Genomic DNA, 57,671 nt, shown 5'->3' on the forward strand with positions numbered 1-57,671 from the left:
ACGCCGCCAGCGTTCGTCCTGAGCCAGGATCAAACTCTCCAAATGGAAGTTTTCGCTTCGACGCGATGTCGAAGAGAAAAGCTTCATGTGTTTGAAATGCTCATTACTTTTTATCGCTTTTTCGCTAAATCCCGAAGGATTTGCGAGGCAGTTTCACTCGTTGTTCAGTTTTCAAAGAGCAATCTTTTCTTTCATGTCGGCCGTGTGTCTCGTTGGCGACCTAGATAATATATCACGTTCGCCTATATGAATGCAAGCATTTTTTTAAATAATAGTGCATCTTTTTTTCACCCCACTATTTACTCCATATTTCTTCTAAATAGTAGTGGAGCTTAAACAGATATACGAGCTAGATCAAGACATAAAAAAAAAACGAGCTCTGCGTCTTAGCGCAAGCTCGTTATTTAATCGGGTATTAGTATTGTTTGGCTGCTTTATATTGGGCTGCATCTTTAATTAGCTCAAATTTCTTATTTCCCTTATTCAATCCTGCATCGACGGTGGTATCGATTAATACCCATTTGCCATTTAAATAAACTTCATTCCAAGCGTGATATACATCTACATAAGTGGATTGTCCCATAACGAGCTTAGTTGGAATATCCAAGCTGCGAAGCATTCCGGCAAACAGAGATGCGTAACCGTAACAAATGTCTTTCTTCGATTTGAAAGTGCGATCGATATTAGGAAGGTAGTCGACCGATAAATTAGCCGCTAATTGATTATCGTAATTGATGTTAGTAATGATGTAATCATAGACCGCTTTTACTTTCTCAGCATCTGTCTTTTTGTTTTTAGTCAATTCCTTGGCTTTGACAACCGCACTGCTCGAGCTTGTCCATTCAATATTTTGAATCGAATTCAAGTAGACATCATTGCTTTCCTTCAAGCTAAGCGTTACTGATTCTTTACTTATCAGCTTATACTTATTGCCCGTCGTGTTCTCAAGCAACGAAATCGTATATGCACCATTGCCAAGCTGCAAGGGGAAGATCTCTGCTGTTTTTTCGCTATCGAGATTGTATGTATAGTTTGTTTCGCCTTTGGCAATCATCAGCTTCGTTTTCACTTTAGCATTCACGGCATATTGGATGGAGACAACACCGTTATCCAGATTGCTCGTATTCAGCCAAGCAGATGCATTCGCTTCGCTTGCTTGTGCCACAGTGACATTAATGGATGCAAAAAGTACAAAAGCTGCGATTGCTAAGAATATTTTACGCATGAACGTAACTCCCTTCGGTAGCTGGCTGCCATCTTTCGGAAGGCCCTTTAGCTTTGCGTCCCTACCTTTCGATAGGTTTGCCGTTATCGTGTGAAGCTGCATGCTGAGCGCATGTCCAATACAAACAAAAAAAGCCCATCCATTCGGAAGCTGGCTGCCATCTTCAGGAAGGCCCTTTAGCTTTGCGTCCCTACCTTTCGATAGGTTTGCCGTTTATCGTGTATCGCTTTATTAGATCCATCTTACCATATGATTCTAGCAAATCAATAGATTTCGCCATCTTATTAAGAAGAAATTGGTAGTTATTTCACGATTGCTGCCGCAAATGCTCGACTGTTGAAAATAAAAAGAACCGCGGCAGCCAGTGCCAAGCGGTTCTGCTATTTTAATCGTTACTCTGCCGAGCGTTGATCTCTCATATGAGGGAACAACAGTACGTCACGGATCGATGGCGCATCCGTTAGCAGCATGATCAACCGGTCGATACCGATTCCTAGTCCGCCGGTTGGCGGCATGCCGTATTCTAGAGCACGGATGAAATCCTCATCCATCTCATGCGCTTCATCGTTGCCATGCTCACGCTCTACAAGCTGCGATTCGAACCGCTCGCGCTGATCGATCGGATCGTTCAGCTCGGTAAAGGCATTGGCATGCTCGCGCGCTACGATAAAGAGCTCGAAGCGATCCGTGAAACGCGGGTCATCTTCGTTCTTCTTGGCTAGCGGAGAGATCGCAACAGGGTGTCCGGTTACGAACGTCGGCTGAATAAGCGTGTGCTCGCCGAACTGCTCGAAGAATGCGTTAAGGATATGACCGAATGTCATATGCGGATCAACAGCAACCTTATGCTCCTTCGCCAAACGATGTGCTTCTTCATCGCTCATCTCCACGCCAAAATCAACGCCCGTCAATTCTTTGACAAGCTCAACCATGGAAACCCGGCGCCACTGCGGTGTCAGATCAATCTCTTGACCTTGATAAGTAATTTTCGTAGTACCGAGAACCTCTTGGGCAATATGGGCGATTACATTTTCCGTCAAAGCCATAATATCTTTGTAATCGGCATAAGCCTCGTAAAGCTCAATCATTGTAAATTCCGGATTGTGGCGAGTCGAAATACCCTCATTGCGGTAAACGCGGCCAATCTCGTACACTTTCTCCAACCCGCCTACGATCAACCGCTTCAAATGAAGCTCGATCGCAATACGCATGTAGAGCTGCATGTCGAGCGCATTATGATGCGTTTCGAACGGACGCGCTGCCGCACCGCCTGCAATAGAATGCAAAGTTGGTGTTTCTACTTCTAAATAGCCGCGGGAATCCAAGTAGCGGCGCATCGATTGAATGATTTTGGAACGCGTAATAAAGGTTTGTTGTACGTCTGGATTCACGATAAGGTCAACATAGCGTTGACGGTAACGAAGCTCTACATCCTTCAAGCCATGATACTTATCGGGCAATGGCAGAAGCGATTTGGTCAATACTTCAACATCATGCGCTTTAACCGATACCTCGCCTGTATTCGTTTTGAATACTACGCCATGCACGCCGATGATATCACCGATATCAAGCAAGTCGAAAGCAGCGAATTTATGCTCTTCAACTGTATCCTTGCGAACATAAATTTGAACCTTGCCGCTCAAATCTTGAATCGTCGCGAAGCCCGCTTTGCCCATGCCTCGCTTTTGCATAATACGTCCAGCAATGCTAACCTTAACCGCTTGGCCTTCAAGCTCTTCTTTGGTCAGCGTTTCATATGCTTGTACAATTTCTTTGGCATTATGAGTGCGCTCGAATTTACGGCCGAATGGGTCTACTCCCAGCCCTCTCAGCTCATCCAACTTGTCTCTGCGAATTTGCAAGAGCTCGCTTAGCTCCTGCTCATTGTTTTCATGTTCCACTTCTTCATCTCCTTGATCGTTCGGCAGGCGTACGCGGTTGTCTCCAGAACCCTGCAGTAAAAGATAAGCATCCAATAAACTTAAATAATAGGTTCTTCTATTGTAAACGTTCAAAAAGCTTCCCACAAGGAAGCTTTTTGATCCGCACATGGCAAACCTTATTTTTTGATATCGAGAATTTTGTACTGGATAATGCCAACTGGTACGCTTACTTCAACGACTGTGCCTTTTTTCTTGCCCAAAATCGCTTTGCCAACCGGACTTTCATTCGAGATCTTGTTTTGCAAAGGATCAGCTTCCGCTGTACCTACAATGGAATAATCCATCGTGTCGCCATATTCCATATCTTCAACCGTTACGATCGAGCCGATGCTCACGGTATCAATATCAATGTCATCATTATTTATAATACGCGCGTTGCGCAGCATTTTCTCAAGGGTAAGAACACGGCCTTCGATGAATGCCTGCTCATTCTTAGCATCCTCGTACTCCGAGTTTTCGCTTATATCGCCATAGCCGATTGCCACTTTAATCCGTTCGGCAACTTCACGGCGTTTGACAGACTTTAGGTTCTCTAATTCATCTTCAAGCTTTCGCAGCCCTTCTTGAGTCAGAATGATTTGCTTATCGTTCATCTTTCCGATTCTCCTGTCATGTGACTAATTATTCATACCTTGTATGAATTCACTGATACCTAATATATTACGCTTCCTGAACCTCATACCTACTGATGTTTGAGGCACTCTTCATGTATTCGTTAGATTATATTGCACGATTATATTGCAAAATTACCCTCAATGTCAATCAAAGCCAGACGACCCATTGAAGCCGTTTCATTTCTGGCAGTTGAAGCAGAAGCCGCTAGATAGCGGCTTTTGTCGAATAGTGTCGGTTAAGTTGCCGAACAAGTAAAATGAATAATCGATCGATCGTTTTTTAGTATACAACTTCTTCGGCGGCTGCTGCGTCTCCGCTCACAGAAGCGCTTGTTGGCTGGAACTCAGCTTCCTCTTCAAGCGTCCGTACGTAGTTTTCCAAAATGGCTACCATCGGGTCGCGTCCTGTTTCTTCCATAATGACATCCTTCACGCGCGCACCGCCTGGAAGGCCCTTCAGATACCAAGCGAGGTGCTTGCGCATCTCGCGTACCGCGACCGCTTCGTTCTTTAGTGCTACCAGCCGGTCCAGATGCAAAATGGCCACTTTCATTTTCTCGCGTGGCGTAGGGTCGCTAAGCAGCTCGCCATTGGTCAAGTATTGAATCGTACGATAGAGCATCCAAGGGTTTCCGAGCGCTCCGCGCCCAATCATAACGCCGTCGCAGCCGGTATGATCAAGAAGCCGCTTAGCATCCTCTGGCGAGAAGACGTCGCCATTCCCAATTACGGGAATAGATACCGCTTCTTTGACATCCTTTATAATGTCCCAATTAGCCTTGCCTGTATACAACTGCTCGCGCGTACGTCCATGTACGCTAACGGCTTTGCCGCCAGCGCGCTCAACAGCTCGTGCATTCTCGACTGCGTAAATATGCTGATCATCCCAGCCGATGCGCATTTTCACCGTAACCGGCTTCTGTACCGCATCCACTACCGCCGAGACCATTTCATAGATCTTGTTCGGATCAAGCAGCCAGCGGGCACCTGCATCACACTTCGTTACCTTCGGCACCGGGCAGCCCATATTTATATCGATAATATCCGCATTCGTTTGCTTATCGACGACTTTTGCCGCTTCAACAAGCGACTCTCGGTCACCGCCAAAAATTTGAAGGCTTAACGGCTTCTCCCGCTCATCGACGAACAGCATCTCCAGCGTCCGTTTATTTCCGTGCAAAATCGCCTTGTCGCTTACCATCTCCGCGCATACAAGACCTGTTCCGAATTCCTTGGCAATTAATCGAAAAGCCGGGTTGCACACGCCTGCCATCGGCGCTAGCACCACTCTGTTCTTCATCTCGATGTCTCCGATTTTCAGCATGTCGCTCCTTGCTCCTCTTCTAATTATTTATTGTTCCAATCCCTTAATTGCATCATTACTGACGATCGTCAGACATAAGTTCCTCGTAGCTGATTCCTAACGTTTTTGCTATATGGCTGAGCAGCTTTGGATCTGTCTTTCTCGTCCCTCGCTCCAATGAGCCGAGAACCGCTACTGATACGCCAAGCACCTTGGCCAGCTCCTGCTGAGTATAGCCCTTCAGCTTTCGAAAGGCTCTGACGCGCTGCGCCAATTGATTGTTTTCCATAGCGTGATGCCTTCCTTTCCATCCAAAAGCGCCGCCTCAGAAGCTGCGCCTACTTCGGCCTGCAACGGATGCGATTGATCCATAGTATCGTTCAGCGGCACTAATACAAATGACCGCTCCATCATGCGCGGATGCGGCAATATCAGCTCTTCTTGATCCATTCTGACATTATCATATAGGAGAAGATCAAGGTCAATGGTTCTCGGTCCCCAACGTATTTGTCGAACTCTCCCTAATTGCTGCTCGAAAGCAAGCAGCTGTCTCAGCAGAATGATCGGGGAAAGCGTCGTTTGCACGGCTAACGTCATATTGAGAAAAGGCGGTTGTTCCGTATATCCTACAGGATCCGTCTCATACATGCCAGATACTTTATTTACCGCGATGTTCGGGTGTGCGTCAATGAGACAAATCGCAGAAAGCAGCAATTGCTCGCGATTGCCCATATTGGAGCCTAATGCGATATAAGCTTCCGCTGGTGCGCCTTCACGCGGGAATTGTTCGTCCATCAGCATCCCGCTTTCTGCGCAGCTCTACTGTTACTCCATCAAAGTGGATGTCGAACGGCGGATGCGGCTTCGTTACTCGAACCGTAACTTCATTTACCATAGTATAAGCTTCCAGTACTCGTGATGCAATGTGACCCGTTAAAGCTTCAATCAGCTTAAAAGGCGGGCCTTCCACGATCGTTTTGGCTAACGCATGAATTTCCGCATAATTAACCGTATGGCTCAAATCATCCGTCTTCGCAGCCTGCTCCAAGTCCATACGCAGCTCGATGTCGACGAAATATTGCTGGCCCAGCTTATTTTCTTCGGGAAATACGCCATGGTAGCCGTAGAACTTCATCCCTTTAACTATCATATTATCCATTATATGCTATTCTCCTGTCGATGCAGCTTAGCTGTCTTTTTAAAAAAGCCTTCCGCAGCAAGGTTAGCTGCGATACAGGATTGCATCCGTCATGAGCGCGGCGCGCTTGATTGCGCGCACATCATGGACGCGCATGATTTGACAGCCATGCGCGATGCCGAGGACGACGGTCGCAGCCGTCCCCTCAACGAGATCTTCCACAGGCAGATTCAGCGTCTGCTTGATGAATCGCTTGCGCGAGGTGCCGAGCAGCACCGGATAGCCGAGCGCATGCAGTTCTGATAGACGACCGAGCAGCTCGAGGTTGTCCTCATGGGTTTTGGCGAAGCCGATGCCGGGATCAAGCCATATTTGCTCATCGGCGATGCCGGCAGTATGAGCGATGCTGACGCTGCTTAGCAGGTCAGCGAGCACATCCGGGACGAGGTCGTTATAGTCCCGGGCGTGGCGATTATGGCTGATAATGACCGGACAGCCATACTCCGCCGCAACGGCGGCCATATTGGGGTCGCCTTTAAGGCCCCAAATGTCATTGATGATGTGAGCGCCAGCCTCCAGCGCCGCGCGAGCCGTCTCCGCTTTGTAGGTATCAATCGAGAGAGGAATATGCGGCAGCGCTTCGCGCACCGCACGAATGACGGGAACAATGCGCCGAATCTCCTCTTTCACATCCACTGGCTCAAAGCCAGGGCGGGTCGACTCACCGCCGATATCGAGAATGTCGGCGCCGTCCCGAGCCATCGCAATGGCATGGGCAACGGCGGCATCTATATTCGTATAACGCCCGCCATCGGAAAATGAATCAGGGGTAGCATTGAGAATGCCCATAATTAAGGTGCGGCTGCCTAATTCCAGATTGGCACTGCCGCCAAAACTATATGCTCTATTGTAGAATCGTGGTTGTTGATCCAATGTTCGTCCGCCACCCTTATTCGTATTCTTTAAGCTGCAGCTGTATATGACGGATAAGCAGATCACCTTAATCGGCTCGCGTTGATTGTCGGTATAGCGACAGCAATTCTCTAGTCACAGCTCCCGCTTCACCGTCGCCAATCACCGCACTCCACCCGTTTGCGTCCGATATTTTGGTTACAGGGACAAGCTCCTGAATCGAATTGGTTAACCAAATTTCGTCAGCCGACTGAAGCTGCTCCCAGCTGTAAAGCCCTTCTTCCGCCTTGTAGCCCGCACTCCGCGCCAGCTCAAGCACTCGCGCGCGCGTTATGCCTGGCAAAATGCCAACCGTAATGTCGGGCGTATATATGACTTTATCCTTAGCAAAAAACAAGTTGCTCACAATTCCCTCTGCCAGCCATCCCTCATGGCTGAGCATAAGTCCTTCGGCGCCTGGCGAGGCATCGCCAGCCAGCAGTTCCCGCTTTGCAATAATATTGTTCATATAATGGAGAGATTTGAAGCGAACATCGCCTTCAGGCGTATTCCGCCTAGTCTGCATAAGACGCAGCTCCCGTCCGCGCATATGAACCGCATCATTAACTGGCGGCAATGCTTTTACAAGCATGAACATATTAGGCTGCTCATAATCACCTGTCGGCAAGCCGAGCTCAGCTTCACCTGCACTGACCGTCATTCGAACGTAGCCATCCTGAAGCCCGTTCGCCTCCAGCAGCTCTCTCACCCAGTTGCTTACCTTCTCGGCATCAGCATGATACTGAATCCCCAGCTGCTTACAGCCCGACTGCAATCGATTCATATGCCTATCCAGTAAGTAAGGCTTCCCCTCATAGGTGCGAAAGGTCTCAAACAAGCCCATGCCGTACAAAAAACCGTGATCATATACTGAGATCACGGCTTCACTCGCTTCCATAACGGAGCCGTTCAGTCCGATTTTCATCGAACTGCGCTGCTCCGATTTTGCAAGAAATTACGAAGCATCGTCAAACCATGCTCCGTTATAATCGATTCCGGGTGGAATTGCACCCCTTCAATAGGATATTCCTTGTGGCGCAGCCCCATAATCTCGCCTTCATCCGTCTCTGCCGTAATTTCCAAGCAATCCGGCAGCGTTTCGCGGCGCACGATGAGAGAGTGGTAGCGCGTAGCAGTAAATGGCGATGGCATGCCTGCAAAAATCGACGTTCCATTATGATGAATAGCGGAGGTTTTGCCGTGCATCAGCTTCTCTGCGCGAACCACTTCGCCTCCGAAGGCTTGTCCGATCGATTGATGGCCTAGACAAACGCCGAAAATCGGGATTTTTCCTTTAAAATGGTCAATAAGCGACAGGCTGATGCCTGCTTCATTCGGCGAGCAAGGACCTGGCGATATCAAAATATGATCAGGAGCCAGCGCTTCAATTCCTGCCAAATCAATCTCGTCATTGCGTTTAACTACAATCTCTTCCCCAAGCTCACCCAAATATTGAACCAAATTGTACGTGAAAGAATCATAATTATCGATTACCAGTATCATGTTAACGCTCCTCCTCTTTCCGATTCCGCTGCTTGTTCATGCGCAGCAAACCGCTCGCTATACTGAATGGCCTTCCATAATGCCTTCGCCTTGTTCAACGATTCCTTATATTCTCTCTCTGGTCCAGAATCGATCACGATTCCCGCTCCCGTTTGAATATGGGCAATCCCCTCCTGCAGTGCAATTGTTCTAATAATTATATTAAATTCCATATCGCCATTATAGTCAATCCATCCAAGCGAACCCGTATAAGGGCCTCGGCGTGTCGGCTCAAGCTCTTCGATAATTTCCATGGTGCGAATTTTCGGAGCGCCGGTAATCGTTCCCCCTGGAAAAGTAGCCGAGATAACATCGTAAGCATCCTTGCCGCCTGCTAATTGTCCCTCTACTTGGGAGACAAGATGCATGACATGCGAATACTGTTCGATAACCATAAGCTCTTCCACTTTAACTGTGCCATAGGCTGAGATGCGTCCAAGATCATTCCGCTCCAGATCAACAAGCATAATATGCTCGGCCCGCTCCTTCTCATTCGATAGAAGCTCATCTGCGAGTCGAAGATCCTCCTCTTCTGTACGTCCCCGCCTCCGAGTTCCCGCAATGGGCCTTGTGGCAAGCTTGCTATCACGAAGCTCAACCAATAGCTCCGGCGATGCCGATACAAGCTGAAACTCGGGACAGCGCAGAAAACCCATGTATGGCGACGGATTAACGAGTCTCAGCCATTCATACAGCTCTTCGGCCGAAGTCGCAATCTCCTTGCTTTGCCGTACGGAAAGATTTACTTGAAAGACGTCGCCTTGCTCGATATAGGCTTGTATTTTTCGAACGGCCTCCATATAAGCTTCCTTCGAGAACGGAGAGGTAATGCCAGTGACAGACTCAATGTCTATTTCCAGCGAATCATCCTCGAGCAGTTGCTGCCGCTTCTCTCGCAGCAGCGCCGCCTTCGCCTTGGCGCGTTCTTCGTCGAACCAGGTCAGCCAATAATCGGTCATTCCTTCTGCTCTAGCAAGCGCTCGCTCGTAAACAGAGCCAAGCTCATCTTCATTCGCGTCCAAATCAACCTTCGTATGAACTACGCAATATACCTTCGATTGCACATGGTCGATGATCCACAGCTCATTCATTTGCATAAATAAATAATCTGGCATATTCCGATCATCCTGCGCAATAGCAGGCAATCGTTCAATGGAGCGTATAATATCATACCCCCAATAACCGACGCAGCCGCCGATCCACTTAGGAGCGCCTTCAAGCCTTGGGCCAAGCTGTCCGCTCATCCATTCCCTCACAACCTCCAGCGGCTTACCTTCCCACTGGCGCTCGCTATGCTCCTCAAGCGAATGGAACTCAACAGAATGAGCAGACAAGCCTTTTCCGCGTATCACGCCGTCAGGATGCAAGCCCAAATACGAATAGCGTCCGTCCTTGCCGCTCTCTAGTATAAAAGCATAAGGCGAGGCATCCTGCCAGACCTCTTCCCATGAAGAAACGCCAGCTCTATTCTCGAGCTCAAAGGGCAATTCCTTGAGCAGCGGCAGCGTCGTATATTTCCGTTCGGCGTGCCACCGATACCACTGCTCCATTGCGGTGACCATCACCTTCAACCCCCGATAACTTGACTTATTTTGCTCAGTATACAGAATAGCAAAGTAAAAAGAAAGCCTTCCATTCCAAGGAATGAAAGGCTGTCTTTGTATAGGCAATAAAAATTAGTTTTCGAAGTTGAATAGTGGAGTTGAGAGGTAACGTTCGCCATTGCTTGGAACAATAGCAACTACACGTTTGCCAGCGCCAAGCTCTTTCGCAACTTGCAGAGCAGCATAGATAGCTGCACCAGAAGAAATTCCGCAAAGGATGCCTTCTTCTTTCGCTGCGCGACGAGCGTATTCAAACGCATCTTCGTTCTCAATTGTAATAACAGCGTCATAGATTTCACGATTCAAAATATCAGGTACGAAGTTAGCGCCGATACCTTGGATTTTGTGAGCGCCTGGTTTGCCGCCAGAAAGAATCGGCGAAGCCGCAGGCTCAACTGCGTAAATTTTGATGCCATCAAAGTTTTTCTTAAGCACTTCACCCGTACCAGAAATGGTACCGCCAGTGCCGATACCTGCAACGAATGCATCCAATTTGCCGTCAAGGGAGTTGATCGCCTCAACGATTTCTGGACCAGTCGTTTCACGGTGGATCTTCACGTTGGCTTGGTTTTTGAATTGTTGCGGCAGGAAGTAGTTAGGGTTCTCGGCTGCAAGCTCTTCAGCTTTGCGAACCGCACCGTTCATACCTTCAGATCCTGGTGTCAATACAAGCTCAGCGCCGTAAGCGCGAAGCAGGTTGCGACGCTCAACGCTCATGGTTTCAGGCATTACAAGAATAGCTTTGTAGCCTTTGGCTGCTGCTACAAGTGCTAGTCCGATTCCTGTGTTGCCGCTTGTAGGCTCAATGATCGTGTCGCCTGGTTTAATAATTCCTTCTTGCTCCGCTACCTCAATCATGCTGATTGCGATACGGTCTTTTACGCTTGCACCTGGATTTTGGTATTCAAGCTTTACATAAATTTCTGCACTGCCTTCAGGTACGAGACGGTTCAAACGAACAAGCGGAGTATCACCGATAAGATCTAGAACGCTTTGCACAATTTTGGCCATGGAAATAACTGCCTCCTTATTCCGACTAATTCAGTTGGTTTTTTCACTAACTCCATATTAACAATGTCTTGCATCCGTTGTCAATAGTGACTTTCTCACTCCACTGAAAACGCTGTTCAGATCGATGCTATTCCGTTTTCACTGCATCATATTTATCGAGAAGCGCATCTTCAAGATCCGTCATCGAGTCGGCACGCTCAAGCGCCAGCTGTTTGCGAACCGTATCATGCAGCCTGCGCCCCGTCATTTTTGTCGTTGTCTGGCGTTCGATGAGCCGAATTATCGCATAGCCGGCGTCAACCTTAATGGGACCCGCCATTTCAGCCACCTGCAATCGGCTGGCTGTATCCAGCATTTCTCGATTGTAGAAAGGGTCATCTTCATCAATTAAGCCTAAATCTCCGCCTGAATCGGCCGTGAAGGAGTCAATCGAGTAGGTGCGGGCAAGCGTAGTGAAGTCTTCGCCATCCGTTAGAAGCCCCAATACAGAGTTCGCTTCCTTCGACGTTTCCGTCAAAATCCATTGCAAATGCAGCTGCATCCGCGCATCAAACTCCTCGGGATGATCGGCAATATAACGATCGACCTCTTCATCGGAGACATTTATGCTTCGAATGACGATTTTTTCCATCAGCAAACGGTAGCGGAGATCTTCAAGCACCTGCTCCTTCGTCATGCCGACCTGCTCCTGCATAACTTCATAGAAGCGAGCCTCGCTGTCGTAGCCTTCAACCATTTTCTCAAGCGCACGGCTTTGCTCTTCAGCCGATATAGACAGCTCGAAAGCCGCAGCTTCTAAATCAATCGCTTTGTGCACCATTAGTGTACGCAGTACAGCATCTCCATACTGCTTATGAAGCTCCTTCTCCAGATCGGCTAAAGTAATCTCTTCCGCACCGACCTTGGCGACCACTCGCTGCTTGTCCGTTTGTTGGGACGAATCAGCGCCCGGTGATTGACCAGATTTGACAGGATCATCCTTCTCTTCATCGCTGCCCACATTCGTCTGCGGACTACTATTCGGCATTCGGTCATTCCCTGGCCACACCTTCGCAATTACGACAACCGTTAACACCACCATACATACGGCTTGAAGGATGACAACGGCCCTCAGCACCTCGTATTTCTTCATTACCCCAATGCCTCCGATTATTGGATCGGCTTCGGCTTCGCTTGATCTAGCAACAGCTCTAGCTGCGCCCGTTCAAATGTATACGCTTCGTTGCAAAATTGGCAAACGACTTCCGCTTTTCCGTCTTCTTCAATAATTTGTTTCAGCTCATTTTCGCCCAAACTGAGAAGCGTTTGCTCTACGCGTTCCGCGGAACAGAAGCATTGGAATCTCAAGTCCATCGTATCGTGTATATGAAGATCTCCGTTATCGCCAACAATCCGGGCAAGCAGCTCCTCAGGCGTCTCGCCTTGATCCAGCAAAGCCGTTACAGGAGGCAGCGCGCCAACCGCTTGCTCCAGCCGCGTAATTTCCTCATCCGTAAGTCCTGGCATCAGCTGCACGATAAATCCGCCTGCATGCAGCACCGCGTTATCCGTATCCACTAATACACCAAGGCCAACCGCAGAAGGCGTCTGCTCCGAAACCGCGAAGTAGTACGTGAAATCCTCGCCAAGCTCGCCAGAGACAATCGGAATGCTTCCGCGATAAGGCTCTTTCATGCCTAAGTCCTTTGTAATATGAAGATGACCGCTGCGTCCAACCGCTCCGGCAACATCCAGCTTGCCATGCGCATTGCTCGGCAAATGAACTTGCGGATGGTCAACATACCCCCGCACCTCGCCGTCTGCATTAGCATCCACGACGATTTGACCGATTGGGCCATCGCCTTTCACTTGAATGGTCAGCTTCTCTTGCCCTTTCAGCATAGCGCCCATGATGGCTCCAGCTGTCAAGGTGCGACCCAATGCTGCCGTAGCAGTTGGAAAGGTGCCATGCCGTTGCCGAAGCTCCTCCACAAGCTGAGTCGTGCGAGCTGCGAACACTCGAATTTTGCCGCCCCATGCCGTACCTCGCACCAACACGTCCTTCAGCTGATTTTCCATCATAATCCCTCCTGATTGCGTTCATATATAATTCTTAAGCCTTCAAGTGTCAGAAGCGGATCGACCTCTTCTATCGTTTCCGATTCGGCAGCGATTAACTCCGCCAAGCCCCCTGTCGCGATAACGCGCGGATTGACGCCAAACTCTGTACGAATACGTTTTACGATACCGTCTACTTGTCCTGCATATCCGAAAATAATGCCAGCCTGCATCGACGTTACCGGATTGCGGCCAATGACGCTCTTCGGCCTCACTAGCTCAATGCGCGGAAGCTTCGCGGCACGCTGATACAGCGCCTCGGTAGAAATCCCGATTCCCGGAACAATCGCTCCGCCTAAGTAGTTGCCCCCTTCATCGATGTAATCGAATGTTGTCGCCGTTCCGAAATCAACCACAATGAGGGGTGATCCGTATTTGACGATGCCCGCTACGGAATTCACGATGCGATCCGCGCCAACCTCACGCGGATTTTCATAGCGGATATTTAATCCGGTTTTCACGCCAGGCCCTACGACAAGCGGGGTTTTGCGCAAATATTTTAAGCATAGCTGCTCTAATGTCCGCATGAGCGGCGGCACCACTGAAGAAATAATGACGCCGTCCATCTGCTCCAGCTTCACGCCAGCGTAATGAAATAGATTGTGAATCGTAATGCCGTATTCATCTACGGTCGCCGAACGATTCGTGCTAAGCCGCCAATGGTGCAGCAGTTCTTTTCCTTTGTATATGCCGAGCACGATATTCGTATTCCCGACATCAATGACGAGGATCAAAGCGTTTCCCCACCCTTCTTCTCATTCAAATCCAAGCTAATATCAAGCGCATGGAAGGAATAAGTCAGTCCGCCTACGGAAATAACGTCAACTCCGCATGCCGCAATACGATTTATTGTCTCTAATGAAACGCCGCCCGACGCTTCTATAATGACATGAGGCGATGTTCCTTTGATTCTTGCTACAGCTTCCTTCATCCGCTCAGGAGCCATATTGTCGAGCATAATGATGTCTGCACCGCATGCCAGCGCTTCATCGACCTGCTCAAGCGACTCCGTCTCCACTTCAATTTTCATCGTATGCGGAATTTTGCGGCGTGCTGCCTCGACTGCCGCGTGAATGCCGCCAGCGCCTTTGATGTGATTGTCCTTAATCATCACCGCATCGTACAGTCCAAACCGATGATTGGCACCGCCGCCCACCCTTACTGCGTACTTCTCCAGCATCCGGTGGCCTGGCGTCGTTTTGCGGGTATCCACAAGACGAACCGGAAGCCCTTCAAGCGCATCAACGAAAGCGCGTGTCTTGGTAGCTATGCCCGAGAGCCGTTGCATTAAGTTCAGTGCTAGGCGCTCGCCTATAAGCAAGCTGTGCGTACTGCCCTCTACTGTAGCGATTACTGTACCTTTATCTACATGCTCGCCATCCTGCACCTTTTGCTCGAATACAAGCGACGAATCTACAACCTCAAATACAAGCTTAGCGATAGGAAGCCCTGCAATAATGCCGCTCTCCTTCACGTGAATAACAGCCTTCGACTTCGACTCTCTAGGAATCGTTGTCTCGGTCGTTATGTCTCCGCTGCCTAAATCCTCTGCGAGCCAGCCGCGAATTTGATCGCGCACTGCAGCGTCATACCCGCCTGCCGTCCATTCATACATCCTCTATTCGCTCCTCCGTCAGTCCATATAGACGGTGCAACACCGTATGCTTTCTCCATGCCGCATCGTCGCGTACCGGAAAATCCTCCCGGTAGTGAGCTCCCCGGCTTTCTTCCCGCGAAAGCGCCGCTTCCGTGGTCAGCATCGCGCAGGTTAGCAAATTAGCAAACTCATACTCTTCACGCTCGGTTAGAACCGATTGATAAATCGAAAGCTGCCGCTTCAATTCCTCAAGACCCTTCTCAAGCCCCTTTGCATCACGGCGCAGGCCGGCATAACGCACCATAATTTTTTGCAGCTTAAGCCGTCTTTCTACAACAGCTTGAATCGATGTACCGCTTCGCTCGATTTCATTTTCAATAATAGGAACCAACGTACTGCTTGGCAGCTCATTTATTCGCTTCACGATTCTTCTGCCAAATACGATCGCTTCAGACAACGAATTGCTTGCCAGTCGATTAGCGCCATGAACACCCGTGGATGATACCTCGCCGCATGCAAACAAACGCTTAATGTTCGTTTCCCCATTTAGGTCGGTTTTCACTCCTCCCATCATGTAATGCATAGCAGGGGCAACTGGAATCCAATCGGACGTTAAGTCGAGACCGTATCTCAAGCAGTATTCATATATAGTAGGAAAACGGTGCTTCACCATTTCCGCCGATTCATGCGTAATATCAATATAGACGAAGGTTGATTTCGTCTCTTCCATCTCGCTGACGATCGCTCTTGCCACAATGTCCCTTGGCGCCAGCTCCAGCTGCTCATGGTAACGCTCCATGAAGCGCTCTCCTTTTATGTTGCGGAGGTACGCCCCTTCTCCGCGCACGGCTTCCGAAATGAGAAATCTCGGCGCGCCCGGATAGCAAAGGGAAGTCGGATGGAATTGAATAAACTCCACATCCTGTATGTATGCTCCTGCACGATAAGCCATCGCAATGCCGTCTCCCGTTGCAACCTCGGGATTGGTTGTATAGCGGTAGAGCTGACCGGCTCCGCCGGAGCTCAGGATGACCGCTTTTCCTTTCACGAACAATCGTTGACCGCTTGGCTTCTGCACAATAACGCCGCAGCATTCGCCGTCCTGAGTAATAAGGTCGATCACAAAATGATCGTCCCACACTTCTATTTTCGGATTAGCAATAGCGGTTTCCGATAGCGCTCTAACGATCTCAAAGCCCGTCGCATCACCGTTGGCATGCAAAATACGCCGCTGGCTATGCGCGCCTTCCTTCGTAAGCGCAAACTCGCCATTTTCCAAATCGAATTGGGTGCCCATCTGGATCAGGCTGCGAACGCCCTTTGGTCCTTCATGAACGAGCACATCAACCGCTTCGTTCGAGCACAGGCCAGCCCCTGCAACGAGTGTATCCTGCCTGTGGTAAGCGGGCGAATCCTCGTCCGATATAACAGCAGCGATACCGCCTTGCGCGTAGCGCGTGTTGCTGTCGAGCAGCGATTTTTTGGTAATCATAAGAACGGAATGATGCTCGGTTGACCGTATAGCTGTAAAAAGACCGGCAATGCCGGCCCCGATAACGATGACATCTTTTTCAATAACAGGCAGCTCACTCAACTGCACATCGACTAAATATCTGGGAATCATTATGGCTCCTCCAAGCGTAAACGGCAAAAGCCGGCTTTGGCTTTGTTGCTTTCGTTTCGTGGTGAAATATAAGCATAATAGGAAATGAGTACGAATAAGTCTTATATTTCAAACATAGGAGTAGCGCATACTACTTCACGAGTAGCATGCGCTCCAAGGACAAACGTGCTTGATCCGCAACATGCGGCGGTACATAAATTTGAGGCTGCATCGTTTCCAAGCATTTTACGAGCTTCTTCAAATTATTTACCTTCATGTTAGGACATACCAAATATTTAGATGCAAAATGGAATGTTTTGTCTGGGCTGTCTAGTCGAAGCTGGTAGCCTGTACCGTCCTCTGTGCCTACGATAAACTCCTGGCACTCCGATTCTTTACAATATTTGATAATTGCGGTTGTACTGCCTACAAAATCGCCAAGCTCGACAACCTCAGGACGGCATTCCGGGTGAACAACAAACTGTGCGTTCGGATATTTCGCTTTCATTTCTTCTACGTCTTTCACGGTAAGCATGTCATGCGTGTTGCAGTAGCCTTCCCAGATAATCATTTTCTTATCGGTGTTCTGCTGCACATAGTGACCAAGGTTTTTGTCCGGTACCCAGATGATCTCGTCACCTTCAACCGAGTTAACAACCTTAACCGCATTCGCCGACGTACAGCAAATGTCCGTCTCAGCCTTGATTTCCGCAGACGAGTTGATATACGTAACGACCTTTGCATTTGGATGCTGCGCTTTCAGCTTGCGCAAGCCGTCCACGCTTACCATGTCTGCCATCGGGCAGCCTGCACGCTCGTCGGGAATGATGACCGTCTTGTTTGGCGCCAAAATCTTTGCGCTCTCGCCCATGAAGTGAACGCCGCAGAATACGATAACATCGGCATCCGTTTGAGCTGCCTTCTGAGCAAGCAAGAAGGAATCTCCGCGGAAATCAGCTACCTCTTGAATTTCATCACGCTGATAATAATGGGCTAAAATGATAGCATTCCGTTCTTTCTTCAACTGTAACAACCGTTCACGCAGCTCACGGTTTTGCTCCGCCTTGCGTTCCAGTGCCAGTGCTTCCACAGTAAATCCTCTCCTCTTATGAGGGATGGGGGATAATGCCCATTCCGTTATACGGCAAGCTGAACTTTGTGAATTGATGCACAAACTTAGAAAGTCGCTTACCTATAGTTTAAACCAAAAGGGATAAATTCATTTGATTAAGATTTAATTTACACGTGGTAGATGCTACTGTCAATGTATTAAAGGCCATTTTCGGGCAGCAATTTAAAATTAATTAACAAGTAGGCTATCTGATAGCAAAGTTCAACTTCATTAGGTGTTCAAAAATGAATAAAAGGCCTCCATCCATAATGGAATAGAGACCTTTGCATCTTTAATGACACTACCGCTTAGCCGGATCGTAAGGCTGTCCAAGTGCTGAAGGAGCGTTCGAGCGGCCGACAGCTCCTGCCAGTACGACTAACGTCAGAACGTAAGGCAGCATGTAGAAAAACTCAACTGGAATTTGCTTCGAGAATTCAAACAGCTGCGCGAAGCTTCTTAGTGCTTGTGCAAGGCCAAAGAACATGGCTGCTCCAACGACGCCAAGGGGATTCCATTTGCCGAAAATGAGCGCTGCCAGCGCGATAAAGCCTTGCCCCGAAATCGTATTATGCGCAAAGCTGCTCGTCGTAGTCAGCGTAATCGTTGCACCGCCGAGACCTGCGAGCGCTCCACTGAGCAATACACCGATGTAACGATATTTCGTAACGCTGATTCCGACAGTGTCCGCAGAGCTAGGATGCTCGCCCACCGCGCGAAGTCTTAAGCCAAATGGCGTGCGGAAAAGAACGAAATAGCTGACAACTGCAAGAATGATGACGATATATGTTGTTGGATAAGCAGTAAAGATCGCTTTGCCAAGCAGCGGTATATCCGATAAGAAAGGTATTTTCATTTTGTGAAATACGTTTGCAAGCTGCGGCGTTTGTCCCGAACCGTCAAATAAGCTTTTGGTTAAGTAAAGCGACAATCCTAGCGAGAAAATGTTAATAACGACGCCCACGACCGTCTGATCGGCCCTGAACGTGATGGTGGATACGGCATGCAGCAGCGAAACTAAGACACCATATATGGCTGCCGCTACGAGTCCGATCCAAGGAGACGCATTTCCGAGGCCAGCCTGAATGGCATATTCGGTAGCAACCGCAGCAGCGAACGCGCCGGATACCATCAAGCCCTCCAGCCCAATGTTGACGACACCTGAACGCTCGGAGTACATTCCCCCGAGTGCTGCAAAGATAAGAGCGGTGGAAAACACAAGTGTTGTATTAATAAGCTGTCCAATGACATCGATTACGTTCATTCTACACCGCCTCCTTCCGCTTGCTTGCACGTTTATTTAGAAAAGGCTTCAAGAACCACTTCACCAATCCATGCGAAGCAACGAAGAAAATAACGGCGCCGATTACAATGCGCACAACCTCTGGCGGAACGCCAGCGCCAAAGCTCATGCCTGCCGAGCCGTAGCTGAGGCCGCCGAACAAGATTGCACCAAGAAGTACGCCAATTGGCGTATTGCCGCCAAGCAATGCTACCGCAATGCCATCGAAACCGTATCCCGGTGAAGCAGCCATAACCGTCTGGTTGCCGAACACGCCCAAAATTTCAAACACGCCGCCGAGGCCGGCAAACACACCGCTTATAAACATCGATTTAACCATCGTTAATTTAACATTCATCCCCGCATACAGTGCCGCATCGGGATTATGTCCAACGGCGCGCAGCTCATAGCCTTGCTTCGTACGCCAAAGCACGATATAAAACACGACGATGCAGATGAGTGCAATGATCGTTCCCCAGTGCATCCGAGCGTTGTCCGTCAATTTAATAAGCCAGTCAATCTTCACCATTGCCGATTCATGAACGGCCATCGATTTCTGCTGACCCTTCTCGACCAGAAACTTCGCAATAATAAAATTAGACAAGAACAAGGCGATCCAATTCAGCATAATGGAAGAAATAACTTCGTTGACGCCGCGTTTTGCTTTCAAATATCCGGCAATTGCCGCCCATAGCCCACCGAATACAGCTCCCGTAATAATGGCAAGCGGAGCATGGATATACCAAGGCAAGTCGAGCAGAACCCCTATAATCGTTGCGCCTGTCATGCCCATTACAAATTGTCCCTCTACCCCGATATTGAAAAGTCCAGTACGGAAAGCGAACGAAACCGCAAGACCCGTAAAGATCAATGGAGTAATCGCCCGAACGGCTTCGCCCATGTTGTAAGGCGTGCTAAAGAGCTTGTCCAGCAATGAGCTGTAGGCCAGAATAGGATTGTAGCCTCCAGCTAGCATAGCAATAGCGCCGATCAATAGCCCGAGTATGATCGCCACACCTGGAATAAGGATAGAAGATTTATTAAATATTTTCTTTAATGTTTCCATATACGCTATCCTCTCCCCTCTGATGCAGCAACGGCCGACTTATTGCCAGCCATCATCAAACCAAGCTGTTGATCATCTCTGCGCTCAGCGTCAACCTCGCCCATTAGCTTGCCTTCGTACATGACCGCTATCCGATCGGATAAAGCATAAAGCTCATCAAGCTCGAAGGATACGAGCAAGATCGCTTTCCCCTCATTGCGGGCTTGTACCAGCCGCTTATGCACATATTCAATCGCGCCAATATCGAGCCCGCGTGTCGGCTGCACAGCAATAAGCAAATCAGGATCCTTATGCAGCTCGCGTGCGATAATCGCTTTTTGCTGGTTGCCCCCAGAGAGTGCGCGCGCATGAGTATGGATACCTGACGAGCGTACATCAAATTCCGTTACGAGCTTGTCAGCCAGCTTGTCCATCGCATCGTAGTCAATAAACATCGAGCGGCCAAATTCCGGCTCAAAGTAAGTATTTAAAATCATATTTTCACTAACCGAGAAATCAAGCACCAAACCGTGCTTATGCCGGTCCTCCGGAATGTGGCCTACGCCTGCAACTGATATTTGGCGGGGGGACAGATTCGTCATATCACGGCCATTCAGCTTCACGCTGCCGCCATCTAGTTTTCGCATGCCGGTAATCGCATAGATAAGCTCGCTTTGACCGTTGCCGTCAACACCGGCTATGCCGACAATTTCTCCGGCACGAATGTTAAAGCTGGTGCCGTTCAATGCATTTTTGCCATGCTCGCCCTTCATTTGCAAATCATCAACCGAAAGGACAACCTTGCCTGGCTCGTTTTTCGTCTTCTTGACCTCGAAGGACACATCCCTGCCTACCATAAGCTCAGCAAGCTGCTGCTCATTCGTCTCATCTGTACTGACGGTTTTGACAACCTTGCCTCTTCTTATAACCGTTACAGAGTCGGCAAGCGCCATAACCTCTTTTAATTTATGCGTGATAATTATAATCGACTTGCCTTCTGCAGCCAGATTGCGAATGATTTCGATCAACTCTTCGATTTCCTGTACGGTTAGAACGGCAGTCGGCTCGTCGAAAATGACAATTTCCGCACCACGATACAACGTTTTCAAAATTTCGACCCGCTGCTGTGTACCTACCGTAATATCTTTAATCCGCGCCTGAGGATCTACCTTTAGACCATAACGTTCGGAGATCGCCCGAACCTTCTCATTTGCCAGCTTATAATCGATTTTCAAACCTTTGACAGGCTCATTGCCAAGGACAATATTTTCAGCAACTGTAAAAGGCTGTACCAGCTTGAAATGCTGATGCACCATGCCGATGCCTAAATCAATGGCTTTTGACGCGCCTTCTATGACAGTCTGCTCGCCATTAATCCAAATTTCACCTTCATCCGGCTGATATAATCCGAATAAAATGTTCATAAGCGTCGACTTACCCGCGCCGTTCTCACCTAGAAGCGCATGGATTTCGCCCTTTTTTAATTCAAAATTAATGGAATCATTTGCAATGAGCCCTGGGAAGCGTTTTGTAATACCCTTCAACTGTACTGCTGTCAAACTCCGGTCCATTCTCATCATCTCCCCGGTTTTCTAACGCTGACTAAACCACAAAAAAAAGGACAAAGACCGGCCGAAGCCGGTCTTGTCTGATACATCGACATACGAACCTCAATCAAAGGATACCTTTGGATAAAGGAAACTATTCAGTCGGTACCTTAATGTCGCCGCTAACGATTTTTGCTTTATATTCATCTACTTTTGCAAGCACATCAGCAGGAACGTTCTTGCTTGTTGCCGGCAAACCTACTGCATCATCTTTCAAACCAAGCTCTTGAGTTGTTCCGCCAGCAAAGTTGCCTGCAATCAGGTCTTTAGAAACTTTATGAACCGCTGTTTCTACGCCCTTCATCATCGACGTAAGCGTGATTTCATCACCGAATTCAAGCGATTGATCTTTGTCTACGCCGATAACCCAAACGTCATCGCCGTTATCTTTACGAGCTTTTGCTTCATTGAACACACCGTTGCCTGTTGCGCCGGCAGCGTGGAATATGATGTCAATGCCAGAATCATACATAGTCGCTGCAGACAATTTGCCGAGGTCAGGCTTACCGAAGTCGCCAGTATAACTAGCAGTTATTGCCGCATCTGGCTTAACTGCTTTTACGCCCGCTGCGAAGCCTGCTTCAAAACGTTTGATAACCGGAATTTCCATGCCGCCTACAAAGCCGATTTTGTTTGTTTTAGTCATAAGACCTGCAACAACACCTACTAGGAAAGAGCCTTCATGCTCAGCGAATGTAATCGAAGCAACGTTTGGCGCTTCAATTACGCTGTCAATAACAGCCAGCTTTACATCCGGGTTCTCTTTTGCCACTTTGCTAAGCGCATCATTGAACAAGAAACCAATACCCCAAGTCAGGTTGTAGCCTTCTTTAACGAAGCTGTTCAGATTCGGCTCCATGTCTGCTTCGCCTTTGCTTTCCAAGAACTTCGTTTCTGCGCCTGTTTCAGCCTTTACTTTCTCTAATGCTTCCCATGCGCTTTGGTTAAACGATTTGTCATGAACGCCGCCGACGTCAGTTACCATACCGATTTTAAAATCTTTACCCGTACCATCGGATTCTACTTTGGCACCCTCATTTGTGTTTGTGCCTGCGCCGCCCTCATTGTTTTTCTTCGCTCCGCAAGCTGACAACACAAGTGTCAATGCGATCATCATAACGAGCATAAAGCTAAATGTTTTTTTCATGCGTGTTCTCTCCCTTGCTCAAATTTAGGTAAAGCCTTGCAACCCCTGAATACTTTCTTATTCTTGCTGTTTCTGGCCGCTATTATTTCATTATAGTTACAAAAAAATATACGTCAATGATTTGGAGTCAGGTTATATAACATTAAATCACTGATAAGGATTTTACGTAACATATATGTAACATATTGGCCAATAACAGCAAACCTTCATGTTAGATTTTCCAATTTAGGTCAAAGGTTTATACCCGTATTATAGGCTAAATCCGAACATTAATAAAGAAAAAAAAGTCGTCCTGCTACTCTTTACAAGTAGCAGAACGACTACAGCACGCTTCAATATCAAAAATCTACTCGGTCTTATCCGGATCTTTCGGGTTGTCGCGTTTCTCAAGAGAAGGAGCTTTAATCTCATCCTGCTCACGAGTCTGAATGCGCACCTTCACATCGCCAACCGTCTCCACGATAGGTTCTACCGTTGATTCCGTTGTTGTTGCCGCTCCGTCAGACGACGGGCCGCCCTCCAAAGAACCAGTCTCAACCAATCGTTTAATTTGCTCGAGCTCAAGCGTTTCTTCGCTAAGCAGCGTTTGAGCAATCAAATGCATTTCCTTGCTCTTCTCTGACAATAGCGTCTTTGCACGGTCGTAACAGCCGGTAATGATGGATTGCATTTCTTGGTCAATCTCGTAGGCAATCGCATCGGAGTAGTTCTGTTCATGACCGATATCGCGGCCTAGGAACACTTGGCCTTGCGAGCTGCCGAATTGCATCGGTCCAAGCTTATCGCTCATACCGTATTCCATAATCATCGCACGAACGATACTAGTCGCTTGTTTAAAGTCGCTGTATGCGCCCGTTCCGATTTCACCAATAAACAGCTCTTCCGCTACGCGACCTGCGAGAAGGCCAGTAATTTTATCAAGAAGCTCCTGCTTCGTTACAAGCATACGATCTTCCTTCGGCAGCATAATGACATATCCGCCAGCGCGGCCGCGAGGAATAATAGTAACTTTGTGGACAATATCCGCATGCTCCAAGAAGTAGCCTGCAATGGTATGTCCTGCCTCATGGTAAGCAACAATCCGTTTCTCGCGATCACTGACAACACGGCTCTTCTTCTCCGTACCGACGATAATCCGATCAATCGCATCATCAACCTCAACCATAGCGATATCCTTTTTGTTGCGACGAGCAGCTAGTAGAGCTGCTTCATTGAGCAAATTCTCGAGATCAGCACCGCTGAAGCCAGTTGTACGCTTCGCGATAACTTCAAGCTTAACGTCCTTCGCAAGCGGTTTGTTGCGAGCATGTACTTTAAGAACCGCCTCACGGCCTTTCACGTCTGGACGATCAACCGTAATTTGACGGTCAAAGCGGCCTGGGCGAAGAAGTGCCGGATCAAGAATATCCGGACGGTTCGTTGCTGCAATAATAATAATGCCTTCGTTAGCGCCAAAGCCGTCCATTTCAACGAGCAATTGGTTGAGCGTTTGCTCACGCTCATCATGACCGCCGCCAAGACCGGCGCCGCGCTGACGACCTACAGCATCAATCTCATCGATAAAAATGATACATGGAGCGTTTTTCTTCGCATTCTCAAACAAGTCACGCACACGGGATGCGCCGACACCGACGAACATCTCTACGAAGTCGGAACCGGAAATGCTGAAGAACGGCACGCCTGCTTCCCCTGCTACTGCGCGAGCAAGCAATGTTTTACCTGTACCTGGAGGACCAACGAGCAATACGCCCTTCGGTATGCGAGCGCCTACCAGGTTGAATTTGCGCGGATCCTTCAAGAAGTCTACAACCTCAACGAGCTCTTGCTTCTCCTCGTCTGCGCCAGCGACATCTTCAAATGTAATCCGCTTCTTCTCATTATCATAAAGCCGCGCTTTGCTCTTGCCAAAGTTCATCACTTTGCCGCCGCCGCCCTGAGCTTGATTCATTAAGAAGAAGAACAGGACAAAGATAATGACAAACGGGATGATGGAAGTGAGGAATGTAAGCCAAATGCTTGGCTGATCCATTTCCTTGCTTTCAAGCTTAAACCCGAACTGCTCCTGCCATGCGAGGATTTTCTCCTCCGCTTTGACGCTGACCCTAGATACAAATTGGTCGCTTTCCGCGCCTGCAGGCTTTGTATTATATTTACCAGAAACAAAATAAGTTTGATTCTCATACTTGACACTCAGTTCTTTCACATTGCCTGATTCAACTGCAGCACGTAGCTCGTCATATCGCAATCCAACTGTCGTGTCATTTTGGCTGCTGATAAATTGAAAAATCCCAACGGTCACCAAAAAGATAATTAAATAAAAACCAGTATTACGGATGATCCGATTCATCCCCAACCTCCTCTCAGACGCTTAAAATATTTTACCATAGCATGACTTTCCATAACAATAGAGGTGTACGGAGAAGGGCATGTACGGGTGAATCGCTATTATTTCTTTATTTCTCATAAACCTGCGGCTTCAAAATGCCAATGTAAGGAAGATTGCGATATTTCTCTGCAAAATCCAGTCCATAACCGACAACAAACTCGTCCGGCAGCGTAAAGCCCTTGTAATCCGCTTCTAGTTCCACTGTACGGCGAGCAGGTTTATCAAACAATGTAACGACGGTGACCGACTTCGCATTGCGACGCTCAAGAACATCGATTAGATAGCTAAGCGTTAGTCCGCTGTCGATAATGTCCTCAACGATCAGAACATCGCGGCCTTCGACCGAAACATCAAGGTCTTTAATGATTTTGACAACGCCAGACGATTTAGTCGATTGCCCATAGCTTGATACGGCCATGAAATCAATTTCAAGCGGTACAGTCATTTCCTTCACCAAGTCCGCCATAAAAATAAATGCGCCCTTAAGAACGCAAATAACGAGCGGATTGCGTCCGCTAAAATCTTTGCTTAGTGTTTCACCAAGCTCTTTTACCTTGTCGCCAATTTGCTGCGCGTCATACAATACTTCTTGAATATCGTTCTGCAAAGTAGAAATCCCCCTACGCCTTAACTATGTTTATGAGTGTACCAGTGCTTCTTATTCGTTGCCTGCCCTTATGAAAAGCACACCTTCTGTGTGCGCCTCCGTAAGCGCGTGACTTGATCTGCGAATGCCCGGAATCCAGAGCAATTTCCCTGCTGCATCGAACAGCAATGGATACGTCTCCCGCTTCAGCGGAGCAACTTTCTCATCAACGAACATATCTTGCACTTTTTTCGAACCATTTAATCCTAAAACCTGAATTCTGTCGCCCGGCCGCCGATTTCGAATGACGAGCGGAAACATTAACTCTGAAACATCGAAGCAAGCTTCATAGCGTGAAGCAGGCTTGCGGCTATCTTCTGCAGATGCATGGAAAAACGCAAATGTCCATCCGCTTTGCTCGACTTTCAAGCTGGCTGTATCTCTTCCTACCTCACACGAATAGGCGCTCGCATCGTCTGACGAATGCTGCGGGACTTGAAGCCATCGCATCATATCGTACTCACGCGCGCAGCGAATACCGGCACCGGCATCAATTCGCCAAGTTGTTGGCGCATTAGCGGAAGCAGCAAGCCGCATCGTCTCAATCTGCTCGAAGGATATCTTTTCCGTTTCTTTAGAAAGATAACTTAATATTAGTTTAATCAATCTCCTTTGTAAAGCGACGTGGAGACCGTGCAAATCGATGCAGCTAATCGAGCATTCATTGGGGGATAGCGTAACGAGCTGCGCGAATAACGCTTCGGTTTGTTTCTCCATCCACTCGTCTTCCGCCCCTGCTACCTCAGCAAGCCGCTGAAGTGATTGGGATAGCTGCGGATTATGCCGAGATAAATACGGTAAAATATCTAACCGAATAATATTTCGGAAATAATGGCGTTCTGTGTTACTGCTATCCGTGCAGTACGGGATATGATGCTCTTCGCAGTAACGTAGAAGGTCTGACTTCTTCATACGCAGCAGCGGTCTGATAAGTTCCACGTTTTTTTCACGTCTTTTGCTAAGAATTCCAGCTAGCCCGGTTAAGCCTGTCCCCCGTATAACCCTCATAAGCACGGTTTCTGCTTGATCGTCAGCATGATGGGCCAGCGCAATTCGCGAGGCTCCGTAACGCGCTGCAATCTCATGCAGAAATGAATATCGTCTCTCGCGAGAAGCAGCCTGTCCGTTCAAACGTGTTTCTTCTATATAAGTAGGCATGTCGAATGTGACCGTTTCGCAAACGACTCCAAGCTCCTCCGCGAATGCCCGAACGACCATCAGCTCATGCGCCGACTCTTCTACGCGAAAACCGTGATTCACATGAGCCGCAATGATCGTTAATTCGTTTTCCTTCGCAGAAGCGGCCAGCAAATGGAGCAGCGCCATGGAATCCGGACCGCCGGATACCGCTACTACGATGCAATCGCCCGTTGACCATAGCCCGCGCTCCGCTGCCGCTTTCTCAAGTTCGTTCCCCAGATTCATATGTATTACCCTCACCTTCACTTCCCTGCTCATGGCTGATCTCACAGCACAATTCGCAGCAACCAATAAACCGATGTTCCGAGCAGCACCGCTGATGCGGCAACAAGCCCTTTCAGCCACACCGGCGTAGCGGAAGGCCTGTGCGTATCCCGTCTATGCATTAAGGATCGCCAAGCTTCAGATGCCTCGCCGGCATCGGCGAACTGGCCTGCAAAGGCTTTGCGCAGCCATCCGGCTACCGGCTTTAGTGCCGGGCTGGATTCCGCAATCTGAATCAGATCGCTCTCTGAACGATTTTGCGGCAAAAGCTCCAATGTCAGCTGATGGAGCCGCTTCGATTCATGCAGCTGAATACACAAAACGCCGAAGGAAAATAGATCGTACCTCGGGTCAGCCGAACGCGAGCCTCCGTTCCAGTAGCCGCGGTCATAGATTTCCGTAAACTGGCGAATCGCTTTGCCTGCCGCTGTTACGCCGCCATAATCAACCAGCTCGACATGCCCGTAATCGGCCACCATCACATTCTCCACCTTTAGATCGCCAAACACCCAGCCCGCCTGATGCAGCTTCGCCAGCTTGCCGAGCAGGTTGAGGCCCACAAGCGGAAACCACTCCGAGCCGTTTTGCTTCAAGTAGTCGCCAAGCGTTGCGCCAAGCACATACCGCATAATATAAAAAGGATATTCCCGTCCATCCGGCCCGTACAAATCGTCCACGTCAAAAAGAAAGGTTTCGTGCCCGTGATGCTTCTGCTTGGCGATCGACTGCAATACGTTAATCTCGGATTGCAGATCAATCGCATCGAGACCAAGCTTCAAGGCATACCAGCTGCGATCGCGCTGTACGAGATATACTTTACCGTTTGCGCCCTCACCAAGCAACCTCTCAACCCGGTACCGTCCCTGCTTCCACTTGCCGGTCACCACCATGCCGCGGCGAAGATCAACCTTAAACGACGTAGTCACTCATCATCCCATCCGTTTCATCTCTGCTCTTCTTACCATAATCTCCCTTGCGGTAAAAATCAATCACTTGCATAATCGCAGGACCCGTAGGTGTCGTTCCGCCCATTTGCAGCCTCGGGAAAATGCCCTGCACGCCATTAAGATGACTTGTCCAGCCTAGATCCATCACGCAATCATCCCCATGTCTTGAGCCTGGAAAATGAAAGACCGAAATCTCGCTTTTTCCTTGCCTAGCCTGCAGACTAAGCATCAAATCGCGTATGGCCTCCTCAACCGCAGCCAGCTTTGGCTTCATACTTGCGCTAGCATCAATAAGGAGCGCCACCTGCAAGCTTGATGTCTCCCCCAGCTCATCGATTACGCGAACGACATCGCTCCGCTTCTCCGGCGGAAGCGCCTCAATCGATCCATTGCCCAGCACCTGCTTGAGTTCCTTTTGCACCGCCAGCTGAATCGTCTGCACCACTGTCTTGCGCGTCATCATCTGCACCGTCTGCGATAGCTGGCGCGTATTCACCATTCTGCTTAGTCCGCCGCCTGCACGCGCAATCTCATCAATTTCCGCAGCACCAAGTTCGCCCACATCGCCATGATCCAGCACGCCTACCACATTAACGGAAATGCCATCCGAATGCGCATGCGCAGCCGCTACGACCGGACTCAGCCCCACATTGGAGCAGCCATCCGTTATTAATAATATTTGCTTCATAATTGTTTACCCTCCTCAAGTGTTTGTGTAACAAACACAGCTTCGTAAGCGTTAGCTCAGTGTTTGTGTAACAAACACTGCTTCGTAAGCGTAGGCTCCGCCTCAGCCTTCCTATTAGCTTTGCCTTTTTTGAGAGGGATAAACAGCTAGACTAGTAAAAAGATCAATAATTGCAAGCAAACGGCAGACAGCATTACGCCACCATCGCATGATGGCAGGTATTCACTTCCACTATATCATTCATCAGCTAATTCTATAAGGTCAATAAATAGATGAAACGCTTCTGTTTCAGAGATGGAAGATATGGATATATACACCTTACAGTGAGATAACCACCGTGTGCAACGGTTGTTGTTTCATTTCCCAACTTCAATTAGGTCAAACAAGCAACAAAAAGAAGCCGTTTGGCCGCCAGCTGCAATTGAGCTGACTGACAAAAGGCTTCAGCTTGCTTAATGATTAGATCCGATATCCGCCCACCTCTCTACTTAGGATTACTTAATATTACGAAGTAATACTTTTTAGCTCACCGTCCTTGGGCGCTCCATGCGCGTAATGCCAGGAAAGCGGAAGGACGCCCACTCCGGCAAATGCTTATCGATCCGCGCTACGAGCACCGTCATATCATCAACGATCTCGCCATTATGATGGCGAACCACCTTCTCTAGCAGCGCGTCCGCCATTTCCTGCGGATCATCCGTTTCCAGCTCGCTTATAATGCGCTTCATCCATAGCTCCTTGTTAACGGCAAGGCCCGGTGCATCATAAATGCCGTCGCTCATCATAACGAGCGTATCGCCGGACTGCATTTGCATGGATACAAAATCGACGTCAATATCTTGAAGAATGCCAATAGGCAAATTGTTTGCCGTGACCGGAATGACCTCACTTCCTCGTTTAATAAAGCTTGGGGTTGACCCTATTTTCATAAACGTCGTCTGCGCCGTATACAAATCAACGATCGCCAAATCGACGGTAGCGAATACCTCATCGGAAGAACGCAATAAGAGCACGGAATTGACGGACTTCACTGCCAGCTTCTCATCCATGCCGGACTGCAGCAGCTGCTGCAAAATAGACAATGCCGCGCTGCTTTCCTGCCGCGCACGCTCGCCATTGCCCATGCCATCGCTAATCGCAACAGCAAATTTACCATTTCCAAGCTCAACCATGCTAAAGCTGTCTCCAGACAGCAAATCGCCTCCTTTAGCAGCTCCTGCAATGCCAGTCTCCACCTCATACTGCTTAGCCGAGCCGAAGGCAACAAGCGTTGGCTCACCGTTTCTCGTTGGCGGACTCTCTGATTTAACCGCTATATGCTCGCCCAAAATATCGCTAAGCAGCGGCGCGATAATTTTGCGGCACTCATCATACCCTTGTCCAAACGAGTGATAGACCTCTATATCTACATTTCCCTCCTCCAGACTTACAATATCGATCCCTTGCACCGATAAGCCTAGTCCCTCCACCGCCTCTCGAATTTGCTCCTCCTGCAAATGCAGCGTTTGCCCCTCTCGTTTAATTTCTTTTGCCAAATCCTCCATCACCTGCGACACGCCATGCAATTGATCTGCAACAAGTCTGCGCGAGTCGAATATTTGCTTCTTCCAATGCATATTATTTTGATAAAGCTCGTACTGCTGCGTCATATCCGTTAGCACCTGTGAGGATTTAACACAGTGCGCTGACCAAGCCCGCGGTATCTCCTTGGCAGATGGAACACGATCCTCCTCTACAGCGGTCATCATATCGGTCATCATTTTGTACGTATGGAAAAACTTGTCCTCCCAGCATGCGTTTTGCCTATGACAGCTGGAGCAGCTGCGCTCGGCAACCGCATTCATAAAATGGCTGATCTCATCCTCTCTGTTCAAGGTCGTTGCACTGCTGTTGAGCTGGCCGAAGCTCCGCGACAGCTGGCTGAACACGTCCGAGTATTGCGATACGCGGTCCGCTGTCACCTCACGCACCCGCTTCGCGTACTCATGCTGTGACTTGGCATGCTCATTCGTTCCCGGCACATAGCGCGAGATCGTGCGAATCATGCTTCGCGGCGTCAGCATAAGCAGCATGGCTGCCGCTACTGACTCCCAGGTGGAGCTCATCACATCAGCCTGACTCCCTACATATATGGATAAAATCGATGTCCCAAGCAACATTCCAAATGCCGCTGCCATTTTGCCGCCCTCACGCAGCAAGCCAGCCAGCAATCCCGCAAACGCGAGTAAGCTCATTTGAACGACTGCACCAAAGTCAGCCAAGCTTAGAATGAGTCCTGCAACAACACCGACCGAAGCGCCAAGCGGGGCGCCGCCTGCCAAAGCAAACAGCAGCAGCATATATCTGGACATGACATGTTCTGCCGACAGGCCGTAGAAAACCCATCCGACCGCCCCCGTCATGACAGAAGCGAGCAAAATCATCAAACATATAATTTCTTCGTTTTTGAGCGAGGCAGATTTTTTAGTCATCGTTAGAACGGGGATAGCTTGTATAAACACGAGCGTAAGCACAAATCCGAGTGCTGCTTCCACGACGACGAGCATAAAATTGTACCAGCTAAGCTCGTCCCCTATAAATACGCTGAACATCTGCACCAATAGCGTTGAGGCGAACACCAGAATCGGCGCCGACGACAGCTCCGCCTTCTCATATGCCTCCAAGCCCTTCAGAAATAGAAACAGCACCGCGATTTCCATCGCAATCCACATCGGCGCCGGATCGGCGGCCAGCCAGCTTCCTGCAACCAAGGATATCGCCACCCATGGGTAAATATCCCTTCTCATAAAATAAATAACTGCGAAATAAGCGATAGCAAAAGGCATAAGCGATTCGAGTATAACCGCCCTTCCGAGCAAGAAGGCTACACCTACAAGTAAGAATGTCCACTTTTTGGCTAAAATGACTTGTATGAATCGCCGTGCGGCGGCCCATTCCCGACCTTTCTGCAACATCGTTTGAGCCAGACCTGTCCGTTTCACACCTGGAAGCACAACCGCGTTTTCCTTTTCCATGAGCAGACACCACCATTCCGAATGTAATGTGTTTTTCATTATAGGAGGTTGTCCGCATGAAGTTTGTCAGTTAACGTAATACGCTTAAATTTTTTTTCCGACAAAAATAATTGGCGCTCCTGCCCTTGTCAACAAGCGGTCAAACATATGCCCCGTATGGATTTGCCTCGTCTGGACCGCCGCCTTGAAGCAATGAGCCGACAACAAAATATGTGCTGTTTATCATCCAGATATTGGCGAATTCACGTAGTAACCTGTCGGTATTGATGGAGTATACGAGAAAAGTATTTTTTTCCAGCTTCTAGCAGGCTCACAAACGACAATGACCGTGCCAATCAGATGCTTTACCATTTATTCACCAGCATTTATCAGGATTAACGTTCCGCTTCGACAGCAAATAGTAAGCGCTTACCATCTGAATGTCAAAATCCGTTCATTTGCACGCAAAAAAAGCAGAACCTATAAGGTTCTGCTCTTAAATAATGTTATGACGATTCAGCTTATACTCGCTTGGCACCGCGTCCGCCGCGTTTGCCCTCCGTATTCTTCTTCAAAGAGGAGATCCGCTCTTCGCTGTCTTTCAGGAAACGTGACACTTTATCCTCGAATGACGGTTTACCGAATGCCGGTCTGCCAGACGATTGCTTGTTGAAGGGACGTCCGCCGCCACCACCGCCTCCGCCGCCGCGGTTGAAACGTTCGCCACCACCACCACTACCGCCAGTGCTTCCACCGCCGCCTCCGCTGTGACGCTCGCGTTGTTGTGGCGCTGGTTGGCCTTCTGGCCGGTCAATGGCTTGCTTAATGGAAAGTCCGATCTTTCCGTCTTTGTCCACGTTGATCACTTTTACTTTCACGACATCGTCGATTTTCAGGTGATCCTTCACGTCTTTGACGTAATTATCAGCAATTTCCGAAATGTGAACAAGACCCGTGACACCTCCCGACAAGTCGACAAATGCCCCAAAATGCGTAATGCCTGTCACTTTTCCTTCTAACTTAGCGCCCACTTCAATTGCCATAAAATAAAATGTTCCTCCCTAAAAGTTATGCGAAGCAAAACTGAGTTCATAAGCATATGCTATGTTTTGCGAAAACGCTATTAACGTGATTATAACCGAACCGTTCAAGTAAGGTCAACAGACGTTCACCCGATTTGAAGCCCTATTTAATCACTGAAAATTTGCTGCTCGCCTTCCTTAACCATGCCCTGCTCTTTCGTTGCTAGCTGTTCGATATATTCTGGATCGTTCAATCGTTCAATTTGACGTTTGAGTGCCTCTGTTTCTTTGGAAGACGCTTCAATCTGCCCTTGAATTGTATTTAGATGAACGCCAGTGGCGTTTTTCTGCTGCATTTGGCCAAAAATAGTATACGCCGCCCAGCCCATAAATAACACAATAAACATCATCCATAGCTTGAAGCGACGTTTCGTGCCAGCATTCCCTTGCGTCTTATTTACAGCAGCTGTTGCCATGAGCGGTACTACCTCCTAAACCATTTGCTCCACAATTGGGCAATTAGTAGTCCGATTTTGCTAAGCCTCCCGGCTAATTGCCATTTGGTTATATAGGGCGACAGCCAGCGTCCAAGCGGACGAATAGCTGGCCTTGCCATCCAAACAAACAATTTCCAAAATGGACGAACCAATTGTACCACAATTTTTAATACGAAAATAGTGAGCGCAGACCCAAATGCAAAAATAACCATAACCAGCTTGAAGAGCAGCAAAATCGGCTTCACGATAAGGATCTCGAGACATTTGAGCACAATAGCAATGAGCTTTCGCACTGCTCCGATGATCCATTTAACGACAACAATAACGATTTTGCTTAATAATAGATAATAAAGAACGACTCCGATGGCCAGTCCAATAAAAACGTACGCCCGCACCTCGCCATTGTTGCTAGCGTACAGCACCCGAAAGACGACTAAAGCCGCCGCCATCCAATAGATGACATCAAGCACCGGCAGCCACCAGCGCGGGAACTTCAGCTCATTCGACACGACCCGATAGCCATCGAACACCGTTCCCATGCCAAGGCCCGATAACAGCATGACTGCCATCGTCAACCATTGCATACTAAGCGTCACTTAAATAGCTTCCCGAACAGCCCTTTTGATTTTGAAGAGGTATTATTTCCATCCAAATAGGCGAGCGAATGGACGAGCCCTTCAATTGCCACCTGACCTTGTTCGAGGCTAAGATGCTTCATATGCAAATTTTGGCCCTTTACCGCCAAGAAGCCAAGCTCTGTCTCAAGTAAAAATTCCTCGCTGTCGAAGCTTTCCACGTTCACGACGCCTGTAAGCTCCAGCAGCTTGCGATTTAGCATTTTCACTTCCTGATACTTCTGCCCCTTGCCTTGGTCAACCATAGACTCGTCCTCCGCTTCGTTAACATGTCTAGGCGTAAACGGCTACCGCCGTCCAGTGGCGGCGCGGCATACGTTTCGCATTTAATATAAGCAGGGCATAAGCGCGAGGCTTATCCTGTCTTATATGTTTAGACTAGCTTATGGGGCAAGGACGAGAATTAGAACCTATTCTGCTAGATCAGCAGTTTCCAGAGACAAGTCGCGGGTTTCTGTCTTCACTTGCAAGTAGACCAGCAGAAAAACGACTGTAACAAGCTCACTGACCCAATCGACCGCTACATCAAATATAGTGTTAGTGATCCAGGATTCGTTCGGTATGACTAATGAGAGTAAAACAATGAGCATGCTGATAACGAAGGCTGACGCGTAACCGCCCAGCGCATACCCTGCGAATTTAAAAAAGCGCCCGCGCGCCATTCGCCGGCATTCCATCAGCGGATTGCTCCGCGAGGTATCCTCCACCGATACAAAAATAGGCATCAGCATCAGCCATACTGCAAATATCAAGCCAGGCACAACGAGCATAATAATTCCTGCGAAAAAAATGACATTTTGCAAAAAGCTGTTCGTAATCATTCGTGCCCATTTGCGCATACCCCACAGTATAGAAGTCTTAATACCGGTGCTTGTCGCTGTCATTTGGCCGAGTAAGTAGTGGACAATCATTGGAGTAATGGCGCTCAAAAAGATAAGCCCAATAAAACCATCCCATCGCGAATTCGAATCAAGAAAACCATAATCGCTTTCGGGATCAAAATAATAGTAGTTTTTGATCGCCTCGACCGGAACCGCCATAACAGCAACAAAGAAAAGAATAGGAGCAGCATGCTTGAAAAAAAGAGCGAACGCGTCGCCAAGCAAATAAAAACCTTTCCGTCGATACTCCGGAATAGGGAGCTGAAGATGATTCATGGATTAGTCCTCCGAGTATATAAACATTAATAGCCATTTTGAAACCATTTTGAAACAGATATGTACAAAAAAAGGCTGCCTACAAGTTTTTATCTTGCAGGCAGTCTGGGTTTTATTGCTGCTGTTCCCAGTCGAGCGTATTCTCGCGCTGGCGCTGCTCTTCTTTCACCAAGGTATACAGCTCTCCGGCTTCATCCTTACGGGTCGTCTCCGCAATGCGCTCAACGCGCACGGTTACGATTTTTTGACCGTATTGGATTTGGAGCTCATCACCGACTTTTACGGCGCTGCTTGCTTTCGCTTCGCGGCCGTTGATCCATACGCGCCCTTGCTCGGAGACATCCTTCGCAACGGTACGGCGCTTGATCAGCCGGGATACCTTAAGAAATTTATCTAATCGCATTGATTATTGGATAGCTTCTTTCAATTTGTTGCCTGCTTTGAATGCAGGAACTTTTGCTTCCGAGATTTCGATTGGAGCGCCTGTTTGCGGGTTGCGGCCAGTGCGTCCAGCACGTTTACGAGTTTCAAAAGTACCGAAGCCGATCAATTGTACTTTATCGCCACCTGCAAGTGCATCTGTTACTTCGCCCAAGAAGCCGTTAAGAACTGCTTCTACGTCACGTTTAGTCAAACCGCTTTTTTCTGCAATGTTGTTGATCAAGTCTGTTTTGTTCATTATAAAATCCTCCTAATTCGTTACCGTTATTTGTGGTCGACGCTAGCAGCGCCGCCTTTACTTTCAATTCTTACTCTCACGAAGAATACTTATTCTGCCTTCTAGCAAATAAATCCTGCCGCTATTTGAAATTTTTTTGCGATTGTTGCGGAAAAAAGGCGATTCATGACGAAATGACAGCTACAATTGACGTTTAGCCTCTTCCCACCAACGATCCATTTCTGTTAAATCAGTCTGGTCAAATTGCTTCCCGCTTATACGAAGCTGTTCCTCAATATATGCAAATCTACTGCGGAATTTTTTGTTCGTGCGAGAAAGCGCCTCTTCCGGGTCGGCATGGATGAAGCGCGAGGCATTGACGACCGCAAACAGCAAATCGCCAAGCTCCGAGGCTTGCTCCTCCTCGGACTTTGAAGCAATCGCTTCGCGCAGCTCTGCGAGCTCTTCTTCTATCTTGCTGAGCACGGGATCCAGCTCGTCCCAATCAAAGCCTACCTTAGCAGCTTTTTTCTGAAGCTTATAAGCTTTCATAAGGGCTGGCAGATCGGGCGGAATGCCATCGAGTACCGAAGGACGGTTCACATCGGTTCCTTTCAAGCGTTTCTCCTCGGCCTTCATTTGCTCCCAGTTGACTAATGCCTCTTGCGAATTGCTAGCATCCTGATCCCCAAACACATGCGGGTGGCGGAAAATAAGTTTCTCGTTTAGTGATTGTATCACATCATAGACAGAAAATGCGCCAGTCTCTTCTTCCATTTGGCTATGAAGCATCACTTGCAGAATAACATCTCCGAATTCTTCCTGCATACCGTCCGGATCATCGTTATCGATCGCTTCCAGCGCTTCATAGAGCTCTTCGATAAAATTTTTGCGAAGGGACTGATGTGTTTGCTCCTGGTCCCACGGACAGCCTTCCGGGCTGCGAAGGATCGCGACAATCTCGTGCAATCGCTCGAAAGAGCGGTTGCGCAGCGCCGCATCGTCAGAGCGCGGCACCCAGATAAGCGATAGATTGCCATAGCCCGGCGTACGATCAAGCTCGTATAGCGAAACGCGAATGATCTGCTGCTCGTTAGCAACGCCAAGGGCATGTCCAACAACAACCTCGTAGTCGTCGGGATAGCGCTCCATAAGGGCGAGCTTAACATCCGATGCCGTGAAAGCATCATACACTTGGCCAATTAAAGTATGCAACTGCGGCTGCAACAGAGATGGCTGCAGATCGGCCGCATCAAGCAGCGCAAAGCCCTCGATCGGGTCGATGCCGAGGCTGACGAACGCTTGATCCAGGAAGCTCTCGCCGCCGATAATTTGCAGGTCGATGCCCAAATCCGGACATTGCTCGCGCAGCAGCTGTACCGTGCGCTCGGCTACCATCGGGTGGCCGGGAACGGCGTAGATGAGCGACTCGTCAGGACAGGTGTTTTTTGCTTCGGCAATAAGCGCCTCCGCGATTGCTTTGTATACGTCTGGAAAAGACTCGAACTGCTCGTATAGTGTGTCGAATGAAGTATAGGCGATGCCATTTTCCTGAAGCATCGACATCGCGGGATGCTGCGCCGTACGCACGAATATGCGCTTCGCCGCCTGCAGTCTGCGCCATACGCCAAGCGTCAACTGATCGGGATCGCCCGAGCCTAGTCCGACGATAGTAAGTTGTGAAGCTGCCATGTGAGATAGGCCTCCTTTGAGAGTAAATACATGTAAGGCGTGGACTAGAGTAATAAAGATGTGCCTGAGAATAAGCACAAGTAAAGACGTGCATTGAGAGTGTTATACAAAAGCAAAATCCTACAAGCTTGAAACTAGCTTAGAGCAATCGTTATGTAAGCAGCATCGTTGAATGCGAGTGAAATAGCAAATACCAAAAGTAATAATGGACCAAATCGTACGAAACATCAATATCCTCGCGTGAAAAATGTTTCGTATGGAGTAGGCTGGGCCTTATTTTGGTGATTATTCGATGCTTTAAGAGCGTATTTGTGCTTATAGGCTGCAAATTCTTGCTAAACCTTGGCTGTAAGAACGTATGTGTTCTTACGGCGATTTTGTCGCCATGTTTGGGTGATTATTCGGTGCTGTAAGCACGTATTTGTGCTTATAGGCTGCAAATTATAGATAAACCTTGGCTGTAAGAGCGTATGTGCTCTTATGGCGATTTTGTCGCCATGTTTGGGTGATTATTCGGTGCTGTAAGCACATATTTGTGCTTATTGGCTGCAATTTATAGATAAACCTTGGCTGTAAGAGCGTATGTGTTCTTATTGCGATTTTGTCGCCATGTTTGGGTGATTATTCGGTGATTTAAGCACGTATTTGTGCTTATTGGCAGCAAATTCCGGCCAATCCTTGACTGTAAGAACGTATGTGTTCTTACGGATATGTCTGTGGTGCTAGACTAAAAAGTGGACACACTGCATGCTCAAGCGCTAGCAATCCTATACTAGCGCTCATCCCTCGCTGGCGGAATAAGCCGCCAGCGCCGTAGTCGGGCGGCCAATACGCCGCCGCCCGGAAGCGCGCGCAATTCGCGCGCGCTAACAGCGCCGCCGCGCAAAGCCGCGGCGCCAAAGGCGCAAGCGCCGACGGCTACGCACGTCAGCGCAAGCGCAGCTGCTGCCGCCCGAGGCGGCAGCCCGCCTAGCGCAGCGCTCAGCGCTCGCTCGGCGACAACAAGCACCGCGGCCATCACCGCGAGTGCAAAGCCCGTGCCTATGGCCGCGCGACCAATCGCCGGCCCTCGCCCTTGCATCCTCGCAGGAGCTCGCCCGTTCTCACGCTCACCCTCACTCACTCCTACAAACGCTCGCCCTTTCTCCTGCTCGCTCGCCTTTTCAGACGCACGCTCTTCCTCCCGCTCACCCTCGCTCACTCCTACAAACGCTCGCCCTTTCTCCTGCTCATTCGCCTTTTCAAACGCTCGCCCTTTCTCCTGCTCACTCGCCATTTCAAACGCTCGACCTTCCTCCCGCTCACTCACCTTACCAGACGACTTCTCTCCCACACTCGCATCCACACGTTCTTTCATTTCCCTAGAAGCTCGCTCAACACTCCGCTCCGCTCCCCAGCTCCCTGCAAGCGAAGCCCCTGCTCTAGCCGCCATATACCGCACCGCGATCGAGCCCAGCAAAGCTGCCGCGCTTAATGCCGCTACGCCGGCAATGGCCGCTCCTTCGATGCCGTACGCAGGAACGAGCGCTGCGTTAAGAACACCCTTGAGCAGCGCCGCAACAAGCAGCAGCACTGCCGGAATTCGCACAGCGCCAAGCCCTTGCAGCACGGGCGCTGTTACCGCGTTCACACTGCCGGCAAGCGCGGTGCAGCCGACCAAAGCAAACGCTATCGTACCCTTTGAATCGGCATACAGCATTACATTAAGCGGCTCAGCAAGAAGCGCTAAGCCGATAGCTGCCGCCGCGCCGATTGACCATGCCGCTCGCTCGGCAAGTGAAAGCTGTACGCGCAGCTGTCCATAAGCACCGCGCATTCGCGCAAGCGCAATGCCAGGCACAAGCGCAGCAGCTGCCGCTCCAGCCACCATAACGACCAGTTGCACAAGCGGCTGCGCACGGCTATATACACCAAACAACGCCATCGCGTTAGCTTCGGATGCTCCCGCTGCCTGAAGCAATCTCGGAACCGTAAAGGCATCTACGACTCCTAGAACAGGAACAACAACCGCCCCAAGTGCAACCGGAAGCGCGATAGCTGCAAGCTTTTTCATTTCAGCTCGGAGTGCCCCAGCTTTAGGTGCATCCCGCTTACGGCGACGATTCCGCCATACATATAAAGCAAGGACGAGCAAAGCAGCGAATGCCCCAAACGCCGAGCCGCTCATTACACCAGACGCGACGGAAGCGTCTGCCCAACCCGCCGACCAACTCATCGCAAGCACGAGCAGCATAACGCCAACTCGCATCATTTGCTCCACGATTTGCGAGGCAGCGGACAGCCCCATCCTGCCTAGCCCCTGCACATAGCCGCGCAATGCTGCTACGAACGGTGCCAACAGCAGCGCAAACGAGACTGAGCGAATGGCTCCAGCCGTATGAGCATCGCCGATCCAGATTGCGACATGTCCCGCTCCCGCCCACATGAAGCCAAAGGTAACGATTCCCGTTATCCCAAGCAGCAGCAATGCCGCAAATAACGTTCGCCTAACGCCTTCAGGATCATTTCCTTTGCGCAGCCTCTCTGTGATCAGGAGAGACACTGCCGTTGGCAAGCCAGCCGTCGCTAGAACTGCCGCCAGCTGATAGAACGGATATACGGCATTGTAGATGCCAAATACACGATCTCCGGCCAAATTTTGCAGCGGGATTTTTTGAAAAACACCAATTAGCTTAGACAACAGCGCCGCACCCGCCATAAGGACAACGCCGTTCAGCAAAAGCCGTTTTGAGCCGCGGCTAGCCTGCACTCGCCCTTCAAAGGGCAGCTCTTCCGCTGCTCCAGTCAATTGTTTTCCCTTCAGCTGCAGCCCTTCCGCTGCCCCAGTCAATTGTTCAGCCTCAGAAGGCAATCCTCTATCCCCAGCCGTACTCACTTCATGCCCTGTCGTACTTGCTTTACGCCCACTTGTACTTGCTTTACGTTCAGCCATACTCGCTTTACGCCCGTCCACAAGCTTGAGCAACTCCGCTGCATGCTCTTTTCCCCTCGGCTTGCGGCTCATCCTCCCACGCTCCTGCCTATCCATCGATTGATTTTGGTATTATTATACCTTACAATCGCAAACCTTGAAAAAGCTTCCTTAATCGAGATTTCTCTCGATCAAAGAAGCTGTCATATTCCTCGCTATTGCTGCTTTCATTTGCTTGCACTTGTGCTATTGTTCCATCTGCTTGGCCAAAAATCCTGCTGCCGTCTCGGCCATCTTCGTTTCCATATTAGCCATTTTCACTGACTCATCCTTGCTGAGCAGTACAACGGTGCCAATAGGGTCGCCGCCGGCGATGATCGGTGCGATGACGAATGAGCTGTACGTTTCCTGCAAATCCTTAACTATCTCGAATGCGCCGCCGTTTGCTTCTGCCATCGTCCTGCGGTTTTCCATACAGCTCTCCAGAACTGCCCCCACCTGCTTATCGAGCAGCTCTTTCTTGGAGGCCCCGGCAACAGCGATTATCGTATCCCGGTCCGTGATCAATGTAACATGGTTCGTACCCTCAAATAACGACTCTGCATATTCTTTGGCAAAGTCACCAAGCTCGCCGATAGGAGAATATTTTTTCAAAATCACTTCGCCATCACGATCTACAAATATTTCTAGAGGGTCACCCTCGCGAATACGCAGTGTACGGCGGATCTCCTTCGGAATCACCACACGCCCGAGATCATCAATGCGACGTACAATTCCAGTTGCTTTCATTTCTTGTTGCCCCGCTTTCCTAGAGGATTTTGAATCGACTGGATACTCAGACTGAGCTTTTTTATAACGAAGAAGAAACATCCTTCAAAAAGATTTTGAATCTGACCATAGTATTCATCCGCTCCCAAATTCTTATGCACGGACAACAGTTTCAGCCAAACGTTCCATCTCTTTGTGAAAAGGCATCATGCATCATCACGCCTCCATGTTCCCGCTTCCTTATTATCCTTTTTCAGCATGCCCCATTTCCTCCATTTGCTTGCATGTTGCCAAGAAGCTTTTGATCAAAGCTAATGATCGCTCAGCGCTTCGGCTCTTTAATTAGAAAACATCCTGCCGCTCCGGAGAGAGCTGCAGGATGTCGAAAAAACATGGCGGTTGCGATGATGCCAAGCACTATTAAAAGCTTTGATCTCGATTTAGGGATGGAGGTCGCGGCGGTTTCAACACTTTCTTGCTCGAAAGATTTTTTGTTCATGTCAGCTTTAGTCATCATTATTCCCCCTATGTCTAATTAATGCTTGAGCAGTTGTGCAAGCTCACGCTTCAAGGACAGAAAATCAGGATGCTCGCGCACCTCTGGTGTGCGTCCTTTCGGCAGCTCCACGCGGAACTCCTTCAAAATACGGCCAGGGCCTGCTCCCATAACGACAATGCGCTGCGATAAAAAAATCGCTTCATCAATATCATGTGTAATGAAGAGAACCGTTGTCTTCTCCTTCTCCCATACCTCCAGCAGCATCTCCTGCATCTCGAGCTTCGTCTGCGCATCAAGCGCGCCGAACGGCTCATCCATTAAGAGCACCTTTGGCCGATTGGCTAACGCGCGAGCAATCGCGACCCTTTGCTTCATTCCGCCCGAAAGCTGCTTTGGATAAGCCTTGTCGAATGACTCCAGCCGGATGACCTTTAGAAAATAATTCGATATTTTTCGGCGGTCCAAAATTGATACTCCTTTGAGCTTAAGTCCGTACTCAATGTTTTCACGCACGGTCAACCATGGGAAGAGGGTGTAGCCTTGAAACACCATGCCACGGTCGGCGCCTGGCCCTATTATGTCTTCTCCATCTACCGTGAGTGATCCGCCGCTTGGCTCGTCAAGACCTGCCACCATCCGAAGCAGCGTCGATTTGCCGCAGCCGGATGGCCCTACAATCGTAAGAAATTCATTTTCTCCGATGGTCAGATCGATGTCGCGAAGCGCCTCAAATCGACTTTTTTTCGACTCATACACTTTTTGCAATCCCTGAATCTCAATGGTTCCGTTTGTCGATTTCGCAGCCAGCATAAGATCACTCCCAAAATTTGTTATACAAAAAAATGAATAGCCTGGGAGAGATTCTCCCAGGCTTTTATCCTTCCGTGTTATACAGCCTAGGCGCCGATTAAGGAAACCGCTTGCTATACGCCATCTCTCGGACCAGAACTCAAACTTGTATGCCCACCCGATACGCTTCGAGTGCTGCAAATCGTTCGAACGGAACCCTAGACAGCTTGTTGCTCCCGCGTCATTCTTCTGCGAGAGTCGATATTCTTTTGTTATAAAACCTAACGTTAATTCGTAGTATAGTGCCGATTGCACGGGTTTGTCAATTGGTATGTTAGGTTTAATCACATTGAAAATATTTTCGTTTTATTCGCAGCCTATTTTAACGTGGTGATCATCAAAAAAAGCGATTATCGCCCTATGCACGATAATCGCTCGCTTTTTACTTTGTCAGGGTTAAAATTAAGGATTGCCCTCTTCGTTGCCGCCAGCCTTGTTCGGCTTATTAAGCCTTCCTGCTTTGCTTAGCGCTTCTCTTAGCAAAAATTCAATGTGCCCATTGACGCTGCGAAATTCATCTGTCGCCCATTGCTCCAGCGCACGATGAAGATCAGGATCCAAGCGAAGCGGAAATGCTTTTTTCTCTTTTGCCATAATAATCGGCCTCTAGCCGTAAAGGGTTCCCGTGTTAATTACAGGAGTTGCGGCACGATCGGACACGATCGCTACCATTAAGTTGTTCACCATCGCGGCACGACGCTCGTCGTCTAGTGTGATCCCATTTTCCGCAAGCTGGCGCAGAGCCATATCTACCATCCCAACAGCACCCTCGACAATTTTGGAACGCGCCGCCACGATTGCAATGGCCTGTTGACGTTGAAGCATTGCGCTTGCGATTTCCTGGGCATACGCCAAATGGGTCAGACGCGTCTCAAGTACCTTAACCCCCGCAACTGCAAGTCGATTTTGGAGCTCGCGGTTAAGCTCAGATGCCACCTCATCCGCATTTCCTCTTAACGACAAGGCATCGACATCGGAGAATACATCATAAGGATATTGAGCAGCAATATGACGGATTGCCGTCTCGCTTTGAATTTCTACAAATCTTTCGTAGTTGTCGACGTCAAAGCTCGCTCTTGCCGTATCCATGACTTTAAACACAACAACCGCGCCAATTTCGACAGGGTTTCCTTCCGCATCGTTTACCTTAAGCGTCTGGCTATTGAAATTGCGTACTTTTAACGAAATATTAGCCTTGCTCGTTAAAGGCAGCACCATCCACAAACCGCTCTCCAGCACAGAGCCCATATACGTTCCAAAAAACGTAACAACCTTCGCCTCATTCGGCTGCACAATCGTAAGAGAGGATAGACAAATCGCAGACAGCAGCACCAGAAAGACACCGACGCCGATCATAAGTCCCGACCCGCTTTCCTTCGATGCTTCCGATATGATTAGAAAAATTCCACCGCCAGCAGCGATTACAGCTATCAGCAACGCCATATACCCACTCACGTACCAGGCTTTCTTCTCGTTCATCCGACCCCGCTCCTTCATCTTCAGCTATATATTATTATGATATAATTATGATATCACTTTTTACAAAAATAAGCAATCTTTGTTCAGTTTTTCATTCTGCTGTTCGCAACAATACAAGGTTAGGTTTCGTTACAAGAAAGAAGAGAAGAAGACAGGGGTGAATGCGTTGAAATATCTTTTAATCATGCTAATGCTTACTTTTTCAATTGGCTGTAACGATGGAAAGGACGCGTCGATCGAGCGCTCCGAATCGCAGAACTACCTGGAGCAAAAAGGGTACCGCATCGTTTCAGACGAAGGCATTGCCGAGAGCTACGTGCTGTCTAAGCAGAAAATAATCGAGCTGCCTTATATGATCTATTGGGGCTTGCAATCCGCCAACCCCTCTGACTTTTTCGGCAAAACAATCCAGGTCCAAAAGTTTATCGTAACCAAGCATCCGCTCAGCAAAAAGAAAGTCGACGTTTATGTCTATTTAGCAGATGGCCAGCCTATAGGCGGGACCTCGCATCCGCACGGTGACACATCGGACGGCGGCTACTGGTCGATAGACGGCAAAACCTTAGAGGAGCTTCAAGATAAACCTTTTCAAGAATGGCGTAAAAATTGGGTTGAAAAATATTCGGATATTTCACAAAAATAATCGTTGGCCATTCGATTGGAGGCTTTAAACATGACTATGAAATTTAATATTCACGAAATCGTTCAAGATCTCCGCGGTTTTTTAATTCTGCTAATTACCACGGTTCTAAGCGAATAGCAAAAATGGCTCTCAGACAAATACCTGAGAGCCATTTGATTAATTTTTTTATTGATTTTGATTTACTCACATCCATCAAGACAATTAACTATTGATCATTAGGAAGCTCAGGTCGTTTCGGTCCTTCAACTCCAATAGTCGGGTCATACGTTGCTTGTATTTTCTCTTTTGTTGCCGCATCTTTAGGATCTTCCGGTTTTGAATTCGTCCATGTTCCATCATCAAGGACCGGAGATTGCCACCAATAAAAGTCGCGATATACCAAATCAACTGTTAAATATACGATAGTATCTTTATTTTTGTCGTTGATAGTTAGGTCATATTGTGAAATACCTGTCCCTTCCTTTTCATTTAGTTCCATGATCCATTTTTCAATTTCCGGAACCAGAGAATTGACTTGAGAAACTTCTTCCGTTATCAATAACGTAGCCAGTTTTCCTCCCAGGCTATTATCCGTTATAGTCACGGAATCTAATAATATATTTTTCGACTTCAGATCCTTTAACAATACTTCTTTTACTGTTTCGGAATTGAGCTTCGCTTCTGGCTTTTTTGAAAATTCCGGTATTTGAGTGATGTCATTCATTTTACCTTCGTAGATAGTTTGATCATTTTTACCGGTAATAGTCAAATCAAGGCTTTTAATTTCAATTGTATTATTTACGCCATTTCTCAATTCATTTCTAATATTTCGAATAGCTTTAATATCCTCTGGGGTCGCTTTATTTTCACCTGCGTTTGATTTGAGATTCATTTTTACAATTGATCCAGATGCAGAAATATTAGAAAGAATAACCCCTTCCTTTGCAAGATTAGTCTTAATTTTCTCAATTTCTATAGGACTTCTTGCAGAGATCGAATCTAGAATAATCATTCCACTTAGTAATGCTGTTACGGCCGTTCCAATAAGTAACCATTTTTTTTTCATTATAAATCACTCCCTACTATTTATGGTCCATAACTCTGTAATTAGCATTATCGGTTTTACTAGTTAAATATGGACTATCTGACGTCGGGGCAGTATTATTTGCCTGTGCTTGAACATTATTATATACCCCTAAACTCCAACTTCCTTTATCTACGCCAGCGATATAACCATGCCACTTATTATCAGCGCCTTCAAGAAAAGCGGAGAAATTCGAAGCTATCTTAAGAAAACGCAAAAACGGCCCTGTCGCAAACGATTCGAACAGCGGCCGTTTTTTTAAATTGTTTCACGGAATTAAAATCGGCGATTATAGCCAATTACGACGTAAAATGGAGATGGACTTATGAATGAGCATTAGAAAACCATATTCAAAATTGTGAATCAATGATTCCATCCCTTTAAGATTTTTCTTCTTAAGGGGAATTCCAATTATTTTGGCACTAGCAATTGCTTCATTAGCAAGCTGCTGTAGTTCTGCAGTAGTTAAGTTGTGTTTCTGTTTCAGTTTTTCTCTTGGCCATTGATTAATGAGTTTTTTCGGCATCACGAGAAGTCTCTTCTTGTTCATGATGCTGCTATTCTATTCTATTCTATTCAAATATGTATCTCATATTCATAGAATCTCATTATCGGATGTAAAGGACGCGCTGCTAACGGAACCCTTCCAATAACGTTCGAGAAACGGCAGCCAATTAGATCGGCTGCCTTAGACGGGACACGATAATTGAATATCACACACAGATGAGCAGGCGCTACGAATTCCTGCTCTTTTTATTAAACTCCCTCGGAAACTATAACACAATAACCATTAGAAAAAGGCATCCGATAATCAGATGCCTTTCCCCCGCTAATGGCTAGTACATGCGGCGCATGCGTTCTTCCTGCTGCATTTCTGCGTTGTCGTCCAATCTCCTGAAACGCTCGATCTAAAGCCTTAAACGCGCCTTGTAGGTCGGACATCTCTTTCTGGATTCTCGGCGCCAATCACATTCATTTTCATATATGATTAAAAGCTCTATTCTATGATAGATTTTATAACATATAATTTCCTGGTTTACAAAAAAAGTCCATTTCAAGGCTTGCACCTTGAAATGGACTTTACTCAAACGGTAGCTCCATTCATTTTTAATCTCATCCGCACGCTCCCGGTTCATACATTGTTAGATATGCATATTTCAGTTTTTTAGCAAAAAAAACCCCTTAACCAGCAGCTGGTTAAAGGGTCTAAATCAGGAGTCCTTACTTTTATTTCGTTGCAGGAGCATCAGTAGCTGGAGCATCAGTAGCCGGTGTTTCATCTCCGGCAGGAGCATCGCTTGCCGGAGTCTCCTCTTCCGTCTTAGGAAGCTTGATAACGATCTCTTGCTTAGGAAGCTCGTCCGTCATGAACTTGTTCATAAGCTCATAAGAAACGGTGCTCTTAACTTTATCCTTGACTGCATCCGTTATCTTATCGAAGGCTGGTGAATCACGCTTCTCTACTTTAATGACATGGTAGCCGTACTCTGTTTCTACCGGATCGCTAATAACGCCGATCTCTTGCTTGTATGCAGTTTGTTTAAAGGCTTCAACCCAATCGCCGTTAAACTTGTCTGCATAAAGCCCGCCTGTATCCTTGGATTCTGTGTCATCCGAATAATCCTTGGCAAGGGCTATCCAGTCGCCGCCAGCTTCCAGCTTAGCTTTCACTTCTTTGGCACGCGCCAAAGCTACTTCAGCTGTACGAAGCTCTTTCCCCTCTTGGGATGTCAGATCCTTAGTCGCTACCAGAATATGACGCACCGTAACCAGAGCATAGTTAATGGTGTTCTTTTCATATTCGGTTTTTATATCTTCGTCTGTTACTTGGGAGTTCATATGTGCGACAACCTTCGATGTCAGCAGCAAATAGTCCTCCATATCTTTGTCTTTCAATTTCTTCGCGTCAATGGCCGTTTTCAATTCTGCATTTTGTCCCAATGCGTCTTTATATTGCTTCATTTGCTCTTTTACATCTGCTTCGGCTTTCTTAATCGCTTCCTCAGAAGCGCGGCTGCCTAATATTTTGTAAGAGATATACTGCTGGAGCAACTGCTCCTTAAATTGCGGTATTTCGATAACTTGTGCATAAGTCGGCTGCATAACCGTAAATACATCCAAATACTTGTTGAATTCCGTATCTGTCACATTGCCGCCTTTATAGGTAGCAATCTCTGTCTTTTTCGCGCCGCATGCCGCCATCGTCATGACCAGCACAACTGCTACGATAAGCAGCGCGCCTTTGCGCCATGCCGATTTGCGTGAACTGTGTAACATGTTGAATCCCCTTTCATCTTTTGAACTTGTTAGTATTGTATCAGAAAAGGGACGCATAAAGCGAATCTTGTCTATGGCGATACATTTTGCAATTCGTCCTTAAATAGAAGAACATCCTTATAGGCCTGCAAAAATTGCTCGATCATATAAATCTTTTGCTCCATATTCAATCCCTTGCCTCGCAGCAAAACCGTTGGATTCGGCTCCTGCTCGCTGCCCTGCTTAAAGCGGTTCTCATGCTTCAAGCACAGCTGATCCACCTTTTTCCGGTCAATCCGGCGCTTCTCAGTGGCTGCAAAACGAAGCAATAGGTCATCACCCTTGCCGCTAAGCTGCTCAATGCCATACATCGTGCCGTAAACCTTCAGTCTAGCTACTGCAAGCAAGTTGCTAACCGCCTGCGGCAAATCGCCAAAGCGATCCACCAGCTCATCGATCACATCATCCGCCTCATCAAAATTGCGAATGGCAGCAACTTTCTTATAGATCTCGATTTTTTGGATACTGTCATAAATGTAATCCGAAGGCAAATAAGCGTCGATACTGACATCAATAAGCGTACTGACAGGCTTCTCTTCCTGAATCTCCTCGCCGCTCATCTCCGCTTTGCGCTTCGCAATCTCATCAGCCAGCATTTGCGAATACATATCGAAGCCAACCGAGGCAATAAAGCCATGCTGCTCCGCGCCTAGCAAATTGCCCGCTCCACGAATCGATAGATCGCGCATCGCGATTTTGAAGCCTGAGCCAAGCTCGGTGAACTCTTTGATAGATTGCAGACGCTTCTCCGCTACCTCTGTCAGCACCTTATCCCGTTGGTACGTAAAATACGCGTAAGCGATGCGGTTCGAACGCCCTACGCGGCCGCGCAGCTGATAAAGCTGGGAGAGCCCCATTTTATCCGCATCATGCACGATTAGCGTGTTGACGTTCGGAATATCGACGCCTGTCTCAATGATGCTCGTGCTGACAAGGACGTCAGACTCGCCGTCAAGAAAGTCGAGAATCGTTTTCTCAAGCTCCTGCTCCGACATTTGGCCATGGCCGACCGCAACTCTAGCACCTGGAACGAGCGCATTGATTTGCTCCGCCATTTGGTAGATACCCTGAACCCGATTATATAAATAGTAGACTTGGCCGCCGCGCGCAAGCTCCCGCTCGATTGACTCGCGAACAAGGGACGGGCTGTATTCGACCACATAGGTTTGCACGGGGAACCGGTTCTCCGGCGGCGTCTCGATAACGGACAGATCGCGTACGCCAAGCATGGACATATGCAGCGTTCTCGGAATCGGGGTTGCTGTCAGCGTAAGCACGTCGACGTTGGTTTTCAGCTTCTTCAGCTTTTCCTTATGGGATACGCCAAAGCGCTGCTCTTCATCGACAATAAGAAGCCCTAGCGATTTGAAAATGATATCCTGCGACAACAAGCGGTGCGTGCCAATAACAACATCGACCGTCCCCGCCTTCAGTCCCTTCATCGTCTCATTCTGCTCCTTGCGGGAGCGGAAGCGGCTAAGCACCTGAACGTTAATCGGATAACCCGAGAAGCGCTCGCGGAACGTCTCGTAATGCTGCTGCGCCAGAATCGTTGTTGGCACAAGCACGGCTACCTGCTTGCTGTCCATCGCCGATTTGAAAGCGGCACGAATCGCGACCTCAGTTTTGCCATACCCAACGTCTCCGCATAGAAGCCGGTCCATCGGCTGGGATTTCTCCATATCCTTCTTAATCTCTTCAATAGCTCTGAGCTGGTCGCGCGTCTCGTCATACGGGAACATCGCCTCGAATTCATTCTGATACGAGGTGTCTTGTCCGAAAGCGTAGCCTGGCGCGGTCTGGCGCTCCGCATACAGCTTGATCAAGTCATCGGCGATATCTTGTACTGACGCTTTTACCTTGCTCTTCGCCCTTGTCCATTCGCTTCCGCCGAGCTTGTTGACCTTCGGCTCCTTCTCTTCGTTGCCGACATACTTCTGAATCATGTCAACTTGTTCAATGGGAACAGATAGCTTATCTCCGCCAGCATACAGAATATGCAAATAATCTTTATGAATGCCTGCGATCTCAAGCGTGCCGATACCTACGTATTTACCGATACCATGGTTATGGTGGACGACATAATCGCCGACCTTCAGCTCCGTATAGCTCTTGATGCGCTCTGCATTATCAACCTTCTTATCTATTCTTCTTGCCTTGCGCTGCTTCTGCGTGAACATCTCGCCTTCCGTTATAATGACGAGATGAGAGGAAGGCAGCTCAAATCCGGACTGCAAATTACCTTCAAGCAGGGTAGGCATCTCAATGCTATAGTCATCGAGTACGCGGCGCATTCTCTCCATGCGCTCCGCATTGCCGGCCAGCATCATAACGGTAGCGCCTGTCTTGCGCCAGCGTTCCATCTCGGCCTTGAGCACATTCATTTGTCCATGAAAGTTTTGCATCGAGCGGCTGGTCATGTTCAAAATATTTTGCGGCTGCGAATGCGGAATTTGTCTCAGGAACAACGATAGAAACAGCGTCGGAAACGGACGATGGTGCAAAATCTCCTCCGTATCGCGCGCCAGCGAAAGAGCAGGCATCGATTTGCCGTTTTGCATCAAATGCATCGACCATTCCCCCTCATCCCGCTCGAGCTGCTTAGCAGTTTCTATCAAACGGGTTGGCTCGTCTAGTATGAGAAGCGTATCGCTTGGCATATAGTCAAGAATCGTCTGCCGCTCGGGATATAGAAGTGAAATATATTTATACATTTCCGGAAAATAAACATGCTCGCGCAGCCGTTCAAGCTCCCCGCCCAGTTCCGTACGAAGACGCTCCTTCGCAGTTCGATCGGTCATTTTGTCGAGCTGCTTATCGAGCAGCTGCTGTGCATGATTAGCCGCGATCTCCATGCGGCTGCCGTCTGCCATCAGCTCCTGGCATGGCGGAACCACATAGGACTCTAAGCGATCGGAGGAGCGCTGATCCGCAGGATCGAAGGCGCGTATGGAATCGACATCATCGCCAAACCATTCGATTCGGTACGCCGTAGACGCGGTTAATGGATAAAAGTCGACGATACCGCCGCGAACGCTCATATCGCCGCGCAATTCCACCCGATCGGCTCTCGTGTAGCCAAGCGCTGTCATTTGGCGCAGAAAAGCGTCAATCGGCAGCGAATCGCCAACGCTGACCGCAATTTGCGCCTCTGCCATCACGCTGCTTATAGGCAAATAGCGCCGAACCCCCGAGAAGGGCACGACAACAATCCCGCGATAGCCCTTGGACAGCTTGATCAGCACATCCATTCGCTGCGCAAGCGTCTCGGGACTCGAAATCGCCGCCTCGGCAGCAACCAGCTCATTCGCGGGATATAATAAAACATTTTCTGGTGAAAGACATTCCTGCAAATCCTCTGCAATCTTCTGCGCAGCGAACATATTATGCGTCACGACAAGCATCGGACGCTCTACATCCTCCTGCAGCGCTGCAATAAGCACTTGCCTGGATGAGCCTGCGAGCCCAGATATCATCTGTTCACGCATGCCTTTACGAATACCGGATATAACGGACTGAACGTCCGTATCCGCGGCAAAAGCATTAATTAAAGCTTTCAACGTTTGCGACACCCCGTTTCTATACACAATCGAAAGAATAATACGATCGTTCCCTGTACATTGAAAATAAGCCTCAGCCATCCGCTAAGGCTCATACTATTCACTTTCCGTCATTGAAGAGGATTAGCTACCAAATGAAGCTCCGGGTTCGCATCAATCGCCTCGCGGCAATAATCGCAAACCACTTTTACCGTTACATCTCCACTTGGGTCATACGCTATTATATCGCTGCGCTCTTCGGGGGTCAAGAAATGGAAACCAAGCTGCTGCTCGGTTATATTTGACCCGCTAAGGGATCCAATTGACGTTCTGCAATGCCGACAAATATAGTTTACAGCCATATGTATGCCTCCTGAAGGGTCGTTATACCCTTCAGTATGCCCATAATCCCGTAATCTAACAGATTATCGGTTAAACTTTGCCATCGTCTCTTCAAATGGCGCCTTCAGCCTGAACTCAATCGCATCACACGCATCCATGATCATCGCATCCAGCTTCTCCTTCTCGCTCTTAGGAAAAGCAGACAGTACATAATCCGCAATGTTCATACCGGGCTGCGGACGGGAAATGCCCATCCGAACGCGGTCGAACGTCTGTGTGCCCAAATGCTGAATAAGCGACTTGATACCGTTATGTCCGCCTGCGCTGCCTTGGTAACGAAGCCGCAGCTTGCCGATCTCCGTATCCAAATCATCATATACAATCAGGCCATCTTGAACATTAGCTTTAAAATAATCAAGAAACGACCGAACAGACTCGCCTGACAAATTCATATATGTCATCGGCTTAATAAGGACAACCTTCGTGCCCTGCACGTTGCCCTCTCCGATTAAAGCCTTGCATTTGCTTTGTGTAACACTGATGCCCCAGCGCCTTGCCAGCTCATCAATAACCATAAATCCAACATTGTGCCGGGTTCCCTGATAAGCGGTTCCGGGGTTCCCGAGTCCTGCAATCCACCTCATTGCTAGCTTCACTCCTTTACCGACAAATGTATCATAATCTATTGCTAGCGTAAACGGCTTAAGCTTCGTAAGGAAGGAGAACATGAAGCAGCACAGCTTGCGCCAATCACAAAACAGCGCCGCCCTTTTAAAGGACGGCGCCATTCACATTTATGACTGCTTTGCTAGAGGATGGAATTACAGACTCTTAGTGCCTTCAAGCTGCGCTTCCTTGGAACGTGATTCCGCCTCCGCAAGCTCCACAGCCGCATCCGCTGCTTCTTCCTCCGTAAGCTCCTTCTGCGGCGCAAGTATCGTCACCACGACCTGCTCCGGCTCTGCGATCGACTCGACGCCTTTAGGCAGCTTCAAATCGCTTACCAGTATACTCTCGCCTATTGCTAGCGAGGAAATGTCTACTGAAATGGAATCAGGAATATTGCCAGGCAAGCACTGCACCTCAAGCTCATGCAAAATCACTTGGAAGATGCCTCCCTCTCTTACGCCCTGAGAGTCTCCCTCCGCTTGAATGCGAACGTTAGCCCGCACGTTTTCGTTCATATTAATTTGATGGAAGTCGACATGAAGCACTTGACGGTTCAAGGAATCACGCTGAATTTCTGATATCATAACCGACGTCTTGCCATGCGATGGAATATTTATTTCAAGCACCGCATTCGGATTGGACCGCAGCAGCGCCTGCAGCTCCTTGCTATCTACCGTTACCTGAGCGGCATTGTCTAATTGTTTTCCGTAAACAACGCCCGGAATTTTCCCTTGGAGCCGCAATTGGCGCAACTCACCTTTCGTCGTGCCAGTTCGTTGATCCGCGTTCATAGCTATCGCCATATTGATTACCTCCTAAAAAGTTTTGTGAAGCAAAACTTGCTTCGTAAGCATACGCTTAGTTTTGTGAAGCAAAACTTGCTTCGTAAGCATACGCTTAGTTTTGTGAAGCAAAACTTGCTTCGTAAGCATACGCTTAGTTTTGTGAAGCAAAACTTGCTTCGTAAGCATTTCCCTATAACTTACCCACTGCAGCCAACAATTAAACAGCAAATAGAAGATTACAAAAAAAAGATGCAGCAACGAATTCTACTTTCTGAATTCGTCCTGCATCTTAATAGCAGCTAGACTTCACTTATTGCTGCTTCTTTTCCTTCTTCGCTTTGGCACGGCCGCGAATCTTCTCGGCATAGCCCGGTTTGTTCACTTGACGCTCGCGCGCTATGGCGAGGTCGCCGGCTGGAACATCCTGCGTTACCGTAGAGCCGGCAACCACATACGCCCCGTCGCCAATCTTCACAGGAGCAATGAGGTTGACGTTGCTGCCGACAAACGCATTATCGCCAATTTCCGTAACAAATTTATTATAGCCATCATAATTGACTGTAATGGCGCCGCAGCCGATGTTCACATCTTTGCCTACCTTAGCGTCGCCAACGTAGCTCAGATGCGATACTTTGCTTCCATCATCGAGCGATGCATTTTTGAGCTCAACGAAATCGCCGATTTTGCAGCCAATGCCAAGCTTTGAACCCGGACGCAAATTCGCATAAGGTCCAACTGAGCTGGTATCGCCAACGATAGATTCTGCAACTACCGAATATTTAATCGTGACGCCCGCTCCGATTGTACTATCCGAAATGTCAGCTTGCGGTCCAATAACACAATCCTCGCCGATAACCGTTGATCCGCGAAGCACCGTTCCCGGATAGATTACCGTATCGGAGCCGATTTGGACTCCTACTTCTATATAAGTCGAAGAAGCATCAATCAGCGTAACGCCGCCTAGCAAATGGTTGCGGTTAATACGCTCGCGCATGAAACCCTCTGCTTCTGCAAGCGCAACGCGGTCGTTCACACCAATTGCCTCTGCCAAATCCGTAGTGCAATAGCCTTGAACGGATTCACCCGCCGCGCGGAATATGCCGATGACATCGGTCAAATAAAATTCACCCTGCACATTGTTGCTCGTGACCTTCGCAAGCGCTGCAAACAGCTTCTTATTGTCGAAGCAATAAGTGCCTGTATTGATTTCCTTCACTGCAGCCTCCTCTGGCGAGCAATCCTTTTGCTCCACTATGCGCTGAACCGTTCCATCCTCACCGCGAATGACGCGCCCGTAGCCGGTAGGATCATCAAACGATGCCGTCAGTACGGTAGCAGCCGCGCCGCTTGCTGCATGCAGCTCAAGCATCGCGCTAATCGTCGAAGCCTGCACGAGAGGGGTATCCCCGCAAATAACGATTGTTGTGCCCTCTTCCCCGCCAAGCAAGCCTTCGGCCTGACGTACCGCATGGCCCGTACCTAGCTGCTGCTCCTGCAGGACATATTCAGCGCTATCGCCTAAATACGATTTAACCATCTCCGCTCCGTGCCCAACGATCACAACGGAACGCTCCGCTTTCGATTCCTTCACAACATCAAGCACATGGCCAACCATCGGCTTGCCGCATACCGGATGAAGCACTTTATATAATTTCGATTTCATACGCTTGCCCTGTCCAGCAGCAAGCACAATCGCCATAACTTTCAAATAAAAGACCCCCTAAATCTACTTTGAATAATAATTACAGTTAAACCCATCTGCATAAAAATACTAGCTTTATTATATTCCATTATACGATTATGTATCTATATTTCAAAAAAAAAGAAAAGAGAGCCAAAGCTCTCTTCTCCAAACAACCCCAAAATTCATGAAATGCTTTTGGTTAAGCTCCTTCTTCAATCGCAACTTCTTCTGCTGCACGTTCATATTCTGCGAGAACAGCAGCCTGGATTTTCTCCCGGGTGGTTGAAGAGATCGGATGAGCGATATCCCGAAATTCTCCATCCGGAGTACGTTTGCTTGGCATTGCAACGAACATACCATTGTTTCCGTCGATGACACGAATATCGTGAACAACGAATTCATTATCAATAGTAATGGATGCGATCGCCTTCATACGCCCTTCGGAATTTACACGGCGGAGTCTGACATCAGTAATTTGCACTTGTGTTCACCACCTTTGTCTATCAGAGACTTGGTGTATACTTCCACGTTTTTGTGCCAATTCCTTCTACATTTTTGGAAAAATCATGCTGTATTTAAAATATTTTTTTACAATTAAATCTTTTTCGTTTTCATTCGACAAGAGTCGATGCAATGACCTCTATTTCGACAAAAACATCCTTTGGCAGCCTCGCAACCTCAACGGCTGATCGAGCCGGTTTATGCTCTCCGAAGTAGGAGGAATAAATGCCGTTTACCGTTGCAAACTGATTCATGTCCTTCATAAAAACAGTCGCTTTTACAACATCAGCAAAGCTGGCACCCGCAGCCGCAAGAACGGCTTCCAAATTGCGAAACACCTGATGGGTTTGCTCCTCAATACCGCCTTCTACTAATTGTCCAGATGCATCTAACGGAATTTGTCCCGATGTGAACAATAATCCTCCCAGTTTGATCGCTTGCGAATACGGCCCGATCGCTGCAGGCGCTTTATCCGTTGCGATAACCTCCAGTTGTTGCTTCGTAGTCATTAAGGTCCCAGCCTTTCTTATAAGAAGTATACGACAATATTTCCAGACACTTTTATGCTTTAAAATAATTCCCAGGAACAACAGTTGTTTGCTTTGTTTTCATATCTACGGCAGTCAGCTTAGCGAGCGACACATAATCCTCAAGAAGCCGCTCTTCCAATTCCACCTCGCCGGACTCGACAAATACGCCAACACCCGCAACGGTAGCTTTGAATTCGAACAGCAAATCCATCATTCCTTGAATTGTTCCGCCAGCCTTCATGAAGTCATCAATAATAAGAACGCGTGAATGCTCCTTCAGCGCCCTGCGTGCCAGTGACATCGTCTGTATCCGCTTCGTTGACCCCGACACATAGTTGATACTTACCGCAGAGCCTTCCGTTACCTTGTTGTCACGCCGCACGATAACAACCGGTATGTTCAAGCAGGATGCGGTTGCGTATGCAAGCGGTATCCCTTTTGTCTCTACCGTCATGATGACATCGATCTTGCGATCAGCGAACGCAGTTGCAAACATTCTGCCGACATCGGCTAGCAGCTCTGGTTGACCCAACATATCCGTTATATACAAATAACCGCCCGGAAGAACCCTTTCAGGCTGCTCTAGCTGGCGGCATATGCTTGTCATAATGGTAAGTGCCGTTGTTTGCTGCATTTTTGGCGTATACTTTACTCCGCCAGCAGCACCAGCAAGCGTATGAAGCTCACCAATTCCTTCTTCCTCAAACACTTCTTTAATAATTGCCAGGTCCTCACTAATTGAAGACTTTGCCGATTGGTACCGATCAGCAAATGCTGTCAATGAAATTAACGTGTGGGGTCGACTTAACAGGTATTGGGTCATTTCTACCAACCGCGAGCTCCGTTTCAACTTCTTCAAACACATCTCCCCCCACTAAATCCGAATAATATAATGTCAATATAACATTTTTATACGGATTTAATCAAGAAGTACGTCAGACCTATGTCAGCATTCTTACCACATAGACCTCTTTGCAGAAACCTCGGAGCCCATTGTAAATGCGCGGAAGCTTGGCTTCCTTCGATACAAGGCCAAAAACAGTCGGTCCGCTGCCCGACATCAAGACGCCATCAGCGCCAAGCCGAATCATGCTTTCTTTCAACTGCATCACCTCAGGATACAAATCCAGCGTAACCTTCTCCAGCACATTGCCTAGCCCTTCACAAATATCGGTAAAGGAGCCACTCTCCAGCGCGCTGACCATATTGGGGATCGAAGGATGCTCCTTTAGCTCATTAGCTCGGAATCTACCATATACGTCGGCCGTTGATACATTGATTGGCGGCTTCGCAAGCACGACCCAGCACTGCGGAGGACCTGCGATATGCTCAAGCTGCTCGCCACGGCCGCGAGCTATCGCAGTGCCGCCTGTCACGCAAAAAGGAACGTCAGAGCCAAGCTCAGCGCCGAGGCGGCACAGCTCGTCCTCTGGGATCTGAAGCTTCCACAGTCGATTTAGCCCTCGCAGCGCAGCAGCAGCATCGCTG

At 48.4% G+C, this 57,671-nt stretch carries 55 protein-coding genes and 3 riboswitches (1 of these 58 running past the window's edge); of the genes, 1 reads left to right on the forward strand and 54 read right to left on the reverse strand.

Annotated features, from left to right (window positions below; genetic code table 11):
* Positions 1-415: 415 nt before the first annotated feature.
* The 42 genes from AC2TDN_RS20340 to AC2TDN_RS20545 form a co-directional block, all read right to left on the reverse strand.
* Positions 416-1,225: a transglutaminase domain-containing protein gene (locus tag AC2TDN_RS20340; RefSeq protein ID WP_484690015.1), complete on the reverse strand. Its 810-nt coding sequence runs from the start codon at positions 1,223-1,225 to the stop codon at positions 416-418.
* 13 nt (positions 1,226-1,238) lie between these two features.
* Positions 1,239-1,317, reverse strand: a riboswitch (cyclic di-GMP riboswitch).
* Between the two features lie 50 nt (positions 1,318-1,367).
* A riboswitch (cyclic di-GMP riboswitch) is annotated at positions 1,368-1,446 on the reverse strand.
* Positions 1,447-1,617: 171 nt separating this feature from the next.
* On the reverse strand, positions 1,618-3,126 hold the full coding sequence (gene lysS / locus AC2TDN_RS20345; RefSeq protein WP_484690016.1) for a lysine--tRNA ligase: 1,509 nt from the start codon (positions 3,124-3,126) through the stop codon (positions 1,618-1,620).
* Between the two features lie 158 nt (positions 3,127-3,284).
* A complete protein-coding gene (gene greA / locus AC2TDN_RS20350; RefSeq protein WP_076271320.1) occupies positions 3,285-3,761 on the reverse strand; it encodes a transcription elongation factor GreA in 477 nt (158 codons plus the stop codon).
* Positions 3,762-4,062: 301 nt separating this feature from the next.
* Complete coding sequence (gene dusB, locus AC2TDN_RS20355) at positions 4,063-5,106, reverse strand: tRNA dihydrouridine synthase DusB (protein ID WP_482069023.1); 1,044 nt, start codon at positions 5,104-5,106, stop codon at positions 4,063-4,065.
* A 55-nt stretch (positions 5,107-5,161) separates the two neighbouring features.
* Positions 5,162-5,374, reverse strand: coding sequence for a helix-turn-helix domain-containing protein (locus tag AC2TDN_RS20360; protein WP_053373332.1), 213 nt, complete (start codon positions 5,372-5,374; stop codon positions 5,162-5,164).
* Positions 5,326-5,880, reverse strand: coding sequence for a 2-amino-4-hydroxy-6-hydroxymethyldihydropteridine diphosphokinase (gene folK / locus AC2TDN_RS20365; RefSeq protein ID WP_484690017.1), 555 nt, complete (start codon positions 5,878-5,880; stop codon positions 5,326-5,328). Before folK ends, AC2TDN_RS20360 begins: the two co-directional genes overlap by 49 nt.
* Entirely contained in the window at positions 5,858-6,244 is a 387-nt protein-coding gene (gene folB, locus AC2TDN_RS20370) for a dihydroneopterin aldolase (RefSeq protein WP_484690018.1), read from the reverse strand. The genes folK and folB overlap by 23 nt, the downstream gene beginning before the upstream one ends.
* Positions 6,245-6,307: 63 nt before the next feature.
* A complete protein-coding gene (folP, locus tag AC2TDN_RS20375) occupies positions 6,308-7,156 on the reverse strand; it encodes a dihydropteroate synthase (protein WP_484690019.1) in 849 nt (282 codons plus the stop codon).
* Positions 7,157-7,223: 67 nt separating this feature from the next.
* Positions 7,224-8,099 (reverse strand): aminodeoxychorismate lyase, encoded by an 876-nt coding sequence (pabC, locus tag AC2TDN_RS20380; RefSeq protein ID WP_484690020.1) that lies wholly within the window; start codon positions 8,097-8,099, stop codon positions 7,224-7,226.
* A complete protein-coding gene (pabA, locus tag AC2TDN_RS20385; protein ID WP_484690021.1) occupies positions 8,096-8,677 on the reverse strand; it encodes an aminodeoxychorismate/anthranilate synthase component II in 582 nt (193 codons plus the stop codon). The genes pabC and pabA overlap by 4 nt, the downstream gene beginning before the upstream one ends.
* Positions 8,674-10,278, reverse strand: coding sequence for an anthranilate synthase component I family protein (locus tag AC2TDN_RS20390; RefSeq protein WP_484690022.1), 1,605 nt, complete (start codon positions 10,276-10,278; stop codon positions 8,674-8,676). Before AC2TDN_RS20390 ends, pabA begins: the two co-directional genes overlap by 4 nt.
* 114 nt (positions 10,279-10,392) lie before the next feature.
* Positions 10,393-11,331: a cysteine synthase A gene (gene cysK, locus AC2TDN_RS20395; protein WP_482069017.1), complete on the reverse strand. Its 939-nt coding sequence runs from the start codon at positions 11,329-11,331 to the stop codon at positions 10,393-10,395.
* A 127-nt stretch (positions 11,332-11,458) separates the two neighbouring features.
* A complete protein-coding gene (locus AC2TDN_RS20400) occupies positions 11,459-12,463 on the reverse strand; it encodes a peptidylprolyl isomerase (RefSeq protein WP_482069016.1) in 1,005 nt (334 codons plus the stop codon).
* Positions 12,464-12,480: 17 nt separating this feature from the next.
* Positions 12,481-13,389, reverse strand: a complete 909-nt coding sequence (gene hslO, locus AC2TDN_RS20405; protein WP_482069030.1) for an Hsp33 family molecular chaperone HslO — start codon at positions 13,387-13,389, stop codon at positions 12,481-12,483.
* Complete coding sequence (locus AC2TDN_RS20410) at positions 13,389-14,162, reverse strand: type III pantothenate kinase (RefSeq protein ID WP_482069015.1); 774 nt, start codon at positions 14,160-14,162, stop codon at positions 13,389-13,391. Before AC2TDN_RS20410 ends, hslO begins: the two co-directional genes overlap by 1 nt.
* Positions 14,159-15,043 (reverse strand): carboxylating nicotinate-nucleotide diphosphorylase, encoded by an 885-nt coding sequence (gene nadC / locus AC2TDN_RS20415; RefSeq protein WP_484690023.1) that lies wholly within the window; start codon positions 15,041-15,043, stop codon positions 14,159-14,161. The genes AC2TDN_RS20410 and nadC overlap by 4 nt, the downstream gene beginning before the upstream one ends.
* The gene (gene nadB, locus AC2TDN_RS20420; RefSeq protein WP_482069013.1) at positions 15,036-16,649 is read right to left on the reverse strand and encodes an L-aspartate oxidase; all 1,614 of its coding nucleotides are present in this window, start codon (positions 16,647-16,649) and stop codon (positions 15,036-15,038) included. The genes nadC and nadB overlap by 8 nt, the downstream gene beginning before the upstream one ends.
* A gap of 130 nt (positions 16,650-16,779) precedes the next feature.
* Positions 16,780-17,718 (reverse strand): quinolinate synthase NadA, encoded by a 939-nt coding sequence (gene nadA / locus AC2TDN_RS20425; RefSeq protein ID WP_482069012.1) that lies wholly within the window; start codon positions 17,716-17,718, stop codon positions 16,780-16,782.
* Positions 17,719-18,040: 322 nt separating this feature from the next.
* The gene (locus AC2TDN_RS20430; protein WP_484690024.1) at positions 18,041-19,003 is read right to left on the reverse strand and encodes an ABC transporter permease; all 963 of its coding nucleotides are present in this window, start codon (positions 19,001-19,003) and stop codon (positions 18,041-18,043) included.
* A 1-nt stretch (position 19,004) separates the two neighbouring features.
* Positions 19,005-20,087 carry an ABC transporter permease gene (locus AC2TDN_RS20435; RefSeq protein WP_482069010.1) on the reverse strand — a complete coding sequence of 361 codons (1,083 nt, stop codon included), beginning with the start codon at positions 20,085-20,087 and terminating at the stop codon, positions 19,005-19,007.
* A gap of 5 nt (positions 20,088-20,092) precedes the next feature.
* A complete protein-coding gene (locus tag AC2TDN_RS20440) occupies positions 20,093-21,637 on the reverse strand; it encodes an ABC transporter ATP-binding protein (RefSeq protein WP_484690025.1) in 1,545 nt (514 codons plus the stop codon).
* 130 nt (positions 21,638-21,767) lie between these two features.
* On the reverse strand, positions 21,768-22,820 hold the full coding sequence (locus tag AC2TDN_RS20445; RefSeq protein ID WP_484690026.1) for a BMP family lipoprotein: 1,053 nt from the start codon (positions 22,818-22,820) through the stop codon (positions 21,768-21,770).
* Between the two features lie 346 nt (positions 22,821-23,166).
* A complete protein-coding gene (ftsH, locus tag AC2TDN_RS20450; RefSeq protein ID WP_482069007.1) occupies positions 23,167-25,167 on the reverse strand; it encodes an ATP-dependent zinc metalloprotease FtsH in 2,001 nt (666 codons plus the stop codon).
* 106 nt (positions 25,168-25,273) lie between these two features.
* Complete coding sequence (hpt, locus tag AC2TDN_RS20455) at positions 25,274-25,813, reverse strand: hypoxanthine phosphoribosyltransferase (RefSeq protein ID WP_482069006.1); 540 nt, start codon at positions 25,811-25,813, stop codon at positions 25,274-25,276.
* Positions 25,814-25,864: 51 nt separating this feature from the next.
* On the reverse strand, positions 25,865-27,277 hold the full coding sequence (gene tilS, locus AC2TDN_RS20460) for a tRNA lysidine(34) synthetase TilS (RefSeq protein WP_484690027.1): 1,413 nt from the start codon (positions 27,275-27,277) through the stop codon (positions 25,865-25,867).
* A 41-nt stretch (positions 27,278-27,318) separates the two neighbouring features.
* Positions 27,319-28,242: a serine/threonine protein kinase gene (locus tag AC2TDN_RS20465; RefSeq protein ID WP_484690028.1), complete on the reverse strand. Its 924-nt coding sequence runs from the start codon at positions 28,240-28,242 to the stop codon at positions 27,319-27,321.
* The gene (locus AC2TDN_RS20470) at positions 28,226-28,951 is read right to left on the reverse strand and encodes a vWA domain-containing protein (protein WP_484690029.1); all 726 of its coding nucleotides are present in this window, start codon (positions 28,949-28,951) and stop codon (positions 28,226-28,228) included. The genes AC2TDN_RS20465 and AC2TDN_RS20470 overlap by 17 nt, the downstream gene beginning before the upstream one ends.
* Before the next feature lie 521 nt (positions 28,952-29,472).
* Positions 29,473-31,965 (reverse strand): stage II sporulation protein E, encoded by a 2,493-nt coding sequence (gene spoIIE, locus AC2TDN_RS20475; protein ID WP_484690030.1) that lies wholly within the window; start codon positions 31,963-31,965, stop codon positions 29,473-29,475.
* A gap of 500 nt (positions 31,966-32,465) precedes the next feature.
* The gene (locus AC2TDN_RS20480) at positions 32,466-32,987 is read right to left on the reverse strand and encodes a S1 domain-containing RNA-binding protein (protein ID WP_482069001.1); all 522 of its coding nucleotides are present in this window, start codon (positions 32,985-32,987) and stop codon (positions 32,466-32,468) included.
* A 146-nt stretch (positions 32,988-33,133) separates the two neighbouring features.
* Positions 33,134-33,442: an FtsB family cell division protein gene (locus AC2TDN_RS20485; protein WP_484690031.1), complete on the reverse strand. Its 309-nt coding sequence runs from the start codon at positions 33,440-33,442 to the stop codon at positions 33,134-33,136.
* Positions 33,443-33,450: 8 nt separating this feature from the next.
* Entirely contained in the window at positions 33,451-34,059 is a 609-nt protein-coding gene (gene yabQ / locus AC2TDN_RS20490; RefSeq protein ID WP_484690032.1) for a spore cortex biosynthesis protein YabQ, read from the reverse strand.
* Complete coding sequence (yabP, locus tag AC2TDN_RS20495) at positions 34,056-34,343, reverse strand: sporulation protein YabP (RefSeq protein ID WP_482068998.1); 288 nt, start codon at positions 34,341-34,343, stop codon at positions 34,056-34,058. Before yabP ends, yabQ begins: the two co-directional genes overlap by 4 nt.
* A gap of 165 nt (positions 34,344-34,508) precedes the next feature.
* On the reverse strand, positions 34,509-35,255 hold the full coding sequence (locus AC2TDN_RS20500; RefSeq protein ID WP_482068997.1) for a DUF7847 domain-containing protein: 747 nt from the start codon (positions 35,253-35,255) through the stop codon (positions 34,509-34,511).
* 112 nt (positions 35,256-35,367) lie between these two features.
* A complete protein-coding gene (locus AC2TDN_RS20505; protein WP_076338521.1) occupies positions 35,368-35,658 on the reverse strand; it encodes an RNA-binding S4 domain-containing protein in 291 nt (96 codons plus the stop codon).
* Between the two features lie 3 nt (positions 35,659-35,661).
* On the reverse strand, positions 35,662-35,934 hold the full coding sequence (locus AC2TDN_RS20510; RefSeq protein WP_053373361.1) for an HU family DNA-binding protein: 273 nt from the start codon (positions 35,932-35,934) through the stop codon (positions 35,662-35,664).
* 180 nt (positions 35,935-36,114) lie between these two features.
* Positions 36,115-37,605 (reverse strand): bifunctional methyltransferase/pyrophosphohydrolase YabN, encoded by a 1,491-nt coding sequence (gene yabN, locus AC2TDN_RS20515; RefSeq protein WP_484690033.1) that lies wholly within the window; start codon positions 37,603-37,605, stop codon positions 36,115-36,117.
* A 772-nt stretch (positions 37,606-38,377) separates the two neighbouring features.
* Complete coding sequence (locus AC2TDN_RS20520) at positions 38,378-40,609, reverse strand: polysaccharide biosynthesis protein (protein WP_484690034.1); 2,232 nt, start codon at positions 40,607-40,609, stop codon at positions 38,378-38,380.
* A gap of 153 nt (positions 40,610-40,762) precedes the next feature.
* Positions 40,763-41,305 carry a stage V sporulation protein T gene (spoVT, locus tag AC2TDN_RS20525; RefSeq protein WP_482068994.1) on the reverse strand — a complete coding sequence of 181 codons (543 nt, stop codon included), beginning with the start codon at positions 41,303-41,305 and terminating at the stop codon, positions 40,763-40,765.
* Between the two features lie 301 nt (positions 41,306-41,606).
* The gene (locus tag AC2TDN_RS20530) at positions 41,607-41,798 is read right to left on the reverse strand and encodes a hypothetical protein (RefSeq protein ID WP_484690035.1); all 192 of its coding nucleotides are present in this window, start codon (positions 41,796-41,798) and stop codon (positions 41,607-41,609) included.
* Positions 41,799-41,819: 21 nt separating this feature from the next.
* Complete coding sequence (locus AC2TDN_RS20535; protein ID WP_484690036.1) at positions 41,820-42,593, reverse strand: ABC transporter ATP-binding protein; 774 nt, start codon at positions 42,591-42,593, stop codon at positions 41,820-41,822.
* Between the two features lie 51 nt (positions 42,594-42,644).
* Positions 42,645-42,805, reverse strand: a riboswitch (guanidine-I (ykkC/yxkD leader).
* A gap of 229 nt (positions 42,806-43,034) precedes the next feature.
* On the reverse strand, positions 43,035-43,226 hold the full coding sequence (locus tag AC2TDN_RS20540; RefSeq protein ID WP_482068991.1) for a type II toxin-antitoxin system antitoxin: 192 nt from the start codon (positions 43,224-43,226) through the stop codon (positions 43,035-43,037).
* 12 nt (positions 43,227-43,238) lie between these two features.
* Positions 43,239-44,111: an SPFH domain-containing protein gene (locus AC2TDN_RS20545; protein ID WP_484690037.1), complete on the reverse strand. Its 873-nt coding sequence runs from the start codon at positions 44,109-44,111 to the stop codon at positions 43,239-43,241.
* Positions 44,112-44,277: 166 nt separating this feature from the next.
* On the opposite strand from AC2TDN_RS20545, the gene AC2TDN_RS20550 reads away from it, so the two are divergent.
* Positions 44,278-44,754 (forward strand): hypothetical protein, encoded by a 477-nt coding sequence (locus AC2TDN_RS20550; protein WP_482068989.1) that lies wholly within the window; start codon positions 44,278-44,280, stop codon positions 44,752-44,754.
* Positions 44,755-44,959: 205 nt separating this feature from the next.
* Here AC2TDN_RS20550 and AC2TDN_RS20555 read toward each other — a convergent pair whose 3' ends face one another.
* The 12 genes from AC2TDN_RS20555 to ispE form a co-directional block, all read right to left on the reverse strand.
* On the reverse strand, positions 44,960-45,799 hold the full coding sequence (locus tag AC2TDN_RS20555) for a hypothetical protein (protein ID WP_484690038.1): 840 nt from the start codon (positions 45,797-45,799) through the stop codon (positions 44,960-44,962).
* A 307-nt stretch (positions 45,800-46,106) separates the two neighbouring features.
* Positions 46,107-46,343: a hypothetical protein gene (locus AC2TDN_RS20560; protein WP_484690039.1), complete on the reverse strand. Its 237-nt coding sequence runs from the start codon at positions 46,341-46,343 to the stop codon at positions 46,107-46,109.
* 701 nt (positions 46,344-47,044) lie between these two features.
* A complete protein-coding gene (locus tag AC2TDN_RS20565) occupies positions 47,045-48,094 on the reverse strand; it encodes a peptidylprolyl isomerase (protein WP_484690040.1) in 1,050 nt (349 codons plus the stop codon).
* A 71-nt stretch (positions 48,095-48,165) separates the two neighbouring features.
* Positions 48,166-51,693 (reverse strand): transcription-repair coupling factor, encoded by a 3,528-nt coding sequence (gene mfd / locus AC2TDN_RS20570; protein ID WP_482068986.1) that lies wholly within the window; start codon positions 51,691-51,693, stop codon positions 48,166-48,168.
* 110 nt (positions 51,694-51,803) lie between these two features.
* The gene (gene fin, locus AC2TDN_RS20575; protein ID WP_482068985.1) at positions 51,804-52,034 is read right to left on the reverse strand and encodes an anti-sigma-F factor Fin; all 231 of its coding nucleotides are present in this window, start codon (positions 52,032-52,034) and stop codon (positions 51,804-51,806) included.
* A gap of 63 nt (positions 52,035-52,097) precedes the next feature.
* Positions 52,098-52,658 (reverse strand): aminoacyl-tRNA hydrolase, encoded by a 561-nt coding sequence (pth, locus tag AC2TDN_RS20580; protein ID WP_482069029.1) that lies wholly within the window; start codon positions 52,656-52,658, stop codon positions 52,098-52,100.
* Positions 52,659-52,835: 177 nt separating this feature from the next.
* Positions 52,836-53,486 (reverse strand): 50S ribosomal protein L25/general stress protein Ctc, encoded by a 651-nt coding sequence (locus AC2TDN_RS20585; RefSeq protein ID WP_484690041.1) that lies wholly within the window; start codon positions 53,484-53,486, stop codon positions 52,836-52,838.
* Between the two features lie 292 nt (positions 53,487-53,778).
* The gene (gene glmU, locus AC2TDN_RS20590) at positions 53,779-55,176 is read right to left on the reverse strand and encodes a bifunctional UDP-N-acetylglucosamine diphosphorylase/glucosamine-1-phosphate N-acetyltransferase GlmU (RefSeq protein ID WP_484690042.1); all 1,398 of its coding nucleotides are present in this window, start codon (positions 55,174-55,176) and stop codon (positions 53,779-53,781) included.
* Between the two features lie 175 nt (positions 55,177-55,351).
* Entirely contained in the window at positions 55,352-55,633 is a 282-nt protein-coding gene (gene spoVG, locus AC2TDN_RS20595) for a septation regulator SpoVG (protein ID WP_028609566.1), read from the reverse strand.
* A 130-nt stretch (positions 55,634-55,763) separates the two neighbouring features.
* Positions 55,764-56,162, reverse strand: a complete 399-nt coding sequence (locus AC2TDN_RS20600; protein ID WP_482068982.1) for a RidA family protein — start codon at positions 56,160-56,162, stop codon at positions 55,764-55,766.
* A gap of 52 nt (positions 56,163-56,214) precedes the next feature.
* On the reverse strand, positions 56,215-57,042 hold the full coding sequence (gene purR / locus AC2TDN_RS20605) for a pur operon repressor (protein WP_484690043.1): 828 nt from the start codon (positions 57,040-57,042) through the stop codon (positions 56,215-56,217).
* An 82-nt stretch (positions 57,043-57,124) separates the two neighbouring features.
* On the reverse strand, positions 57,125-57,671 hold the 3' portion of the coding sequence (gene ispE / locus AC2TDN_RS20610; protein ID WP_482068980.1) for a 4-(cytidine 5'-diphospho)-2-C-methyl-D-erythritol kinase. 308 nt of this gene lie beyond the right edge of the window; the window shows 547 of its 855 coding nt (coding positions 309-855); its start codon lies off the right edge, out of view — the gene reads right to left on this strand; the stop codon is at positions 57,125-57,127.

The organism is Paenibacillus sp. Y660, assembly GCF_057221575.1.

Excerpts from the sequence above, each read along its gene's own strand:
- folK (WP_484690017.1), bottom strand. The coding sequence starts at position 5,880 with ATGGACGAACAATTCCCGCGTGAAGGCGCACCAGCGGAAGCTTATATC.
- AC2TDN_RS20470 (WP_484690029.1), bottom strand. The coding sequence starts at position 28,951 with ATGAAGCAAATATTATTAATAACGGATGGCTGCTCCAATGTGGGGCTG.
- AC2TDN_RS20565 (WP_484690040.1), bottom strand. The coding sequence starts at position 48,094 with ATGTTACACAGTTCACGCAAATCGGCATGGCGCAAAGGCGCGCTGCTT.
- greA (WP_076271320.1), bottom strand. The coding sequence starts at position 3,761 with ATGAACGATAAGCAAATCATTCTGACTCAAGAAGGGCTGCGAAAGCTT.
- hslO (WP_482069030.1), bottom strand. The coding sequence starts at position 13,389 with ATGGAAAATCAGCTGAAGGACGTGTTGGTGCGAGGTACGGCATGGGGC.
- pth (WP_482069029.1), bottom strand. The coding sequence starts at position 52,658 with ATGAGGTGGATTGCAGGACTCGGGAACCCCGGAACCGCTTATCAGGGA.
- spoVT (WP_482068994.1), bottom strand. The coding sequence starts at position 41,305 with ATGAAAGCAACTGGAATTGTACGTCGCATTGATGATCTCGGGCGTGTG.
- AC2TDN_RS20535 (WP_484690036.1), bottom strand. The coding sequence starts at position 42,593 with ATGCTGGCTGCGAAATCGACAAACGGAACCATTGAGATTCAGGGATTG.
- AC2TDN_RS20505 (WP_076338521.1), bottom strand. The coding sequence starts at position 35,658 with ATGCGATTAGATAAATTTCTTAAGGTATCCCGGCTGATCAAGCGCCGT.
- AC2TDN_RS20340 (WP_484690015.1), bottom strand. The coding sequence starts at position 1,225 with ATGCGTAAAATATTCTTAGCAATCGCAGCTTTTGTACTTTTTGCATCC.
- AC2TDN_RS20560 (WP_484690039.1), bottom strand. The coding sequence starts at position 46,343 with ATGCCGAAAAAACTCATTAATCAATGGCCAAGAGAAAAACTGAAACAG.
- AC2TDN_RS20555 (WP_484690038.1), bottom strand. The coding sequence starts at position 45,799 with ATGAAAAAAAAATGGTTACTTATTGGAACGGCCGTAACAGCATTACTA.
- AC2TDN_RS20430 (WP_484690024.1), bottom strand. The coding sequence starts at position 19,003 with ATGAACGTAATCGATGTCATTGGACAGCTTATTAATACAACACTTGTG.
- AC2TDN_RS20530 (WP_484690035.1), bottom strand. The coding sequence starts at position 41,798 with ATGACTAAAGCTGACATGAACAAAAAATCTTTCGAGCAAGAAAGTGTT.
- spoIIE (WP_484690030.1), bottom strand. The coding sequence starts at position 31,965 with ATGGAAAAGGAAAACGCGGTTGTGCTTCCAGGTGTGAAACGGACAGGT.
- folB (WP_484690018.1), bottom strand. The coding sequence starts at position 6,244 with ATGGATAATATGATAGTTAAAGGGATGAAGTTCTACGGCTACCATGGC.
- AC2TDN_RS20510 (WP_053373361.1), bottom strand. The coding sequence starts at position 35,934 with ATGAACAAAACAGACTTGATCAACAACATTGCAGAAAAAAGCGGTTTG.
- AC2TDN_RS20540 (WP_482068991.1), bottom strand. The coding sequence starts at position 43,226 with ATGGCAAAAGAGAAAAAAGCATTTCCGCTTCGCTTGGATCCTGATCTT.
- AC2TDN_RS20445 (WP_484690026.1), bottom strand. The coding sequence starts at position 22,820 with ATGAAAAAAACATTTAGCTTTATGCTCGTTATGATGATCGCATTGACA.
- cysK (WP_482069017.1), bottom strand. The coding sequence starts at position 11,331 with ATGGCCAAAATTGTGCAAAGCGTTCTAGATCTTATCGGTGATACTCCG.
- AC2TDN_RS20390 (WP_484690022.1), bottom strand. The coding sequence starts at position 10,278 with ATGGTCACCGCAATGGAGCAGTGGTATCGGTGGCACGCCGAACGGAAA.
- pabA (WP_484690021.1), bottom strand. The coding sequence starts at position 8,677 with ATGATACTGGTAATCGATAATTATGATTCTTTCACGTACAATTTGGTT.
- AC2TDN_RS20485 (WP_484690031.1), bottom strand. The coding sequence starts at position 33,442 with ATGGCAACAGCTGCTGTAAATAAGACGCAAGGGAATGCTGGCACGAAA.
- ftsH (WP_482069007.1), bottom strand. The coding sequence starts at position 25,167 with ATGAATCGGATCATCCGTAATACTGGTTTTTATTTAATTATCTTTTTG.
- pabC (WP_484690020.1), bottom strand. The coding sequence starts at position 8,099 with ATGAAAATCGGACTGAACGGCTCCGTTATGGAAGCGAGTGAAGCCGTG.
- AC2TDN_RS20440 (WP_484690025.1), bottom strand. The coding sequence starts at position 21,637 with ATGGACCGGAGTTTGACAGCAGTACAGTTGAAGGGTATTACAAAACGC.
- AC2TDN_RS20585 (WP_484690041.1), bottom strand. The coding sequence starts at position 53,486 with ATGGCGATAGCTATGAACGCGGATCAACGAACTGGCACGACGAAAGGT.
- nadB (WP_482069013.1), bottom strand. The coding sequence starts at position 16,649 with ATGATTCCCAGATATTTAGTCGATGTGCAGTTGAGTGAGCTGCCTGTT.
- fin (WP_482068985.1), bottom strand. The coding sequence starts at position 52,034 with ATGGCTGTAAACTATATTTGTCGGCATTGCAGAACGTCAATTGGATCC.
- nadC (WP_484690023.1), bottom strand. The coding sequence starts at position 15,043 with ATGTATGAATGGACGGCAGGCGGGTATGACGCTGCAGTGCGCGATCAA.
- yabP (WP_482068998.1), bottom strand. The coding sequence starts at position 34,343 with ATGGTTGACCAAGGCAAGGGGCAGAAGTATCAGGAAGTGAAAATGCTA.
- AC2TDN_RS20600 (WP_482068982.1), bottom strand. The coding sequence starts at position 56,162 with ATGACTACGAAGCAACAACTGGAGGTTATCGCAACGGATAAAGCGCCT.
- AC2TDN_RS20520 (WP_484690034.1), bottom strand. The coding sequence starts at position 40,609 with ATGAGCCGCAAGCCGAGGGGAAAAGAGCATGCAGCGGAGTTGCTCAAG.
- dusB (WP_482069023.1), bottom strand. The coding sequence starts at position 5,106 with ATGCTGAAAATCGGAGACATCGAGATGAAGAACAGAGTGGTGCTAGCG.
- tilS (WP_484690027.1), bottom strand. The coding sequence starts at position 27,277 with ATGAATCTGGGGAACGAACTTGAGAAAGCGGCAGCGGAGCGCGGGCTA.
- AC2TDN_RS20500 (WP_482068997.1), bottom strand. The coding sequence starts at position 35,255 with ATGAATCATCTTCAGCTCCCTATTCCGGAGTATCGACGGAAAGGTTTT.
- AC2TDN_RS20360 (WP_053373332.1), bottom strand. The coding sequence starts at position 5,374 with ATGGAAAACAATCAATTGGCGCAGCGCGTCAGAGCCTTTCGAAAGCTG.
- AC2TDN_RS20480 (WP_482069001.1), bottom strand. The coding sequence starts at position 32,987 with ATGGCAATTGAAGTGGGCGCTAAGTTAGAAGGAAAAGTGACAGGCATT.
- AC2TDN_RS20545 (WP_484690037.1), bottom strand. The coding sequence starts at position 44,111 with ATGAACGAGAAGAAAGCCTGGTACGTGAGTGGGTATATGGCGTTGCTG.
- AC2TDN_RS20400 (WP_482069016.1), bottom strand. The coding sequence starts at position 12,463 with ATGAAGAAATACGAGGTGCTGAGGGCCGTTGTCATCCTTCAAGCCGTA.
- AC2TDN_RS20435 (WP_482069010.1), bottom strand. The coding sequence starts at position 20,087 with ATGGAAACATTAAAGAAAATATTTAATAAATCTTCTATCCTTATTCCA.
- yabN (WP_484690033.1), bottom strand. The coding sequence starts at position 37,605 with ATGGCAGCTTCACAACTTACTATCGTCGGACTAGGCTCGGGCGATCCC.